This window comes from Methylobacterium sp. Leaf117, from assembly GCF_001422985.1.
Taxonomy (GTDB): domain Bacteria; phylum Pseudomonadota; class Alphaproteobacteria; order Rhizobiales; family Beijerinckiaceae; genus Methylobacterium.
The window spans coordinates 55,731-111,652 of record NZ_LMNL01000002.1; the positions used below are offsets into that span (position 1 = coordinate 55,731).

Consider the following 55,922-nt stretch of genomic DNA (forward strand, 5'->3'; position numbering starts at 1 on the left):
CAAGAACGACCTCGCCCATGCGGGGCTGACGGCGCAGTTCGCCGATCACGGCCGCACCGGCCCGCTCGAGCGGGCCTATCTGGCCCTGGCCTGGGGCGTGCCCGAGCCGCGCGTCGGGACCATCGAGGCGAATCTCGCCCGCAGCGTCCGCAATCGCGAGAAGATCGCGGTGGTGCGCGGGGAGGGCGGTCGCCACGCCATCACGCATTACCGGGTGGAGAGGGTCCTGGGCACCGAGGCCCCGGTGGCGCTGGTGCGCTGCATGCTGGAGACGGGGCGCACCCATCAGATCCGCGTGCATCTGAGCCACCGGGGCCATCCGCTCCTGGGCGATACGGTCTATGGGGGTGCCTTCAAGACCAAGGCGAGCCGGCTCACGCCGGAGGCGCGCCTGGCCCTCGACACCCTGGGCCGGCAGGCGCTGCATGCCAGCGTGCTGGGATTCGCCCATCCGCGCACCGGCGAGACCCTGCATTTCGAGAGCCCGCTGCCGCCCGACATGACCGACCTGATCGCGCAATTGAGCGCAAAACGCTGAGCTTCGGCTCGTAGCGGCAGTGTCACAGTCAAGCCGGTGCGGGCGTGCGCCAGGACACGGCGGGCTGCGGCCATTCGTGTCATCACAGACCCAACCGAGGTCCCGCGCGTTGAAGACGAACTCGCCCTGCGCGTCGCCTTCCCGAATCCCCCGGTTTCCCGCTAGACTAGGGAATCGGACGGTCGGCTCAAGGGAGCGGCGGTTCGCCCGGACCGCCCCGATGGGGGTCCTTTCAAGGAGGTAAGATCATGGCCGGCGCATTGCCAGTGCTCGCCACCGAGGGTGGCCTCTCCCGCTACCTCGACGAGATCCGCAAGTTCCCGATGCTCGAGCCGAACGAGGAGTTCACGCTCGCCAAGAACTGGCGCGAGAAGGGCGACCGGAACGCCGCGCATCGTCTGGTGACGTCCCATCTCCGCCTCGTGGCCAAGATCGCCATGGGCTATCGAGGCTACGGGCTGCCGATCGGCGAAGTCGTGTCCGAGGGCAATGTCGGCCTGATGCAGGCGGTCAAGCGCTTCGAGCCCGACAAGGGCTTCCGTCTGGCCACCTACGCCATGTGGTGGATCAAGGCGGCGATCCAGGAATACATCCTGCGCTCGTGGTCGCTCGTGAAGATGGGCACCACCGCCAACCAGAAGAAGCTGTTCTTCAACCTGCGCAAGGCCAAGGGCCGCATCTCGGCGCTCGACGAGGGTGACCTCAAGCCGGATCAGGTCGCCCAGATCGCCGTCAAGCTCGGTGTGCCCGAGCAGGAGGTGATCGACATGAACCGGCGCCTGTCGGGCGACACCTCCCTCAACGCGCCCCTGCGCGAGGAGGGCGAGGGCGAGTGGCAGGACTGGCTGGTGGATAACAGCCCGAGCCAGGAGACCGTGCTGGCGCGCGAGGAGGAGGGGCAGAACCGCCTCTCGGCCCTGCGCGACGCGCTCTCGGTGCTCAACCCGCGGGAGCGCCGGATCTTCGAGGCCCGTCGCCTCGCCGACGATCCGATCACCCTGGAGGACCTGTCCGGCGAGTTCGGCGTCTCGCGCGAGCGCGTCCGCCAGATCGAGGTCCGGGCCTTCGAGAAGATTCAGGAAGCGGTCAAGCGCAACCTGGCGACCCGCGAAGCTCCCCGGGCCGAGTTGCACGCCTGAGGCGGTCCCCGCCGTCGCATGGACTTCGAAAAAGGCCCCCGGCAGCGATGCCGGGGGCCTTTCTCAATTCCAACGGTTGATGGAGCGGCATCAGGCTCCGCGCCCGGCCGGCCCTAGCGCCACTGGTCGAAGGCGTTCTGCAGCACCTGGGTGCCGGCGGTCCCCTTCTCGAAGGCCACGATCCCGCGCGGACCGGAGGCGAACTTGAGGGTGATGTCGAACCAGTTCTTGTGCAGCAGGATGTCGGTGTTGCGCTCAATGTCGTTGGGCAGCGACGAGAGCCCGATCAGGAACAGGTTTTCGCGGACCCGGACCGGCAGACCGGAGACCGGGGAGCCGCGCGCACCCTCCTCGTCCTCGCCCTGGAGCAGGCCGATATCCTGCACGTTGTGGCGCGCGCCGGCCGGGCCGCTCGGCGTGAAGGCGAGTTCGATGGTGTGGGAGGCCGGCAGGGTCGCGTCGAGGTTGCGCCGCAGGGTCATCGCCAGGGTGAGGCCCGCATCCGGAAACTCGGCCGTGGCCCTCACGACGGTCTCCAACGGCTGGCCCTGCTCGCCCGGCACGGTGTCGAGGCGCCAGACCACCCGGCCCTGGGTCGCGCTGGGCGCCGCATTGGCGCCGCCGCCGACATTCTCCTCGTAGAGTACCGCCCGCTGGGTCACGGCGAGGTCCGGCTGGGCCTGCGACGGGGCGGCGGGCGTCGGTGCCGTGGGAACGGTCGCCGGGCGACGGGCCGGCGCGGCGCGCTCGGCCGGCGCCGCATCGCCGCCGACGCGGTCGGCGAACTTGGAATCCGCGCCGTCCTGGGCCCCGTCCTGCTGCTCGGTGGCGATCGGCTGGAGGTCGGCCGGCTTGTCGCGCAGGAGGAAGGCGGCGACCGCGATGAGACCGATCACCGCGATCAGGATGCTCCCCACCAGTACGTTGCGCAGGAGGCGGGAGCGGCCGGTGCGCGGACCGACCACCGCGATGCGGGGCCGCTGGCGCTGGCCGTTCCCGTCGACCACCAGGGTGTCGGCGGAGGCCTCCTCGGAACCGGGCGCCGGCTCGGCCCCCTCGGCGTCGGCGTCAGGCCCCAGGAAGGGCGGCGTCTTGGACTTGCGCGGCTGGATGCGGACGGGGGGCGGCACCACGTCCGGCGCGGCCGATCCCGCGCCGGGCGGCGGCGCGGGCAGGAACGGCTCCGGCGGGGAACTCGGCGCGACCTCGGGGGACGGTTCCGGTGCGCGCGCGGCTGGCGGGCTCAGGGGCACGCCGAGATTCGGCGGCGGAGCGGGCGGCAAGGTCGCCGCCGGCTCGGAAGATCCTACCTGAGATGGCCGCGGCCCCGGCGGGGACGCTTCCGGCAACGACGCTTCCGGGAGATCGCTCGCATCGTTGGCCGGGCTCGGCAGGAAGGGCTCCGGTTCCGGGGCCGGCGGTTCCGGCTCGGGCGGTGCCGACGCGACGCCGCCATGGTCGCGCTCCAGCCGCAGGATCGCCGCCTCAAGGGCATTGCGCTCCAGGTCGATGTCGTCCTCGGACAGGGGCGGATCGAGGGAGCGGAGCTGCCCGATCAGGGCCCCGCGCGCCCGCTCGTAAACCGCCTGGCGCAGGGCCAGGGAGCGGTCGGGCATGGCGTCGAGCGCCCGTGCGAGCAGTGGATAATAGTCGGCCATCGTGCCTCAGATCCGCCTTCTCGCCGGCGGCCGGACGGCCGCGTCGTCCGGCTCTCCCCCGATCGAAGGGACGCCGCGCGGCCGAACGGCCATCGAGACCGCATCATCCCTACGCGATCGCCCGTGCATCAAGCGGAAACCGCCTCAATCCTCGAAGGGGTTGTGCATGAGGATGGTGTCGTTGCGCTCCGGCGAGGTCGAGAGCAGCGCCACCGGTGCGCCGATCAGCTCCTCGATCCGGCGCACGTACTTGATCGCCTGGGCCGGCAGGTCGGCCCAGGAGCGGGCGCCGGCCGTGGTGCCCGACCAGCCCTCGATGGTTTCGTAGATCGGCTCGACCTTGGCCTGGGCCGCCTGGTTGGCGGGGAGGTGGTCGACCACCTGCCCGTCGAGGCGGTAGCCGGTGCAGACCTTGATGGTCTCGAACCCGTCGAGGATGTCGAGCTTGGTCAGGGCGATGCCGTCGATGCCGGAGGTCCGCACGGTCTGGCGCACCAGCACCGCATCGAACCAGCCGCAGCGCCGCTTGCGTCCGGTGTTGACGCCGAACTCGCGGCCCTTGGCGCCGATGGTCTCGCCGATCTCGTCGAACAGCTCGGTGGGGAAGGGGCCTTCGCCGACGCGGGTGGTGTAGGCCTTGGCGATGCCCAGCACGTAGCCGATGGCCGAGGGACCCATGCCGGAGCCCGTCGCGGCCTGGGCGGCGACGATGTTCGACGAGGTCACGAACGGATAGGTGCCGTGGTCGACATCCAGGAGGGCGCCCTGGGCGCCCTCGAACAGGATGCGCTTGCCGGCACGGCGCTCGTCGTCGAGGAGCTTCCACACCGTGTCGGCGTAGGGCAGGATCGTCGGCGCGATCGCCTTCAGCTCGGAGAGCAGCGCGCCCGCATCGACCTCGGCGATGCCGAGGCCCCGGCGCAGGGCGTTGTGGTGGGTCAGCACCCGCTCGATCTTGGCCTCGAGAGTGTGCTCGTCGGCGAGATCGACCACCCGGATGGCCCGGCGGCCGACCTTGTCCTCGTAAGCGGGGCCGATGCCGCGCTTCGTGGTGCCGATCTTGAGACCCGCGTTGGAGGTCTCGCGGAAATGGTCGAGCTCGCGGTGCAGCGGCAGGATCAGGGTGGCGTTGTCGGCGATGCGCAGGGTGCGGGGCGAGATCTCGACGCCCTGGGCCTGGAGCCGGGCGATCTCGTCCACGAGATGCCAGGGATCGACCACGACGCCGTTGCCGATCACCGAGAGCTTGCCGCCGCGGACCACGCCGGAAGGCAGCAGCGCCAGCTTGTAGGTCACACCGTCGACCACGAGGGTGTGACCGGCATTGTGGCCGCCCTGGAAGCGGACCACCACGTCGGCCTGCTCGGAGAGCCAGTCGACGATCTTGCCCTTGCCTTCGTCACCCCACTGGGCGCCTACGACGACGACGTTTGCCATTCACTCAAGACCTGTGCGTGCCCGCGCGAAAGCGGCCCGACCTGTCGGGCGGACCGTTTTCGCTGTCCTCGGGTCTTTCCGCGATCCGTGGGCGGAAATCAAGCAAGCCGCCCGTTCCTGCTTGGATAGGCGGGCTTAAAATAGGCGGCTTGGATAGGCGGCTGGGACGGACGGGTATGACCGTTCAGCGCGCCTCGGTGCCGGGCTGGCGGCCCGGCAGGTCACCGGGCTTGATCACCGGCATGCCGCCGGGATTCGGATCGGGCGGCGTCACCACCATGCCGGGGGCCGCGTTGCCGGGCGGCTTGATCACGCCGTCGCTCTTCTCCAGGCGATCGCTGAGGGTGCCCTTGTCCCCCGACCCGTTGGTGCCGGGGGCGTTCTGCCCCGAGGACTCATCGGATGGCCGGATCTTGTCCGGGATGGTCTGGTTCGGCGGCGGCAGGGCCGGGTCGGTGTCGCGGCCCTTCAGGGGCGCGTCGGGGGACTGGGCGAAGGCAGCGCCGGCGATCAGGCCGAAGCCGACCGCGAGGGTGAGGATCGAGCGCATAGGATCTCCCTGTCTCGGATGCGAGGTTCGAGGGAGAACAGAGCCGGGCACGGAAGCGTTCCTGCCGTATCGGTCCTGTGATGGGAGGATGATCCTGTGCGGAGGCGAATGCCTCTCGGAGCCGATGCAAAGGTTCGAACGATCATCCGCGTCCCTCTCGCCGCTGCGGGAGAGGGTGGCCCGCGAAGCGGGTTGGGTGCGAGGAAGCACCGGATCCGGAGAGGTCGCCCCCTCTCCCGGTCGCTCCGCGACCACCCTCCCTCGCATTGGGGGAGGGCCCCGACCACGCCTCGAAGGGAACGGTCAGGCGCTCTCGCGCGCCATGGCGAGATAGAGTTCGCGCAGGCGCCGGGTGTGCGGGCCGGGGCGGCCCTCGCCGACCGCGTGGCCATCGATCGAGACCACCGGCATCACGAAGGCCGAGGCGCTGGTATAGAAGGCTTCTGCCGCCGACAGGGCCTCGGAGACGCTGAACAGGCGTTCCTCCAGGGCGAGGCCGGCCTCCTCGGCGAGCCGCAGCACCGCCTTGCGGGTGATGCCGGGCAGGAGTGCGGTGGAGAGCGGGCGGGTGACCAGGGCGCCGCCCTTGGTGACGATGAAGGCCGTCGAGGACGAGCCCTCGGTGACGGCGTCGTCCTCGACCATCCAGGCCTCGGCGACCCCGGCGGCGGCGGCCTGCTGCTTGGCCAGCACCTGGGCCAGCAGGGCCACCGACTTGATGTCGCGGCGCTTCCAGCGCAGGTCCGGCACCGTGATGATCTTGGCGCCGGTCTCGGCCAGGGGGTTGGCCGCCACGGTCTTGGCCTGCGTGAACATCATCACGGTGGGCGCGGTGCCGGCCGGCGGATAGGCGAAGTCGCGCTCGTACACGCCGCGCGTCACCTGCATGTAGACCAGCCCCTCGGCGAGGCCGTTGCGGGCGACGAGATCGGTCTGCAGGCCGATCCATTCGGCCATCGTGTGCGGGTTGGCGATGTCGATCTCACCCAACGAGCGGTCGAGGCGGGCCAGATGCGCCTCGTTGTCGACGAGGCGCCCGTCGAGCACCGCCGAGACCTCGTAGATTCCGTCGGCGAAGAGGAAGCCCCGGTCCATGATCGGCACGCGCGCCTCGGCGAAGGGCAGGAAGGCGCCGTTGAGGTAGACGATGCGGGCTTGGGACACGGGCTGACCTCTTCTGACCGGAACTACGGGTCTTCGTTGGGACGCACGAACCGTGCGCGGGCGGGGATCAGGCGGCCTCGAACACCCGCGAAAAGATCGTGTCCACGTGCTTGAAGTGATAGCCGAGATCGAAGCATTCCTCGATCTGCTGCGGAGTCAGCGCCGCGGTGACGTCGGCATCGGCCTTGAGGAGCGTGAGAAAGTCGCCCTCGCCGCGCCAGACCGGCATCGCGTTGCGCTGCACCAGGCGGTAGGCATCCTCGCGCGAGACCCCGGCCTGGGTCAGGGCCAGCAGCACCCGCTGCGAGTGGACGAGGCCGCCGAGCTTGTCGAGGTTGCGCTGCATGGTCTCGGGGTAGATCAGCAGCTTGTCGATGACGCCGGTGAGGCGCGCCAGCGCGAAATCGAGGGTCACGGTGGCGTCCGGGCCGATCATGCGCTCGACCGAAGAGTGCGAGATGTCGCGCTCGTGCCAGAGGGCGACGTTCTCCATGGCGGGCAGGGCGTAGCTGCGCACCATGCGGGCCAGACCCGTGAGGTTTTCAGTGAGCACCGGGTTGCGCTTGTGCGGCATCGCCGAGGAGCCCTTCTGCCCCTCCGAGAAGAACTCCTCCGCTTCCAGAACCTCGGTGCGCTGGAGATGGCGGACCTCGATCGACAGACGCTCCACCGAGGAGGCGACGACGCCCAGGATGGCGAAGAACATGGCGTGGCGGTCGCGCGGAATGACCTGGGTCGAGACCGGCTCCGGCGTCAGGCCCATGGCCTTGGCGACGTATTCCTCCACGCGCGGGTCGATGTTGGCGAAGGTGCCGACGGCGCCCGAGATGGCGCAGGTGGCGATTTCCTCCCGCGCGGCGACGAGGCGGGCGCGGTTGCGCTCGAACTCGGCGTAGGCCTGGGCCAGCTTGAGACCGAAGGTGACCGGCTCGGCGTGGATACCGTGCGAGCGGCCGATGGTCGGCGTCATCCGGTGCTCGAAAGCCCGGCGCTTGAGGGCGGCGAGCAGGGCATCGACGTCCTTGATCAGCAGGTCGGCGGCGCGCACGAGCTGCACGTTGAGGCAGGTGTCGAGCACGTCCGACGAGGTCATGCCCTGGTGGACAAAGCGCGCCTCGGGTCCGACGATCTCGGCCAGATGCGTCAGGAACGCGATGACGTCGTGCTTGGTCACCGCCTCGATGGCGTCGATGCGGGCCACGTCGAAGACCGCGTCGCGGCCCTTCTCCCAGATGGTGTCGGCGGCCTCCTTCGGAACCACGCCGAGTTCGGCCAGCGCCGTGGTGGCGTGGGCCTCGATCTCGAACCAGATCCGGAAACGCGATTCGGGCGACCAGATCGCGGTCATCTCGGGGCGGCTGTAGCGGGGGATCATGCGGGCGCCTCGGTCAACGCGTCGGAACCGGCCGTGTGACGGGCCGTAGGGAAGGGCAACGGGATCAGGCGCGCCTAGCATGGGCGGCGACCGCGCTCAACGCACGCCCCCGGCCGGCGCCGACGCCGTCCCGCACGAAGCGCAACGCCTGCGACCTACCGCAGTGCAGCATTTTGGCATCAGGCGGCGGCTTTCGGGACGGAGCTGGACTCATTCCAGGAACCTGATCCTAGAGGTATTTGTCTTTTGTTGCACGCGCTTACGCGGAAGATCCCGACACCACTCTGGACCAACTCCAGACTATACCAGTCTCAGACGACTGGTGAGCGTCGGTTCGTTGCAATACCGAATCGTACAGATCCAATACAAGCCCGTCCCGCGGCGGACGTTGCTTGTCTTGATTCGCATCGCTCCTGCACCGACGAGACCGCCCATGCCGCGCACATCCGATGGCTTCCGCCGCATCGCCGTCTGGCGCGCGGTGCTTCTCGGCGCCGTGGCCTTGGACAACACCGGCCTCGGCACGGCGGCGCTGGCACAGGAACAGGAACACGCCGTCGCTCTCGACCAGATCCACGTCGAGGGGAGCCCCGGCACCACCGTTAGTTACCTGACCACCCGGATGCGGACCGCGACGAAGACCGACACGCCCCTGCTCGATACCCCGCAATCGGTCACGGTCGTCACCCAGCAGCAGATCCGCGACCAGGGCATCCAGAGCATCGCGGATGCGATCCGCTACGTCCCGGGGGTGGTGGCGCACCAGGGCGAGGGCAACCGCGACGACGTGGTGATCCGGGGGCAACGCTCGAATGCCGACTTCTTCGTCAACGGCATCCGCGACGACGCCCAGTATTTCCGCGATCTCTACAACGTTCAGCGCATCGAGGTGCTGAAGGGTCCCAACGCCATGATCTTCGGGCGCGGCGGCGGCGGCGGCGTGATCAACCGGGTGCTCAAGGAGGCGGACGGGGTGCCGCTCCGCGAGGTCGTGGCCCTGGGGGGCGCCTACGGCACCAAGCGGGTCGCCGTCGATCTAAGCGACCGCGTCGGCGACAGCGACAGCGTGTTCTTCCGCCTCAACGCGATGTTCGAGGACAGCGGCACCTATCGCGACTTCGTCGACCTGCGCCGCTATGGCATCAACCCGACCCTGACCGTCCTGCTCGGTCCGGCCACGACCCTGAAGCTGTCCTACGAGTACTTCCACGACGACCGGACGGCGGATCGGGGCATCCCCTCCCAGTTCGGCCGGCCCTATCGCTACCGCCAGAACATCGCGACGTTCTTCGGCAATCCCGACCTCAGCTATGCCCGGGTCGATGCCCACATCGCCACCGCGACCCTCGATCACGCCTTCGAGTCCGGTGTCACGATGCAGAGCAAGCTGCGCTTCGCCGATTATGCGAAGTTCTACCAGAACGTCTATCCGAACATCGGCCGTGCCGGCGCCGTCAATGCCGCCGGTACGGCCCTGACCCTGGCAGCCTACAACACCGACTCACCCCGGACGAACTCTTTCAGCCAGACCGACTTCACCTACCGCTTCGAGACCGGGCTCCTGAAGCACACGCTGCTCGGGGGTTTCGAACTCGGCTACCAGGAGGGACTGACCTTCCGTCAGGACGGCTTCTTCGCCACCACCGGCACCCAGGCCCTGGTGGTGAATCCGCTCTCGCCGGTGAGCCGCGTACCCGTCACATTCCGCAACATCGCGAGCGGGGCCGACACCCGCTACGACCTCGGCCTCGCGGCAATCTATGCCCAGGACCAGATCGAGATCGGGCCGCACCTGCAGTTCATCGGCGGGCTGCGCTACGATCATTTCGACTTCGCGGCCACGGACCGGCGCTCCACCGTCACCAATGCCCGCGTCGACGACCTGCTGTCGCCCCGGCTCGGGCTCGTCCTGAAGCCCGTCGAGACGCTCGCCTTCTATGCCAGCTACAGCATCTCCTACCTGCCGTCCTCGGGCGACCAGTTCAACGCCCTGACCCCCGGTCTGGCGATCGCCAAGCCGGAGCGCTTCGAGAACACCGAGGTGGGCGTGAAGGTCGACGTCGCGCCGACGCTCCAGCTCACCGGCGCGCTCTACAATCTCGATCGCATCAACCAGCGCCTCGCCGACCCGAACAATGCCGGCTTCTTCATCACCAGCGGCCAGACCAGCACGCAGGGGGCGGAGATCGGCGCCAACGGCTTCGTCACCGAGTGGTGGCAGATCGCCGGCGGCTACGCCTTCACCGATGCCCGCATCGTCAAGGGCTTCAACATCGGCGGGACCTCCGTCAGGGCCGGCAACCAAGTGGGCCTGGTTCCCTTCAACGCCTTCACCCTGTGGAACAAGTTCGACGTGACGCGGGACTTCGGCATCGGCATCGGCTTCGTCCACCAGACGCACAGCTTCGCAGCCTCCGACGACACCGTGCGGCTGCCGGGCTACACCCGATTCGACCTCGGGCTGTTCTATCAGGTCACCGACGGCGTGCGGGCGCAGCTCAACATCGAGAACCTGTTCGATCGCGGCTACATCGCCACCGCCGACGGCAACAACAACATCAGCCCGGGCGCGCCGCGCCTGATCCGCGCGCAGGTCGTGGCCCGCTTCTGAAACGGCCGACCGGCGCAGCGTTGCATTCATGCAACAAGTCTTGCCAGATCGTCCCACTCTGGAATATTTCCAGGACTAAAATCCGAAGGGACTTTGCCAAATGTTGCAAAGGCCTTGGCAGACTGTTTCGAGTGCTTCTTAGAAGCTCTGTAAAACAAAGACCCGGAAAGGCCACCGGGCTCGCTTGATCCTGTCTTAGACCCCCTTCAAAGGGTGCGCCGTGCCCATCGACTGATTTCGGGGGCGCAAAATCAACAAGACACGGTCTCTCGAGCGGGCAGTACGATCATGAACATTGGAGCAGCATCGCGGTTCCTCGCAACCTTCCTGTGCGGGACGGCGCTGGCGACGGTGGCCCGGGCGCAGCCGGCGCTCCTGCCCGAGGGCACGGCCGTGACCCTGGACCAGCTCAGCATCGAGGGCGTGCGCGGCAACACGGTAGGCTACCTGACCCGCGCCACCCGGAGCGCGACCAAGACCGACACGCCGCTCCTCGACACGCCGCAATCGATCACCGTCGTGAGCCGCCAGCAGATCCGGGACCAGAACGTCCAGAACCTCACCGAGCAGCTGCGCTACGTGCCGGGCGTGATCCCGGCCCAGGGCGAGAACAACCGCGATGAGGTGATCATCCGCGGGCAGAAGACCAACGCGGACTTCTTCGTCAACGGCGTGCGCGACGACGTCCAGTACTTCCGCGATCTCTACAACATCGAGCGCATCGAGGTGCTGAAGGGGCCAGATTCGCTGATCTTCGGGCGCGGCGGCGGCGGCGGCGTGATCAACCGCGTCCTTAAGGAAGCCGACGGCCTGCGGGTGCGCGAGATCGTGGCCGGCGGCGGCCAGTTCAACCAGAAGCGGGTGGCGCTCGATGTGGGCGACCGCATCAGCGACAGCGTGTTCTTCCGCCTCAACGGCATGTTCGAAGACAGCCAGACCTACCGACAGTTCGGCGACCTGCAGCGCTACGGCATCAATCCGACGATGACCTTCCTGCTCGGCCCGGCCACCACCCTGAAGCTCTCGTACGAGTTCTTCCACGACGACCGCTTCCCGGATCGCGGCATCCCCTCGCAGAACGGCCGGCCGTACAATTACCGGAACAACACCCGCACGTTCTTCGGCAACCCGGACGTCAACACCACCCGGGTCGATGCCAACATCGCCACGGCGACCCTCGACCACACCTTCGAGTCCGGCGTGCAGATGCGCAACCAGCTGCGCTTTGCCGATTACAACCGCTTCTACGCCAACACCCTGCCGGGGGCGCCGGTCAACGCCGCGGGCACGCAGGTGCCGATCACCGGCTACCGCAACGAGACCGACCGGACCAACTACTTCAGCCAGAACGACTTCACCTACAAGTTCCTCACCGGCACGGTGAAGCACACCCTGCTGGCCGGCTTCGAGCTCGGCTACCAGGAGGGTCTCGCCTTCCGGCAGACCGCGTTCTTCAACACCGGCAACAGCCTCGTGACCAGCGTGGTGGTGAACCCACTCGCGCCGATCACCCGGGCACCGGTGACGTTCCGCAACAACGGCACCACGGACGCCAATGTCCGCTACGATCTCGGTCTGGCCGCGGCCTATGCCCAGGACCAGATCGACCTCAACGAGTACGTCCAGATCGTCGGCGGCCTGCGCTACGACTACTTCGATTTCTCCTCGCAGGGCCGCGCCACCGGCCTGACCAACGAGCGGGTCGACAACCTCGTCTCGCCGCGCGCCGGCCTGGTGATCAAGCCGCTGGAGAACCTCGCCTTCTACGGCAGCTACAGCGTGTCCTACCTGCCGTCCTCGGGCGACCAGATCGGCGCGTTCACGCCGGGTCTCGTCATCGCCAGACCGGAGGGCTTCCAGAACCTCGAGGTGGGCGTGAAATATGACGTCACCCCGACCTTCCAGGTCACCGGCGCGCTCTACAACCTCGACCGCACCAACCAGCGACTCAACGACCCGAACAACGCGGGCTTCTTCATCCTCTCGGGCAGGACCAACACCCAGGGGGCCGAGATCGGCGCCAACGGCTACGTCACCGATTGGTGGCAGATCGCCGGCGGCTATGCCTTCACCGATGCCCGCATCGACAGCAACGTCTCGACGACCATCGTGAAGGGCAACACCGTCGGGCTGGTGCCGTTCAACAGCATCTCGCTGTGGAACAAGTTCGACATCACCCGCGAACTCGGCATCGGCATCGGGGTGATCCACCAGACCCACACCTTCGCCACCTCGGACGATTCCGTGCGGCTGCCGAGCTACACCCGCTTCGATCTCGGACTATTCTACAACATCACCGAATCGGTCCGCGCGCAGGTGAACATCGAGAACCTGTTCGACCGGCGCTACATCTACACGGCCGACAACAACCAGAACCTCACGCCGGGCGCGCCGCGCACCATCCGGGCGCAGATCGTCGCGCGGTTCTGACGGTCACGCGGCGGGTGGACTACTCCACCCGCTGCCAGCCCGGCCCCATCAGCCGCTCCTGCGGGGTGAAGCGGGCCTTGTAGTCCATCTTGCGGGAGCCCTCGACCCAGTAGCCGAGGTAGAGATAGGGCAGGCCGAGATCGGCCGCGCGGCGGATGTGATCGAGGATCATGTAGGTGCCGAGCGAGCGGTTCGCCTCGGCCGGATCGTAGAACGAGTAGACCATCGACAGGCCGTCGGCGAGAACGTCGGTCAGGCACAGGGCCACGGTCGGGCCAGTACCGCGCCCGTTGATCGCGGTGTCGGGTCCGCGTCGGCGATACGTCACCAGATGGGTGTCGACGTGGCTGTCCTCGATCATCATGGCGTAGTCGAGCACGGTCATGTCGACCATGCCGCCGTCGCCGTGGCGGGCATCGAGATAGCGCCGGAACAGCGCGTATTGCTCGGAGGCCGGCCGATTGGGCTCCGGCGTGCCGACAAGGTCGGCGTTGCGCTGGAGGATGCGGCGCTGGCTGCCCGAGGGCTGGAAATCGGCCACCACCACCCGCACCGAGATGCAGGCGCGACAGGATTCGCAGGCCGGCCGGTAGGCGATGGTCTGCGAGCGGCGGAAGCCCCCCTGCGTCAGGATCTCGTTGAGGTCCCGGGCCCGGCGGCCGACGAGATGGGTGAAGACCTTGCGCTCCTCCTGACCCGGCAGGTACGGGCACGGCGAGGGCGCCGTCAGGTAGAATTGCGGGGTGTCCCGGGAATGGCTCGTCACGCTTGTCTGTCGCTCGCCGCGCGAGGGGGCGCCGCGGCCCCCAAGACTTGAGTGTATCCGCAACGCGGGCGGGCTCAACACCCCCCTGAGGCGTCCGCGACGATTTCGTATGAAACCCGTCAGATCTCGCGATCCGACGCTGTCCCGGAGAGGCTCAGCCGGCCCGCACCACGGCGAGCCCGAGAAGCAGGTCGTGCCCGAGGCGCCGGTCGGCCCGCACGAGGCCGATACCGACATCCAGCATCCACAGCAGGAAGGCCGAGGCCACCGCCACGTAGAACAGCAGGGCGTGGATCGCCGCCGTGAGGTAGTCCACCCGGGTGCCGCTCTCGGGAGCCACGACGCGCAGTCCCATCATGCGCATGCCCCAGGTGCTCTGGGCCGCGCCCCCCACCGTGATCGCGCTGTAGAGGATGCCGCTCGCCGGCAGGACGGCGAACAGGGTCCAGCCGAGGCCGAAGGTGAGCACGCCGATCACCGTGATCGCCAGGGTCAGGAGGGCGGTGAAGCCGAAGATGAACAGGATGTCGAGGAGGTAGGCGACGAAGCGCGCGCCGAGGCTGCCCCGGACATAGGGGATCGGGAATTGGGGGGCGTAGCCGGTCTGGACGCGATCGGCGTAGGGGCTTTGCGTCTCGCGCATGGGGCGCTCCTGGGTGTCGCCCCCGAGCGGCGGCGGCGGACATCTCAGGCGAGAGATGGGCGTGGCCTGCGCAACTCTCAAGATCGGCGTTTTCAGGGCGCCGCGCGGCCGGCCGGCGAGGTCCGCACCCCCGGATCGGCGACGGCCGCCTCCGGGGTGTCGAGATAGTAGTGGCGCAGGAGAAAGAGGCGGGCACCGTTGACCGGGCCGGTCTCCGTGGCGAGGCCGAGCAGTTCGGCTCCGGACCCGAAGCTGCAGGTGACCCAGCGCTGGCGCGCCGCCTGACCGGGCCGGCCCGCCACCGCGTAGTCGACCCGCACGTCGTCCAGAGTCGCGCCCGTGCCGATGCGGAGCAGCTTCACCTCGGTCTCGGGGGGCGCCAAAGCGGGCACGACGCGCCGGCAGATCTGAGCGCGCTGGCGATCGACCGAACTCTCGCAGGCACCGAGGCTCACGAGCAGCGCAAGCCCCAGCGCGAGAACGCATGGCCTCACGTGCATGTCCTCACGCGCCCGGCCTCACGTGCATGTCCTCACGTGCATGTCCTCACGCGCCGGCGCGCAGCCGCTCGGCGACCCGCAGCGCGTAGTAGGTGAGGACGCCGTCGGCGCCGGCGCGCTTGAAGGCCAGCAGGCTCTCGACCATGGCGCGGTCGCCGTCGAGCCAGCCGTTGCGGGCGGCGGCCTCGATCATCGCGTACTCACCCGACACCTGGTAGGCGAAGGTCGGCACGGCGAATTCGTCCTTCACCCGGCGGATGATATCGAGATAGGGCAGGCCGGGCTTCACCATCACCGAATCGGCGCCTTCGGCGAGGTCGAGGGCGACCTCCCGGATGGCCTCGTCGGAATTGCCCGGGTCCATCTGATAGGTGCGCTTGTCTCCGACCAGCGCCGCCTGGGTGCCGATCGCATCCCGGAACGGACCGTAGAAGGCGCTGGCATACTTGGCCGCGTAGGCCATGATCTGGACATCGCGAAATCCGGCCCGGTCGAGCCCGGCCCGGATGGCGCCGACGCGCCCATCCATCATGTCGGAGGGCGCGATGATGTCGGTGCCGGCCTCCGCCTGGATCAGGCTCTGCTCCACCAGCAGGGCGACGGTCTCGTCGTTGAGGATGGCGCCATCCTCGAGGAGGCCGTCATGGCCGTGGCTGGTATAAGGATCGAGGGCGACGTCGGTCATCAGGCCGAGCTCCGGCACCGCCGCCTTCACCGCCCGCACCGCCCGGCAGACGAGGTTGTCGCGATTGAGCGATTCCGAGCCGGTGGGATCGCGCAGGCCTGGCTCGGTGTAGGGAAAGAACGAGATCGCGGGAATGCCGAGGCGGGCCGCCCGCTCGGCGTCGCGCACCACCTCGTCGACGCTGAGGCGCTCGACCCCCGGCATCGAGGCGATGGGCTCGCGCCGGCCGGTCCCCTCGATGACGAAGAGCGGCCAGATCAGATCATCCACCGTCAGCGTATGCTCGCGCACGAGGCGGCGCGACCACTCGGCCTTGCGGTTGCGGCGCGGGCGCTGGGTGATGCCGAGGCCCGGCGCGCGGGCGGATTCCTGTGCCGTCTCGACCGCCAGGGGACGCGGGGTCGCTGGTGCGTGGGTCATCGTGCTCGAACTCGATGGAGCCGGGCCACGGCCCGGGCGGAGGGCCACGGGCCTATCACATCCCGAAAAGCCTTCGAAACCCGCATTGCCGACGCAGGGATGCGGGGGCAAGCCCATGGAGGACCGCATCGCGCACAAGCGTGGCCCGAACCCCGCCGAGCCTGCCAAAGGGGCGCAACGCCCGGCCCTAATCCTGCAGGTCCAGCTTGCGGCTCCAGTCGCGATATTGCTTGCGCCAGGTTTCGGGGGGAGTCTCGGCCATTCGCTGCAACAACGCGGAGCGGGATCGGGACCATTGCCGAACCCGAAAAATCCCGCGAACCCGAAAAATCCCGAGCACGAAGGACGCAAGCATCCCGCCGATCCCCCCGGAGACGAATTTCGCGACATCCCAGCGCAAAACAAATTCGTTCGCCTCGGGACCATGGGTCACCATCATCCCGCAAGCGACGACAAGGCAGATGACCAGGAGACGGATGGAATCGTTTGCGATCAGGGTGCAGAGCGTGAGCGAACTGTATTTCATCGCAAGACTCGCGCGAGAGGACCGGCAACGTCAGGCGTGAGCATATCGCTCATGGGTGAGAGATTTCTGACCGGAACCGGTCACATCCACCGTCCCGCCGCAGGAGTCGGCGGTTCGCATGCCCTGCCGCCTTCGTCACGTCGCCCACGCCCAGGGGCAGCAATTGACGTCGCGCGCCAAAACCTCGTCTAAACAGGCCCTCCCGTGAGGGGGGACGATGGCGGCCGAGCCACCGGACAGTCCGGGACAGGCGGCCCGGACCGACCCGGCCGAGACGAAACGGCCCTGAGCCAACCCGCAACGGAGCGTTCGAGCGATGAGACGACCGATGAGACGAGGCTTCGCGTGCGCGGCTTGACCAAGATTCCCGGCCCCCGCGAAATCCGCGGCCGCAACGTCGAGGGCGGCGGCGACCGGATCGAGCGGTCCTCGCAATTGCCCCGCACTGGCTGGGACGTGGTGCTGATCTGGTTCATGCGCGCCGTCGCCCTGTGCTGGCTGACGAAGGCCGTAATCACCTGGGCCAGCATCCTCGACGTCATTCCGGGTTTCAGACCCTTCGAATCGGAGTCGATCGGGCGCCAGAGCGTGATCGTCTATTTCGCGGTGCTCGACCCGATGGCGGCGGTCGGCCTCTGGCTCACCAGCGCCTGGGGCGGCGTGGTCTGGCTGCTGGCCGCCACCAGTGGGTTGACGCTCGCAGTCCTAACTCCGCAACTGCTGCCGGTCGCGACACCATACTTGGCAATACAAGCGGGGATTATTGCGGTGTATTTTATCTTTTCCTTCCTGGCGGCGCGAGAAATCCGGTAAACGACCGGTTACGGGATTGGTTTCATCTTGTATTTACCCAGAGAGGTAAATCGCAAATTCATCCTATCGCTTAAACCGTCTTTCACCTGCGGCGCTCTAGTTTGGCTTCATGAGCGGTGGCAAAGAACACCGGCCCTGAAGCATCGATACCTGATGAGGCCCATGATGAAGTCCCAGGCTGCGAAGGTTAGCAAGACCAACACCGCTCCCGAGACCGCCCCGGCACACGGCTCGTATCTGGAGGCCCTGCACCTCGTCGAGCGCCTGCATCGCCGCCTCCTCGACGTGATCAAGGACGAGTTCGAGCGCCGCGAGCGCGAGGACGTCAACAGCGTCCAGGCCCTGCTCCTCTACAACATCGGCGACAAGGAGCTGACCGCGAGCGAGCTGCGCACCAAGGGTTACTATCTCGGCTCGAACGTCTCCTACAACGTCAAGAAGCTCGTCGAGGCCGGCTACCTGCACCATGCCCGCTCGAAGACCGACCGCCGCTCGGTCCGCATCAGCCTCACCGACAAAGGCCGCCAGGTCCACGACATCATCCAGACCCTGTACGACAAGCACGCCCGCACCATCCAGCCGATCGGCGGCATCTCCGACGACGATTTCGGCCGCCTCAACACCGCGCTCACCCGCCTGGAGCGCTTCTGGACCGACCAGATCCGCTACCGCCTCTAGGCCACGCCTCCGGCCTGGCACTCTCCAGTCTTTCGTTCCTGTTGTCGGGATAAACGGTTTCCACGGATCCCCGACAAACTTCAGGCGCCGGCCTGTTCGTGGGTCTCCTCGCCGGCGGGCTTGCCGTCGTCGCGGGCGCGGTGGAGCATGAAGATCGCCAGCACCATGGTGAGGATCAGTCCGGCGAGGACGCCGAGCTCGATCATCGAGGCCTGGAACAAGGCCTGCTTCTCGGGTGACCAGTCCTTGGCGTGGGTGATCTCCGACGATTGCAGGGTGATCACCAGCACCCGCCGGATCGACGCGATCAGCCCGACGATCAGGAACGGCTCGCAGGTCAGCTTGCCCGAGCGCATCGACACCCGCACCGTGTGCAGGATCTCGATGAGCATCAGCAGGAACAGCAGACGGTCCACCACCTCCAGGATCTGATCGGCACCGCCGAGGCTGCGCAGCGCGCTCCAGGTCAGCTGGGCGGCATCGATCAGGGCGACGAGGGCGGTGAGGGCGAGGAGCGCGCCGAGCGCCGCGTAGATCGCGTGCTCGGTGTGGAGGAAGATGAAGCTCGCCGCGCGCGTCAGCCGGCCCTGATCGTCCCGCTCGTCGGACATGGCGCGCTCTCCCCCGCGTGATTGTCCCGATCAGACAGGATCGGCGTCCGGGCGTCCAGGGTGCTCCCCGGTGAGAATCGGCCCGCCACGGGCCATGAATCCGGTCGCTCCGGTCACGAAGGCGTGGGGCAGGCCGGGGGCCGGCCGGCGCCCACGTCGCGCGTCCCGGTCACAGCATGTCCTCCACCCGGATCGGCAGGGCGCGGATGCGCCGGCCGGTGGCATGGAACACCGCGTTGGCGATGGCCGCGTTGACGCCGATGATGCCGAGTTCGCCGAGCCCCTTGAGTCCGAGGGGGTTCACGGTGTCGTCGGGGTCGGGCACGAACAGCGCCTCGATCTCGGGCGCATCGGCGGCGGTGGCGACGAGGTACTCGGCGAGGTCGGCGTTGCGGTAATGGCCCCGGTCGAGGATGGTCTCCTCCAGCAGCGCCGAGCCGAGCCCCCAGATCATGCCGCCGGTGAGCTGGCTCCGGGCGGTAAGGGGGTTGAGCACGCGCCCGGCCGCGAAGGCGCCGAGGAGGCGCGCCACCCGGATCTCGCCCGTCTCGGCATGAACCTGCACCCGCGCGAACTGTGCCCCGAAGGCCCAGGATACGGCTTGGCTGCCCGCACCGGTGCCCAGCGCCATCCGGCCCGATCCGATCGCCTCCAGGGCTTCGGGACCGGAGCCCTCGGGGGTGAAGGCCGCAACGGTCTCGATCCCGCTCGGGTCGAGGCCGGCGACGAGCATGTCCAGCGGACAGGCGCGCCCGTCCGGCGCCGCGAGGCGGCCGGACTCGAGGCGAAGGCTGGCGGGATCGGCTCCGGCCAGCGGCCCGGCCACGGCGGCTTCGGCGAGGCGGACCCGCAGCGATTCGCAGCCCTGCGCCAGGGTGTGGAGCAGGCTCGTGGTGGTGGACGAGCCGCCCGATAGGCCGGCGGCCGGCAGATCGGTGTCGCCGAGGCGGACCGTCACGGCCTCGGGCAGGAGGCCGAGCCATTCGGCGGCGCCAAGCGCCAGGAGAGTGGTGATGCCGTTGCCGATCTCGTGGTGCGCGCTGGCCACGATGGCGCGTCCGTCGGGTCCGAGGCCGATCCGCATCGTCGCGGGGGCGATCTTCACCGGGCGCACCGAGGCGGCGCAGCCGAGGCCGATGCGCCAGGGGCCGTCCCGCATCCGTCCGGGTTCCGGGTCGCGCTCGGCCCAGCCGAAGGCTTCGGCGCCGGCTTCGAAGCAGGCCATCAGGGGGCGTGAGGAGAACGGCTTGCCGGAGATCGGATCGGTCAGCGTGTCGTTGCGCCGGCGCAGCGCGATGGGATCGAGCTTGAGCGCATGCGCCATCTCGTCGACGGCGCTCTCCAGGGCGAACAGGTAGGGCACCTCCGGGGGCGCCCGCATCGGCCCCGGCGTGTTGCGGTCGACCCGGGCGGCGCGCTCGTCGGTGCGGACGTTGGGGCAGGCATAGAGGCTCGCGGTGACGTCGGTGCCCTCCATGGCGAAGGGGTCGAAGCGCGAGGCGATCACCTCGGCCTCGTGCACCAGGGCGGTGAAGCGCCCGTCACGGGTGGCGTCGAGGCGGAGGTCGTGCCGGGTCTCGGGCCGGTAATTGGCGATGGTGAAGCAATCGCGCCGGCTGGGCACCAGGGAGACCGGCCGGCCCAGGGTGCGGGCCGCGAGAGCGACCGGCGCGGTGTATTGGGCCAGGCCGAACTTCGCGCCGAAATGCCCGCCGATCAGTCCCGCCACCACGCGGATGTCGGCGGGGTCGAGGCCGAGCTGGGCGGCGAGCCCGTGCCGGACCGCGCCGATGTAGCGCGAGGGTTCGTAGACGGTGAGGCGCGGGCCGTCCCAGGCGCAGGTGGTGGTGAACAGCTCGATCGGGTTGTGGTGCTGGATCGGCGTCTCGTAGCGCGCGGCGACCGTGACCTCGGCCGCCGCCAGGGCCGAGTCGGCGTCGCCGCGGCGCGGGTCGTGGTGCTTCGGCTTGAGATCCGCGAGCCGCACCGTCTCGGAGCCCGGTGCATCGAAGCCGTCGGCGAAATCGTCGCGTCGATAATGCACGACCGCGCGGGCGGCCGCCTCGCGGGCGGCCTCGACGGTGTCCGCCACCACCAGGGCGACGATCTGGCCCGCATACGCGACTGCATCCGAGTCCAGCGGCCGATGCCCGCTATTGGCGTGGCCGCCCGCCATCAGGTGCTTCACCGGGCGGATCGCGCCGGCGAAATCCCGGTGGGTGAAGATGCGCAGGCAGCCCGGGACCGCCTCGGCGGCGGCCAGATCGAAGCCGGTGATCCGCCCGCGCGGGATGGTGCTGGTGACCAGGGCCGCGTGGGCGAGGCGCGGCAACCGCGTGTCGGAGGCGTAGAGCGCGACCCCGGTGACCTTGGCGGCGCCCTCGACGCGCGGATGGGGCTGGCCGAGCGGGGTGGGACGGTCGCGCGCGTCGGTCGGTCTCCCCATCGGGTTCTCACTTCCCATCGGGTTCTCGCTTCCCATCGGGTTTTCCTCGCCTGCCGCGAGGAGAACCGGCGGGGGCACCGCCGCGGTCCAGGGCGCGACCCCGAGTCGCTCAGACATCGATTGCTCAGACCGAAGTCGCCCGGACTGAAGTCGCCCGGACCGAAGTCGCTCCGGCAGATGTCGCCCGGACAGAAATCGCCCGAGGCGCGTGTCCCGCCGACTCAGCCCTTCCAGTTCTTCAAGGCCGCGAAGGGGCTGAGCGCGGGATCGGCAGCCGGCGGATTGAGCACCGGTTCGACCTGCGCGATGGCGTCCGCCAGGGAGAAGGCCGAGCCGCTGGTCAGCTTGCCACCGGCCGCATCCTTGTGGCCGCCGCCGCGGAAGCGCCGGGCGCCGTCGAGGGCGGTCTCGTTGTTCGAGCGGAACGACATGGTGCCCGCCCGCTGCACGTTGAGGACGCGCTTGGCCCGGCCGCTCTCCATGATGAGGTCGGAGACGCGCTGGAAGGTGCCGGAATCGAGCCCGAAGGACATCAGCGTGCCGTCCGACAGGGGGTGGAACAGGTCCGAACGGGCCAGCACCCGGGCGATTCGCATGCGGGTGGTGAGGCTGCGGTCGTCGTCGGGCGCATCGGCCAGATAGGCGTCGAGGATGGCCTTGCGCAGGGCGGGCACCTGCCCCTCGATGACGGCCGGGGTGGCGCCGTCGCCGAGGAGGCGCGCCACCCCGAGGAGGAGGTCGCCGACGAAGCGGTCGTGCCAGGGATGGCCGATCGGCACCAGGTTCGAGACGTTGTCCCAGAACACCTCGTCGAGGCTGAGGCCGATGCGGAACTCGGGACGGTCCTTGCGCCAGAGATCGACGGCATCGACCGCCGTCACCAGCGCGCCGAGGATCGGGTCCTCGCCGGTCTCGCGGGCCGCGTAGAGCGCCCGGTGCTCGTAGGCCATGCGGGTGGCGCAGCGGGTCTCGTCGATCAGCACGACGACGTCGGGGTCTTCGAGATCGAAGCGCAGCAGGCCCGGCACCTCGGCATCGGCCTCCGGCGCGAGATTCTGCGCCCGCATCTGGTCGACCGACGAGGCGTGGTGGTCGAGCACGATCAGCTTGTGGCGGGCCTCCGGCTCGCGGCGACGGTTGAGGGCGGCGAAGTTGCGGATGAAGGTGACGGCCACCGCCTCGAGGCCGAGGTCGGTCATCAGGATCATCTCCGGCACCGCCACCTTGCCGAGGCGCTTCAGCTCGGTCTCGACCACGGGGCCGACATCGGAATAGCGCGGCACGTGGACGATGCGGGCGACGTCGACGAACTGGCCCGCGACGGTCGAGGCACCGTAGCCGTCGAGGTCGTGGTGGGTGATCTGGGTGATGTTCAAGAACCTGTCCTCGGGCGAATCGCGAAGCCGGCGCTTCGGCTGTCCTGGCCGCCCTTATGCGGCAGCCCTCGGCCGGCGGCGAGCCCCCCGCACACGCTGCGTCGGTTACGCCGTGGATCGGAACGCCACCGGGCTTGATTCCCGCGCCGAGACCGGGATTCTGCGAACAGACCACGAACACGGGCGAAACGATCGGGAGGGGCGTCCGCGATGGACCCGGGCGAGGCGGACGCGATCCGCAAGATCATCCACATCGACATGGACGCGTTCTACGCCTCCGTGGAACAGCGTGACGATCCCGCCCTGCGAGGACGCCCGGTGGCGGTGGGGGGATCGCGCGAGCGCGGCGTGGTGGCGGCGGCGAGCTACGAGGCGCGGGCCTTCGGGGTACGCTCGGCCATGCCCTCGGTGACGGCGCGCCGGCTCTGTCCCGACCTCGTCTTCGTCAAGCCGCGCTTCGAGGTCTACCGCGGGATCTCGGAGCAGATCCGGACGGTCTTTGCCGAGCATACCGACCTGATCGAGCCGGTCGCCCTCGACGAGGCCTATCTCGACGTGACGCGAAACCGGCAGGGGCTGCCCACCGCCACCGCGGTGGCTCGCGCGATCCGGGCCTCGATCCGCGCCCAGACCGGGCTCGTGGCCTCGGCGGGCGTCTCCTACAACAAGTTCCTGGCCAAGGTGGCGTCCGACTTCCGCAAGCCCGACGCCCTCTTCGTCATCACCCCCGCGATGGGGCCCGGCTTCGTCGAGGACCTGGCCATCGGGCGCTTCCACGGGATCGGCCCCGTCACCGAGGCGCGCATGAAGGCGCTCGGCATCCTGACCGGGCGAGACCTCCGCGCCCTGAGCCTCGACGCCCTGACGACGCGGTTCGGCGCCGCCGCCCCCTATTACTACGGCGTCTCGCGCGGGATCGACGAACGGCCCGTGCGGGTGAACCGGGTGCGCAAATCGATCGGGGCGGAGAACACCTTTTCGGAGGATTCGGCGGATTACGACGTGCTCGCGGGCCGCCTCGTCCCCCTGCTCGATAAGGTCTGGGGGGCGGCCGCCGCCAAGGAGGTCCGCGCCCGTACCGTGACCCTGAAGGTGAAGTTCGCGGATTTCGAGCAGATCACCCGCGCCCGCTCGCTGGCGGGCTTCGTCGCCGACCGCGCCTCGTTGGAAGAGATCGTGCGGGTGCTCCTGCGCGACCTGTTTCCGCTCCGGCGCAGCGTCCGCCTGCTCGGCGTCTCGCTCTCGGCCCTGGAGCACGGACCGGCTCCGGAGCCGCGACAGCTCGGGCTCGGCCTCTGAGGCGTGCGTCGGCAGGCCGGCTTCACGGGCAGGCCGTCGCCACGGCGATGCGCCGGCCGCGCCGCAGGACGACGATCAGCGCGAGGCCGAGCGCCGCCATCGCGGCTCCCGCGACCGAGACCGCCGGATAGCCCCAGCCGAGATCGATCACGCCGCCGCCGAGGGCCGCACCGATCGCGTTGCCGAGATTGAAGGCGCCGATGTTCAGCGCCGAGGCGAGGTTGGGGGCGCGATCCGCCTCGGCCATCACCCGCATCTGCAGGGGCGGCACCAGGGCGAAGCTCGCGATGCCCCACAGGAAGATCAGCGGCGCCGCGCTCAGCCGCGAGGTCATGCCGGGCGCGAACAGCAGGAGCAGGACAATCAGCGCCAGCAGCGACGCCATGATGGTGCCGTCCACAGAGCGGTCGGCCAGACGGCCGCCGGCCCAGTTCCCGACCGTCAGTCCGACGCCGTAGATCACCAGCATGGCGCTGACGAAGGCGGCACCCGCCCCCGCCTCGATGCGCAGGATCGGGACGATGTAGGTGAAGACCGTGAACATCGCGCTCGACCCCAGCACCGTGAGGGCCAGGGCGGCGAGGACCGGGGCGCGGGCGACGACGCGCAGTTCCGAACCCATGTCGGGCGCGTCCGCGACGGGCAGCGGCGGCAGGGCCAGCCGCAGCGACACCATCGCGATCACGCCGATGCCGGCGATGCCCCAGAAGGCCGCGCGCCAGCCCAGTGCCTCGCCGACCCAGGCGGCGAGCGGCACGCCCCCGATGGTCGCGATGGTCAGGCCTGAGAACATCGCCGCGACGGCGGCCGCGCGACGCTCGGGCGGCACGAGGCCGGCCGCCACCACCGAGCCGATGCCGAAGAAGGCTCCATGATTGAACGAGGTGACGATCCGGGCGCCGAGCAGCATCGTGTAGCTGTCGGCGAGCGCCGAGAGCAGGTTGCCCAGGGTGAAGATCCCCATGAGGCCGACCAGAAGGGCGCGTCGCGGCATCCGGGCGAAGCCCAGGGTCATCAGCGGTGCCCCGATCAGGACGCCGAGCGCATAGGCGCTGACCAGCAGCCCCGCCGTCGGGATCGAGACCCCGAGATCGCTCGCGATCAGCGGCAGCATACCCATCGGGGTGAACTCTGTGACGCCGATGCCGAAGGCACCGATGGCCAGGGCCAGCAGGGATGGATGGAGGGTCATGGCATGACGTCCCGGCACGGGGTTTTTGAGCAGTTGTTCCGGACATGCACATGATACCATCCGGGACAGGGCGGTAGTCCCGTTTCCGGATCGACATCTGTGCGTCAGGAGCACGAATGCAGCGCGACAAAATCGATCGTACGGGGGAGATGGCGACGTTCCTCGCGGTGGCGCGAGACGGCAGCCTGTCCGCCGCCGCCCGCACGCTGGGACTGACCGCCTCGGCCGTCAGCCGCATCGTGGCGCGCCTCGAAACCCGCCTCGGCGTCCGGCTGATCGTGCGGACCACCCGTACCCTGCGCCTCACCGCCGAGGGCGAGAGCTATGCCCGGGCGGCGCGGCGCATCCTCGCCGACATCCAGGAGAGCGAGAGCGCCATCGCCGATCAGGCCTCGCCCCGCGGCCGGGTGCGGATCAGCACCGCCTCGGCCCATGGCCGGCTGGTGATCGTGCCGCTACTGGCGGAGTTCGTGAGGCGCTATCCCGGGATCTCCGTCGACATCGATCTCAGCGACCAGATCGCCGACATCCTCGACGGACGGGCCGACGTGGCGATCCGCTTCGGAACCCTGCCCGACAGCCCGCTCACGGCGCGACGGCTGGGCGAGACGGGCCGCACGATCGTGGCCTCGCCCGCCTATCTGGCGCGTGCCGGGGTGCCGGTCGTTCCGGCCGATCTCGCACGGCACAATTGCCTGGATTTCAATTTCCGCCGCGCCGAGCCCGGCTGGCCGTTCCGCGAGGCGGGGCGCGATTACCTGTTGGCGGTCGGCGGCAACATGACCGCGAATAACGGCGAGACGCTGGTGCAACTCACCCTCGACGGGATCGGCATCACCCGCGTCGGCCATTTCCATATCGTCGACGATCTTGCGAGCGGTCGCCTGGTGCCGTTGCTGGAGCCCTACAATCCGCAGGACCGAGAGGCCATTCACGCGGTCTTCGTCGGCGGCGCCGCGATGCCGGCCCGCATCCGGGTCCTCATCGACTTCCTGGCGGAGATGCTGCGGGCGCCGACCGGGGCGGAGGGCACCCCGCAGGAGGACGGCGCAAACGAAAGGGGCGCTACCCTTTCGGATAGCACCCCCTCGGATCGGCAGGCCCCGCGAACGGGGCACGCGATCTCCCTTAGTTGAAGGGATCGATCTCGGCGGACTCGTAGCTGGTGACTTCCATGCCGACGCAGATCTCGGAAACGATGGGGGCGGACCACTTCATGACGTCACTCCTGGTTGGTTATGGTTGGAAAGAGCCGAACCCGACAGGTTCGACGCGTCTTCGAACTCAGGCCGGGCCTTAGTTGAAGGGATCGATCTCGGCGGACTCGTAGCTGGTGACTTCCATGCCGACGCAGATCTCGGAAACGATGGGGGCGGACCACTTCATGGGATAACTCCTTCGTGCTCGACGCCCTTGATATGCCGTTGGGTTGGGCACAATACAAGTGGACGCTACACTTATATTTCTCATAGGGTTGGCGGATATCGCGGGTCCAACCCTGGGTTTCAGTGGAAACTCTACGCCGTCCGAGGCTCGAACCGGCGATATGGTGCTGGATTGGAACCCGCGCGTGTCTCGCGTGCGATCCGCCTCGGAGATCGCGCGGTGGCGACGGCGCGGGATCCGACCCGCTCCGCCGGGGGAAAGATCCCGGCCCGGTCGGATTCGGCTTGACGCCCCGGGGAGGGGAGGCGCACTCACGCGCCGCCGAGCGGTTCCGCGCGTGATTCCCTGGTGTTTCACAACGTGCGGCGCGCCCCTCGGCTCCCTCTCGACGAATCCAATGCCCAGCGACAGTCCCGACCGATCGCCCGCGCCGTGCCCGGCCGCCTCCGCCCCTCGCGCCTGACGCCCCGCTGACCGGGCGCGGGTGCCCGATGCGGACGGCCGTTCACGGCCGGATCGCGCGCCCCTGCGAGGTGAGCCCATGAACGAGATCGCCCCCTTCCCGGCCGGCATCGACCCGGCGGTCCTCGCCGCCCGCCTCTCCGACGAGCGTGCGCCCGACATCGTCGAGGCCCTGAACGAGGAAGCTCCCGAGGTCGCCGCCGCCATCCTGCTGGGCCTGCCGCTGGAGCGGGCGATCGAGGTGCTCGACCAGCCGGAACTCGATTGCGCGGCCGACATCATCGAGATGCTGCCACGCGACCGCGTCGCCTCCTACCTGTCGGGAATGTCGGCGGACCGGATCACCGACCTGTTCCGGGAGATCGAGGAGCCCGGACGCTCGGACCTGCGCGCCCGGCTCGACGCGGAGACCCGCGGCGCCGTCGACCATCTGAGCGCCTATGGCGAGGAGACGGTCGGCTCGCTGATGACGACCGAATTCGTCGCCGTGCCGGGCAACTGGACCGTGCAGCAGACTCTCGACCACGTCCGGCACGTCGAGAAGACGCGCGAGACCATCTACGCGATCTTCGTCCTCGATCCGCGCACCCGCGCCCTGACCAAGGCCGTACCCCTGCGCCGGCTGATCTCGGGCGATCCGGGCGACAACGTGCTCTCGGTGGCGCCGAACCGGCGCCCGCTGGCGGTGTCGCCGACGGCCAGCCGCGAGGAGGCCGCCCGCCTGATCTCGAAATACGACCTCCTGGCCCTGCCGGTGATCGACGCGGTCGGCCACGTCATCGGCATCGTCACGGTCGACGACATGATCGACGCCATGGTGGAGAAGCAGACCCAGGACGTGCAGCGCTTCGGCGGCATGGAGGCACTGCCCGAGCCCTACATGGATATCGGCTTCGGCACGATGATCCGGAAGCGGGCCGGGTGGCTCTGCGCCCTGTTCCTCGGCGAGATGATGACCGCCACGGCAATGCAGGGCTTCGAGGGCGAGCTCGAAAAGGCCATCGTGCTGACCTTGTTCATCCCCCTGATCATGAGTTCGGGCGGCAATTCCGGCAGCCAGGCGACGTCGCTGCTCATCCGTGCCCTGGCGCTGCACGAGGTGCGCCTGCGCGACTGGTGGCGGGTGGCCCTGCGCGAACTGCCCACCGGCCTCGTGCTCGGCATGATCCTCGGGGCGATCGGCATCATCCGTATCGTGATGTGGCAGAAGATCGGATTGTACGATTACGGCGAGCACTGGATGCTGGTGGCCGCCACGGTCGGAGCGGCGCTCGTCGGCATCGTCACCTTCGGCTCGCTCACCGGCTCAATGCTGCCGTTCCTGCTTCAGCGACTCGGTTTCGATCCCGCCACCGCCTCGGCGCCCTTCGTGGCCACGCTGGTCGATGTGACCGGGCTCGTCATCTACTTCTCGGTGGCGATGCTGATCCTGCGCGGAACGCTGCTGTAGGGTCGACCGGGCGGGCCGGCCGATCCCGTTCGGAAGGCCGGCATCCGACTACGTCCGTCGCGACAGGTGGGGTTCGGCCGCAGGGTTCGGACGCGGGCCTCAGACCCGGGGCCGCAGGCTGACGTCGCTCAGCACCGAATTGGCCAGGCGGTCGGGACCGATCTCGTTGGCGGAATAGCCCACCAGGGCCGCGAGGCTTTCGCGGGCACGCCAGACCCGGCTCTTCACCGTGCCGATCTTGCAGCCCATCACGGCGGCGGCCTCGTCGTAGGTCATATTATCGATGGCCACCAGGGTCAGCGCCTGCCGCAGGGTGCTCGACAGGCGCCCGATGGCGGCGTTGACATCCTCCAGGTCGAGGATTCCACCCTGCGCCGGCAGAGTGACCAGCTGGGCGGCGTAACTGCCGTCGCCATCCTCGACCTCGTGGACCCGCTTGCGCTGGCCTGAATAGAACGTGTTGCGCATGATGATGGTGAGCCAGCCGCAGACGTTGGTGCCGGGCGTGAAGCTCTCGCGGTACATCCAGGCCCGCAGCATCGTGTCCTGCACCAGATCGTCGGCGCGCGCGGCGTCACGGGTCAGGGAAAGGGCGTATTTGCGCAGCCCCGCCGCGTGATCCTGCAGACCCTGACGCACCTCCGCGGTGAGCGACTCGCCCCGGGCCGCCAGCACCGCCTCGAGGCGGGCGAGGAGGACGTCGAACCGGTCGGGCTGCTCGTCCTCCAGAGAGGCGTAGGTCTCGCGCAGATGCTGGCCGAGGGATCGTCGGATCGACGGCGCGATCTGCGGCGCCTCATTCGAGGTCAAGCGAGTCGGTACATCGGATGCGGATTGCGCTGTCATCCAGTCTCTTCTCGGGCAACTGGGAACGATAAAGGCCAGCAACTGGCCGGTTCCCTTCAGTTGCCGAGAGTGTGCAAAACCAGGAACACACTCGCATCAACACAGGTTAATGGGAAGACTTTCGTAGATCTACGGCACGTTTCCGTACCATTCCGTGCCAAACTCATTGGATACAGCGAAGATTATTTAGTTTCCTCATGGAACAAAGCCGCAAAAAGCCCGCCGCGGCCGAAGCCGGGCGGGCCAAGTCTGGGGAGGAACGCATGATGCGTAGTCGGTCAACCGGCGCACGCGGCACGTGTTCACTGCCGAAAGCGCCGAGCTCATCGACGTCCGGGAGCACGACAGCGTGGTGGTGGTGACTGGTGGGTGCCGGCCCTGCCGGCTGGCCCGTCGAGATCAGGCTTCGTCGATCAGCCGGATGTATTCGGCCTCGGGCACGCCGTAGCTGTCGCCCGCGACCGCCAGCAGACCGGCCCGGTCGAGCACCTCGATGCGGCCGCGGCGGGCCTTGATCAGGCGGTTGCCCTCGAGCATCTGCAGCGCCAGCGTCACCGTCGTGCGCTGGACGCCAAGCATGAATGACAGGAAGTCATGGGTCACGGTGAGCTCGTCGCCGATGACCCGGTCGTGGCACATCAGGAGCCAGCGGGCGAGCCGGACCTCGATGTTGTAGCTGGCATTGGCGAAGGCCGTCTGCGCCGTCTGAACCAGCAGCGTCTGGACGAAGCGCAGCAGCAGCTTGCGCAGGGTCATGCTGCGCTCGGTGGCCGAGGTCAGCTCCGCGGCCCCGATGGCGATCATCTCGCCGGCATTCTGCACGAAGTGATCGTAGGGCGTGCGGTCGCTGCCGAGCAGCACCGGCGCGGCTCCCACCACACCCTCGGGCCCGATGATGCCGACCTCGACCTTGCTGTTCCCCGACGTGGTGATCGAAGCATAGCCCGCCTCCGGGAAGAAGAGGTCCCGGATCGGCTGATGCGGCTGGATCAACCCCTGGCGCAACTCCGTCGGAAGCGAGCGCAGATGCGGCTGAAGCAACGCGAAATCGCTTGGCGCGAGACGTTTGAGCAAACGGTTACGAACGGCAGATTGCTCTAGCAGCGACACGGCCTTGTCCCTTGGGGCAAGAGCACAAATAGTCTCTCGTGAACCCATACACAGGAATATATACAAGCGATCCCCGACTATCTGTACGATGCGAGACAAAGGCAAGCCCGCAAAGACGTCTGTCGGGTAGTCGACATTCGCCAAGTGTCGGGCACCACACCGAAGCCGAAGACCGGTGTTCAACCCAGCAAATTCGGATTTATAAGCCAGGAAGCTGGGGCAAATTCGTGGGAAATCCCTGGCTTGGTCGATGCTGGAAGACGCTTGCGCCTGCCGATGCAAGGGAACGATGCGCTGAGCGTCGCCTCTCCTTGCCCGGCTCTCGGCGATAGGACGCGCTAGTCGGCCCATGGGCAGGATGAACGGGCCGAGGATCAAGCAATAGTGACAGGTCATGCGAAGTGGAGCGTGAGCATCCATCACCTTGCTTCCTCGCATGCGTTGCGTGCGGGTCGATGAGGCCGGCATCACGCAGGACGGGATTGGTCCTCGACGCCGGCTCCGAAGTGGAAAGCCGCGCGGTTCGACCGCTCATCCATAAACTCGAGCGCTTCGGACCTCTTGCGGAGCCCGAACGGGACCTGCTGACCCGTCTCGCCGCCGAGGCCAGCCTGGTCGCCCCGCGGACGGATCTCGCCCACGAAGGCGAAATTCCGAACTGCCTCTTCGTCTTCCTCGAGGGCATGGCCTGCCGCTACAAGGTCCGAAGCAGCGGTGCGCGTCAGATCCTCGCCTATCTGGTGCCGGGTGATTTCTGCGACGTCGATGTCGGCCTGCTGACGCGCCGGGATCATGCGATCAGCACCCTCTCCAGCTGCCGCGTGGCCCGGATCGAACTCGATACCCTCCAGGACCTCATCGTGAATCAGCCGTCGCTGATCCGGGCGATGCGTCGGGCGACGCTGGTCGACGACGCGACCGCGCGCGAGTGGCTGGTCAATGTCGGGTCCCGCTCCGCGATCGAGCGCATCGCCCACCTGTTCCTGGAACTGCTCCTGCGCTTGCGGGCGATCGGGCTGACGCGCGGCGACAGCTACGATCTGCCGGTGTCGCAGCTTGATCTGGCCGAGACGACCGGACTCTCCACCGTTCACGTCAATCGCACGCTCCAGGACCTGAAGCGCCAGGGCCTCATCGAGCTGCGGTCCCGTCTCCTGACGATCCGGAACGTGCCACGACTGGTCACCCTCAGCGGCTTCAATCCACGGTACCTGTCGCTCGAAACGGTCGGGCTGCCCTGAAGGGCCTCGTGCGGCCGGGCGGGGCCGCTCGCAACAGCCAGTCGCAGCCGTGCCTTCCTCCTGGGAGCCTTCCTCTTACGGGCCTTCCTCCTGCGGGCCTTGCGCCCGCGTGCCGTGTGCCGACCTGAACCACCGTCCAGGGGCCCGATTTCCGAAGCGCCCCGTCTCTGCTATCGCGGTCCGATCTGCAGGAAGCCGGGAGGCGCGGGCGAACGCCCGGCCGGATACCGGGCTCAAGGATCCGGCCATCCGATGACGTCATCCACCGAACGGTCCGGGTCCTACGATCTCACCGGCAAGCGCGTCCTGGTTGCGGGGCATCGGGGCATGGTGGGTGCGGCGCTGGTGCGCCGGCTCGCCTCGGAGAACTGCACCATCCTGACCCTTGGGCGGGACAATGTCGATCTGCGGCGCCAGGCCGAGGTCGAGGCCTGGATGGCGGCGGAGCGGCCGCAGGCCCTGATCCTGGCCGCCGCCAAGGTCGGCGGGATCGTGGCCAACGACACCTATCCGGCCGACTTCCTCTACGACAACCTCATGATCGAGGCCAACCTGATCCAGAGCGCCCATGCGGTCGGCGTCGAGAAGCTGCTCTTCCTCGGCTCCTCCTGCATCTATCCGAAGATGGCGGCCCAGCCGATGACCGAGGACGCGCTCCTCACCGGGCCCCTCGAGCCGACCAACGAATGGTACGCCATCGCCAAGATCGCCGGGTTGAAGCTGTGCCAGGCCTATCGCCGCCAGCACGGGGCCGACTTCATCTCGGCCATGCCGACCAACCTGTACGGGCCGGGCGACAATTACGATCCCCAGGGCAGCCACGTCCTGCCCGCCCTCCTGCGCAAGGTACACGAGGCCCGGCGCGACGCCCGCGACCGCATCACGCTCTGGGGCACCGGAACCCCGTTCCGCGAGTTCCTCCACGTCGACGATCTGGCCGATGCCTGCATCTTCCTGATGCGGTCGTATTCGGGCGACGGTCCGGTCAATGTCGGCTCGGGCCAGGAAGTCACCATTCGGGCGCTGGCCGAGACCATCGCGGACGTCCTCGACTGGCAGGGGCAACTGGACTTCGACACCACCAAGCCCGACGGCACCCCGCGCAAGCGCCTCGACACCTCCCGCCTCGAGGCCCTCGGCTGGCGGCCGCGGATCGGCCTGCGCGACGGGATCGCGGAGGCTTATGCGTGGTTCCGCCACCATCACCCCGAGGCCTGACCCGGCCGGTCCCGGGGGCGCCCCCGGCGAGCCCCGCCCGGCCCGGCCGCTCCACGCCCCTCACTCCCCTCCCGACGCCCTAAGGAGCGACGCATGTCCACGACGCAGAAAACAGCTTTGATCACGGGCGTCACAGGACAGGATGGCGGCTATCTCGCCGCCCTGCTCCTCGCGAAGGGCTACATCGTCCACGGCATCAAGCGCCGCTCGTCGTCCTTCAACACCGGACGCGTGGACCATCTCTACGACGATCCCCGCTTCGCGCGGACCGACTTCCACATGCATTACGGCGAGCTGACCGACGCCACCAACCTGATCCGCATCATGCAGGAAACCCTGCCGGACGAGGTCTACAACCTCGGTGCCCAGAGCCACGTCCAGGTCAGCTTCGAGACCCCGGAATACACCGCCAATTCCGATGCCATCGGCACCCTGCGCCTGCTGGAGGCGATCCGCATCCTGGGCCTGAGCGAGAAGACGCGCTTCTATCAGGCCTCGACGTCCGAACTCTACGGCAAGGTCCAGGAGGTGCCCCAGCGCGAGACGACCCCGTTCTATCCGCGCAGCCCCTACGCGGTGGCCAAGCTCTACGCCTACTGGATCGCGGTGAACTACCGCGAGGCCTACGGCATGCACGCCTCGAACGGCATCCTGTTCAATCACGAGAGCCCGACGCGCGGCGAGACCTTCGTCACCCGCAAGATCACCCGCGCGGTCGCGGCGATCGAGGTCGGCCGTCAGCCGACGCTGTATCTCGGCAACCTCGATGCCATGCGCGACTGGGGCCATGCCCGCGACTACGTCGCGGGCATGTGGCGCATCCTCCAGCAGGAGGTGCCGGACGATTACGTGCTGGCCACCGGCGAGATGCACTCGGTGCGCGAATTCGTCGAGCGCTCCTTCGCGGTGGTCGGCCGGACGCTGGTCTGGAGCGGGGAAGGCGTTGACGAGCAGGGCCTCGACGCCAAGACCGGTCAGGTGCTGGTCAAGATCGATCCGGTGTATTTTCGGCCGACGGAGGTCGACCAGCTTTTGGGCGACCCCACCAAGGCCCGCGAGAAGCTCGGCTGGACCCACACCGTCACCTTCCCGGACCTCGTCGACGAGATGGTGCGCGCCGACCTCGCCGCCGCCCAGGCCAACCACTGAGGGACGACGTCCCGATCCTGCTTGTCCAACGCGAAACGCCCTCCTGTCCGATCGGACGGGAGGGCGTTTCGCTGATGGTCGACCGGGCTTGGAGACGACCGGGCTTGGAACGGTCATCCGGCGGCGAATCAGTCGATGGCGCGGGCCACCGGGCAGGCCGAGCGGATCGTCTCCGGCAGAGCCGTGTAGTCGGAATACCCGGCCTCGCGCGCCATCGCGTCCAGGGCAGAACTCGCGTCGAGAGCACTGCCGGTCCAGAGAACGGCGCCATTGGTCTGCTGACGGACCTCGAAGATGCTCATGATTGGTTAACCCTCGCGAAGGAAAGGTCTATCCCTCTCTCAACGTGATGCGTGGCGAAAAGTTGCAGGGTTTCTTGCTCCCCGACCGCTCGTCGGTGCCGCGATCGGCCGTGCCCGGGGATACGCCATGAAAACGCCGGCCTCCTGCACCAGACATCGGCCTCCCGTCGTCGCCGAGCGAGTCATGCAGCCCCTTCGCTCCCCGATGTGCGGTCCCGGATCCCGCTTCGCCATCGCTCTCGCCGCTTCCCTCATGGCTGGCGCGTTCGCGACAGGTGGCAGGGCCTGGGCCGCCGAGCCCGCCTCCGTGCCGGAGCCCGCCGCGGTGGCGCCGGCCGTCACGGTGGTCGCAGCCGTGGAGCGCGCGGTGATCGAGCGTGCGGTGGTCACCGGAACCCTGGTGCCCCGCGACGAAATCCTGGTGGCTCCGGAGATCGAGGGCACCCGCATCACCGAATTGCTGGTGGAGGAGGGCGCGCAGGTCGCGCGCGGCCAGCCCCTGGCCCGCCTCTCCCTCGAGATGATCGTGACCCAGGAAGCCGCCAATGTCGCCACCCTGGCCAAGGCGCAGGCCGCGATCATCCAGGCCCGCAGCCAGATCGTTCAGGCCGAGGCCGCGCAGGTGGAGGCGAACCTGGCGCTCGAGCGCACCCGCAGCCTCGTCCGCACCGGCAACGCCACCGCCGTGACCTTGGAACAGCGCATCTCGACCGCACAGGGCAACGAGGGCCGTCTCGCCGCCGCCCGCGGCGGCCTTCAGCTCGCCCAGGCCGATCTCGAAACCGCGCGGGCGCAGGGCGCCGAGATCGCCCTGCGCCGCGCCCGCACCGAGATCCGGGCCCCCGAGGCGGGGATCGTCAGCCGGCGCACCGCGCGGGTCGGTGCCACCGCCACGGCGGCCGGTGAGCCGATGTTCCGGCTGATCGCCCGCGGCGAGATCGAGCTTGAGGGAGAGATTCCCGAGGTCTGGATGCCGCGCCTGCATGTGGGCGACCCGGTCCAGCTCGATTGGGACGAGGGCCGGACCCTGCGGGGCCGCGTCCGCCGCATCGATCCGGAGATCGACCGCGCCACCCGCCTCGGCCGCGTCCGCATCAGCCTCGATCCCGACCCCACCCTGCGCATCGGCGCCTTCGCGCGCGGCAAGGTCGAGGTCGCCCGCCGAACCGGCGTCGCGGTGCCGCTCTCCGCCGTGCTCTACGCCGCCGATGGTGCCGCGAGCGTCTTCGTGGTGGCGAAAGACCACGTCGAAGCGCGCCGCATCGTTCCGGGCCTCGCGGCAGAGGGCTTCATGGAGATCCGCTCCGGCGTGCAGGCGGACGAGGCGGTAGTGGCCCGCGCCAGCAGCTTCCTGCGCGACGGGGATCGCGTCCGGGCCGTCGTCCCGCCCCTGAAGGCGGCCGATGCCGCTCCCCGCTGATCGGACCATCCCATGCGGTTGAACATCTCGGCCTGGGCGATCCGCAAACCGATCCCCTCGCTCGTCCTCTTCCTGGTGCTGGTCGTCCTCGGGCTGGTCAGCTTCCGCGCCCTGCCGATCACGCGCTTCCCCAACATCGACATCCCGATCGTGTCGGTCCAGGTCCTGCAATCGGGGGCGGCCCCGTCCGAGCTGCAGACCCAGGTCACCAAGGTGGTCGAGGACGCGGTGGCGGGGGTGAAGGGCGTCAAGCACGTCATCTCGACGATCTCGGAAGGCGTCTCCAGCACCACCATCGAGTTCCGCCTGGAGGTGAACAGCGACCGGGCGGTCAACGACGTCAAGGACGCCCTCTCGAAGGTCCGGGTGAACCTGCCCCGCACCATCGAGGAGCCGATCATCAACCGCGTCGAGATCGCGGGCCTTCCCATCATGATCTACGGCGCCTCGGCGCCCGCGATGACCCCGGAGGACCTGTCCTGGCTCATCGACGACGTCATCGCCAGGCAAGTCCAGAGCGTGAAGGGCGTCGGCGGCGTCGAGCGCCTCGGCGGCGTCGCCCGCGAGGTCCGCGTGACCCTGAAGCCCGACCGCCTGCTGGCCCTCGGCATCACGGCGGCCGACGTCAATCGGCAACTGCGCCTCACCGCCGCCGACATGGCCGGCGGGCGTGGCGAACTCGGTGGCCAGGAGCAGTCGATCCGGACCCTGGCGGGTGCCGCCAGCCTCGACACCCTGGCGGAGACCTCGATCATCGTGCCGGGCGGCCGCAAGGTGCGCCTCGACGAACTCGCCACCCTGGTCGACGGCTCGGAGGAGCCCCGCACCTTCGCCCGCTTCAACGGCGAGCCGGTCGTCGCCTTCGCGATCTCGCGCTCCACCGGCGCCAGCGACGCCGAGGTCGCGGTCGGCGTGGCCAAGCGCATCGCGGAACTAGGGAGCCGCTACCCGGGCGTGCGCTTCGACCTGATCGACACCTCCGTCATCAACACGGTGGGCAATTACCACTCGGCGATGCTGAGCCTCGTTGAGGGCGCCGCCCTGGCGGTGATCGTGGTGTTCCTGTTCCTGCGCGACTGGCGCGCGACCCTGATCGCCTCGATCGCGCTCCCGCTCTCGGTGCTGCCGACCTTCTGGGTGATGAGTACCCTCGGTTTCTCCCTGAACGCCGTCAGCCTGCTCGCCATCACGCTGGTGACCGGCATCCTCGTCGACGATGCCATCGTGGAGATCGAGAACATCGTCCGGCACATGCGCATGGGCAAGTCGCCCTACCGCGCCGCCCTGGAAGCCGCCGACGAGATCGGGCTCGCCGTCATCGCCATCACGGCGACGATCATGGCGATCTTCGCGCCCGTCTCGTTCATGAGCGGCATCGCCGGACAGTATTTCAAGCAGTTCGGCCTCACCATCGCGGCGGCGGTGTTCATGTCGCTCCTAGTGGCGCGCCTGATCACGCCTCTGCTCGCCGCGTATTTCCTGCGCGACCACGGCCCCGACCTGACGCGGGACGGGCCCGTCATGCGCGGCTACACCCGCGTGGTCGCCTGGTCGGTGCGCCACAAGTTCATCACACTGGTGCTCGGTTTGGCCTGCTTTGCCGGGTCGATCCTGTCGACCGGGCTGCTGCCGGCGGGCTTCCTGCCGGCGGAGGACGCGGCCCGCACCATCTTCGTGGTCGAGTTGCCGCCCGGCGCGCGCCTCGCCGACACCACGCGGGTCACCGACAGCCTGGTGGAACGCATCCGCGCCCTGCCGGAGGTACGCAGCGTCTTCATCGACGGCGGCCGCCAATTGCCGGGGAAGAAGGAGGTGCGGCTCGCCACCTTCACCATCAATCTCACCCCGAAGAACACCCGCCACCGCACCCAGAAGCAGGTCGATACCGCCGTGCGGGCGATCCTGCACGAGGAGCCCGACATCCGGTTCTGGGCCCTGCGCGAGGGCGGCCAGCGCGACGTCACCCTGATCGTTTCCGGCCCGGACAAGACCGTGGTGGCCGATACGGCGGCCAAGCTTCAGCGCGAGGCGGCGCGCGTTCCCCACCTCGTCAACGTGCTCTCGACGGCGCCCCTCGACCGCACCGAGATCCGCATCCGCCCGAAGCCCGGCGTCGCGGCCGAACTCGGCGTCTCCACCGATCTCATCGCCGAGACCGTGCGGGTGGGCACCATCGGCGACATCGGTGCGAATCTCGCCAAGTTCAACACCATCGACCGGCAGGTGCCGATCCGCGTGCAACTGCCCGAACGCCTGCGCGGCGACCTCTCGCAGCTCGAAACCCTCAAGGTCCCGGTGAAGGGCGGGGGGGCGGTGCCGCTCTCCACGGTGGCGGATCTCAGCCTCGGGCGCGGCCCCACCGCGATCGACCGCTACGACCGCGCCATCCGGGTGGCGCTGGAAGCCGACATGGAGGGGTCCGATGCCCTGGGCTCGCTCATTGCCGCGATCCTCGACCTTCCCACCGCGAAGGACCTTCCGCCCGGCGTGACCATCCGGCAGACCGGCGACGCCGAAGTGATGGGCGAGGTGTTCGAAGGCTTTGCCCTCGCCATGGGCGCCGGCCTGATGATGGTGTTCGGCGTGCTCGTGCTGCTGTTCGGCAACTTCCTGCAGCCGCTGACCATCCTGTTCTCGCTGCCGCTCTCCATCGGCGGCGCCATCCTGGGCCTGCTGATCTTCAACAAGCCGATCTCGATGCCGGTGGTGATCGGCATCCTCATGCTGATGGGCGTGGTGACCAAGAACGCCATCATGCTGGTGGACTTCGCCGTCGAGGAGATGGCACGCGGGGTCGACCGCGTCACCGCGATCGTCGATGCGGGCCGCAAGCGCGCCCGGCCGATCGTGATGACCACCATCGCGATGGCGGCCGGCATGGTGCCCTCAGCCATGGCGCTCGGCATCGGTGGCGAGTTCCGGGCGCCGATGGCGATCGCGGTGATCGGTGGCCTCATCGTCTCCACCGGCCTGTCGCTGATCTTCGTGCCGGCGATCTTCATCCTGGTGGACGACCTGTCGCGCCTGTTCGTGCGTGTCTTCGGCCGCTTCATCGGCGCGGTGGACGAGCCGACGGAAGGCGCCTTCGCGCTGCCGTCAACGCCCTCGGCCAACGACCCGAAGCCGTTCCAGCCCCGCATCGCGGCGGAGTAGGGCGAAGCCAGCGACGCCGGGATGGCCCTTGAACGAAAACGCCCGGACCTCTCGGCCCGGGCGTTTTCGTCAGTGTCGCGAAGAGGTTCGCTGCCGCGAACCCAAAAGCTTCAGCCCTCGGTGCGGGCCGCGAGGCGGCTTGCGGCGAAGCAGAGGCCGCCGGCGACGATGAACAGCACCACGAAGGTCTTCACAGTGGCGTAGAACAGGGCCGGCTCGATGCCCGCATCCGTATACAGCACGGCGCCGATGGCGGTGATCGGCAGGAGCAGGAGAATCAGGAGGGGGGTCAGCGGGCTGTTCATGCGGGTCTCTCAACCTCTGTCGGACCCGGTTCACCGGACCGTGTGGCGTTCACTGCCTTCCCCATAGCATCGCGGGGCAGTGCGCGCCAAGATCGTCTGGCCAAGCTCCTGCGGGACCGAGACGCTACGGCACGAACGAAGAAGCCCGGTCAGGCGGGAATTCGCACGGTCGCGCGCAGGCCGCCGAGCGGACTGTCGTGCAGGGCGACGTCTCCGCCATGGGCGCGGGCGATGTCGCGGGCGATGGAGAGGCCGAGCCCGGACCCGCCGGCATCCTGGCGCGCGTCGTCGAGGCGCACGAAGGGCTTGAACACCTCCTCCCGCTGATCGGCGGGAATGCCCGGTCCGTCATCGTCGATGGAGACCAGAAAGGCGCGGTGCTCGCGCCGGCCCGTGATCAGCACGGTGTCGCCGTAGCGGGCTGCGTTGGCGGCGAGGTTGAACAGGCAGCGCCGCATCGCGTCCGGCCGAAGTGTCACGTGGAGGGACGTCACGTCCGGGTGATGGTCCATTTCCACCGCGTCCACATGGGCGCCGAGGCGCTCCACATCGGTGCGCAGGTCCTCCAGCAGGGCGCGCATGTCGGTCGGCACCGCCGCCTCGCCCGAATCGCCGCGCGCGAAGGCGAGATAGGCCTCCAGCATCCGGCTCATCTCATCGACGTCGCGCTGCAGATCCTCGACCTCCGGGGTCTGCTCGACCAGCGCGAGGGAGAGCTTGAAGCGCGTGATGATGGTGCGCAGGTCGTGGCTGACCCCGTTGAGCATGGTCGTGCGCTGCTCCATCGCCCGCTCGATGCGTCGCTTCATCTCGATGAAGGCATGGCCCGCCTGACGGACCTCGCGGGCGCCGCGCGGCCGGAACTCGATCTCACGCCCCTTGCCGAAGCTCTCGGCCACGGCGGCGAGACGCAGGATCGGCTTGATCTGGTTGCGCAGAAACAGGATGGCGACGCCGAGCAGCACCAGCGACGATCCGCTCATCCACAGCAGGAAGATGTGCGAATTCGAGGCATAGGCCATGCTGCGCCGGGCGGTGACGCGCATCACCCCGTCGGGGATCGCCACCCGGATCTCGATGAGGCTGGAGCGGCCCACCGTATCGATCCAGTAGGGCCGGCGGATCTGGCGCCGGATCTCGTCGGAGAGGGCTTCGTCGAGGATCGAGAAGAACGGGCGCGGCCCCGCCGGCGGGAGCTTGGCCCCTTTCAGGATGTCGACGTCGAGGTTGAGCCGGTCGTTGGCGATCCGGGTCAGGGTCTCGGAATCCTTGTCCTGCGGATAGCTCTCGTAGATGTCGATCAGCGCGGCGACGTCGGCCGTGACGGCGGCGGAGAGACGCCGCGTCACGAGCTGCCAGTGCCGCTCCATGAAGGTGTAGGCGATCACCGATTGGAGCAGCACCACGGGCGCGATGATGATGATCAGGGAGCGGGCATAGAGCCCCTTGGGCAGCACGTCGCCGATGGCGCGGCTGAGCAGCCGCCACAGGCGGGCCGGGCGGGGCAGGGCGGCGAGACGGGTCGCGGTGCGCTGCAGGAGGCCGGAGGCGGCCATGCGGATCAGTCGATTGCGAGGCGGTAACCGACGCCCCGCACCGTCTGCAGGAACAAGGGATTGGTCGGATCGACCTCGGTCTTCCGGCGCAGACGGTTGATCTGCACATCGATGCTGCGTTCGGCGGCGAGGCCCCCGCTCCCGGCCAGCGCCTCACGCTCCACGTTGGCCCCACCGGCCTGCGCCAGGATGGTCAGGATTTCCCGCTCCCGCTCGGTGATGCGGATGGTCTCGTCCTCGCGGCGCAGCTCGCCCCGGTCGATGCGATAGGAGAACGGGCCGAAGGTCACGGTGTCGTGCCCCCGGGCCCGGCCGCCATCGTCGCTGCGCCGCTTGATGATGTTGGACAGGCGCAGGATCAGTTCGCGCGGCTCGAAAGGCTTGGGCAGATAGTCGTCGGCACCGATCTCGAGACCCATCACCCGGTCGTTGGGGTTCGAGCGGGCGGTCAGCATCAGGATGGGGACGCGCGAGGTCTGGCGCACTTCGCGGGCATAGTCGAAGCCGCTCTCACCCGGCATCATCACGTCGAGCACCAGGGCGTCGAAGACGAAGCACTGTGCCTTGATCCGGGCCTCCGGGACGTTGCCGGCGGACGTCACCCGAAATCCCTGTTCGTAGAGGAAACGGGACAGCAGCTCGCGCACGCGGCGGTCGTCGTCGACCACCAGGATGTGCGGCGCATGGTCGGGCAGTTCGCTGCCCAGGCGCGGGCTGGGCGCGGCCATCAGGCGGCGCTCCGGGTGCGGCGCGCCATGAGGCGCCGGACGGCCGCGCGCGCGTCGGGTTCGATCATGCCGAACAGGAAGCTTTCGGCCGAGAGCGGCCGCTCGCCGCCATGCTCGGAATCCGTCAGCGCCCGTGCCACCCGGCGGCTCTGCAGCCGGATGAGATCGCCCGCGAGGTCGGCACCGGCGGCGGTGCAGAACAGAAGGCGTTGGCGGCGATCGTTCGTGCCGGTCTTCTGCGCGATGTAGCCCTGCTCGATCAAATCCTTCAGCACCCGATTGAGGCTCTGCTTGGTGATGCGCAGGATATCCAGAAGTTCGGCGATCGTAAGACCCGGATAGCGATCGACGAAATGCAGCACGCGATGGTGCGCCCGCCCGAAGCCATACTGGGCCAGGATGCGGTCGGGATCACCGACAAAATCCCGGTAGGCAAAGAACAGGAGCTCGATCAGATCGTCACCGGAGCCGGGGGTCGGCAGCGGCGCATCGGGATCGGCGTCTCGCATCACGGGGGCACTCACGTCGGGGGCGACCTCGATTTATGTCAGTGATGTTGACATGTTCCAGCCCCCCGATGACCCGTCAAGTCTCCTGGTCGGGAACGGCATCGGCTGGATCCGTCAAGCGATTCCGGCCGGCGTCCCGCGTTGGCCGAACCAGCCTCGGCCGGACAGCACCGCATCAGCGTGTGGAACCCTGCACCGAGACCTGGGACACTTGCCTGGGACACTTGCCTGGGACACGGCGATCCGCAGCGCGAGACCGCTGGAACCCGTCTGCGATCGCCGCGTTCACAAGAACATTTCGTGAACTCGAGGAACACACCATGGCCAAGACCCAGCATGCCGAGTCGGACACCAACCCGAAGACCGACCCGAAGGACACCTCCAATCAGATCAAGGATCCGAGCCAGTGGACCACCGGCGGCGAGCCGATGACCGGCGCGCAGGCCTCCTATCTCAAGACCCTGTCGGAAGAGGCGAAGTCGCCGGACTCGTTCGATCCGGACCTCGACAAGGCCGAAGCCTCGCAGCGGATCGATGCGCTGCGGAAGGAATCCGGCAAGGCCTGACGGGCGCCGACCCGAGCCTCCCCAGGACGGACCGGGCCGTCGCGGGCATCGCCCCGACGACCCGGTGCCAGCCGAAGACCCGGTGCCAGCCGAAAATTTCGCCACCGGCAAAATCTTCCGAAAGGATTTTTCGGAATTTACCTCCGGGCTCGCCCATCAGCTTAAGGCCTCCGCAAGAAAGACCCTTTACCCATCAGCCGGCTAGGCCAGACGAAAGACACGATGCGACCATGACCGATCTGGTATCCAAACGATCCAGCCTGCGGTCACGGACTGCCAATTCCGCTCTCGTCGGACGATTCCTCAAGAACACGACCGGTTCGACGGCGATTGAGTACGGCCTGATCATGGGCCTGGTCTTCCTCGCGATCGTGACGGCGATCCATTACATGGCCGACCAGACCGCTGCGATGTACACCTATATCGGCAGCAAGCTCGTGAGCTCGTCGTCCTGATCCCGCCGACCGGCCCTCAGCGCCGGCCCGTACCCCCTTTTGGCGTGGGTCTGGAGGAATCTCCGGAAACGGCGTTATCATGGGGCGGCGAATTATCGGCGGCTTTCTTCGGCGCCTGCCAGAACGTGTCGAACAGGCGTTGCATGGCCCGCGCGTTTTCCTGCTGCACCTCCAGGCCGGTCTGAAACATCTGCTGCATCAGATCGAAGCCTGCATCTGCGCCAGCCTTGCCCTCTGCGTCGGCCGGGGCCTTCGCGGAGGTTTTCCCCGAAGTCGTCGTTGAGGTCGCAGCTGTCGGAATGCGTGCCGGAGCCGGACGAAGTGGCGTCCGAGGTGCGGGCGCAGCGCTCGCGCCCGGACCACCGCCCGTCAGAAAGGCCTGCATCATGTCCGACCAGGCATTGGGCGAAAATCCGAACGGATCGGGCATCGCACGGGGCGCCGGCGCGGGCTGCGGCGCCTGATTGATCATCACGTGGACGATGCCCGCCACCACCATGCCGGCCATGACGGGCAGCATCTGCTTCAGGGCCGGCATCGCCACCCCGCTCACGGTCGCCGCCTGCTGAAGCACCGCCTGGCTGAGATGGGGCGACCCGAAGAGCTGCTTGACCAGCATGTCCATCTGCGACGGCGGCGGCGGCGCGGCAGGGCCGACGAGGTTGAACATCTGGGCGAAGCCCATCGGGTCCTGGGCCGCATTGCGCTGCAACCCCATGGTCAGGGCCGGCAGAAGGGCCTGCATGGCGCGCAGACCCTGTTCCTGCGACAGTCCGAATTGGGGCCCGAAGCTCTGCAGGCCGCCCCCCGGAAACCCGAACCCTGGAATCGCCGAGCCCTGAGCCTGGGCGCCCGCCTGCGCCTGGAGAATGTCGAACAGGTTGAACATGGCGGCCTCGCGGACGAACACAGACGATCCCGGGCGACGATCCGGGAATGTCCCATGGAGCGGGACTCTCCGATGGAGTCTGTCGCATCCGGCCAGCACTGACCAGCCCGGACGCCTCATCGCCGCCCGATTCCGGGGCGACGGGGGCGGACATCAACCTGTTTGTGACCCCGGATCCGCCGATGCGCTTCGCCGCGCCCCTGATCGAGGCGCGCCTCGTGCGTCGCTACAAGCGTTTTCTGGCCGACATGGCGCTGGAGGACGGGCGCATCGTCACGGCCCACTGCGCCAATCCGGGAGCGATGCTGGGCCTCACGGCTCCGGGCGCGCGGGTCCTGCTCTCCGAGGCCCACAGCCCGACACGCAAGCTCGCCTACTCGTGGGAGCTGGTGGAGGCGGACCTGCCGGGCGGGCCGCAATGGGTCGGCATCAACACGATGCGGCCGAACGCCCTGGTGGCGGAGGCGTTCGCCGACGGGACCCTGCCGCCGCTTGCCGGCTACACGGCGCTGCGCCCGGAAGTCCGCTACGGCCGCGCGAGCCGGGTCGACTTCCTGGCCTCCGGGGAGAGCCCCACCGGTGCTCCTGTTCCGGCTTGCCACGTTGAGGTGAAGAACTGCCACCTCATGCGGGTGCCGGGCCTGGCGGAGTTTCCGGATTGCGTCGCGGCCCGGAGCGCCCGACACATGGCCGAGCTGGCCGCCGTGGTGGAGGCCGGAGGCCGAGCCATGGTCATCATCGTGGTGCAGATGTGGGCCGAGCGTTTCGACACCGCACGCGACCTCGATCCGGCCTTCGACCGCGCCTTCCAGGCCGCCCGTGCGGCGGGTGTCGCCGTCCATGCCCATCGCTGCCGGATCGACCCGGCCGGCATCACCGTGGCTGATGCCATTCCGGTGCTGTAGCGCGGCGCATCCGGGCAAAAGGCCCTGCCGTCAGGGCGTGCGCTCGAAGATGAGGTTCAGGCGGGTCTGGGCGATCCGGCGGTAGCCGTGCTGTTCCAGCAGGGCGGGCAAGTCGATCTGCCACTGGTCGATGCCGTTCTCGACGATGAGCAGCCCGGGATGGAGCGAGGCCGGGGCGGCGCGCAGGAACGGCTCGAGGATCAGATCCTCCGCCCCCTCGACGTCGAGCTTCATGGCATCGATGCGCTCGATGCCCTCGCCGCGGGCGAGGTCCAGCAGGGGCAGAGCCGGGACGCGGATCTGAGCGCCCTCGTTGGTGCCGACGATCTTCAGGCTCGATTCGCCCCGGTTGCGCGGATCCACGAACAGGGTCAACTCGCCGGCCTTGTCGGCGACGGCGCAGGCCACGGCCTTGACCGTCCCGAACGGGTTCTGACCGATGTTGTAGGTCAGGCGGTCGAACACGTCGGGCTGGGGCTCGACGGCGAGGATGCGGGCGCGCGGCCCCGCGAAGGCGGCCACGAACAGCGCATAGGCGCCGATATTCGCCCCGATATCCAGGAAGGTGCAGCCCGGCTGCAGCTTCGCACGCAGACAATCCCGCTCCTCCGGATCGAAGAATTGCGGCGTGAAGAGCACCTTCTTCTCGCAGTTGTTGTTGTAGGGGTAGAGCCGCATGCGGGCGCCATAGCGCTCGACATCGAGAGGCGCCCCGCGGAGCAGGCCGATCGCCACGCGGCGGAGGAACAAGGCGAGGCGCCGACCCGCCCAGCTGCCATAGGAAAGCCGGCCCGTCCGCCGGGCAATGCCCGCGACGAGGCCGGTGGGAGCGTAGGTGCCGAAGGGCTGGGAGTCTTTCATTGCGCCTGCTGATGCCAGCGCAGGAGCACGGCGGCAAGCGGACGACGCCCGCGGCGCGGCGAACGGCACCTGTGGCAGCGCCCTAGGAGGTCGCAGCGATGCGACGGACACGAGGCGTGATCAAGGCTCATCGCTGCGAGACTGAACCGATTCATCTCAACCGACGTGCGATCCATCGAGCTGAGGCCAGTCGCAACCTGTTCCATTGTGGCAACACCACGACCCAAACCGCGGCGCGCAGGTCTAATCTGCCTCAAAAGTAGGCGGATGCACAAAGGATAGCTTTGCCGCGACGCAGGTACTTTGAGACGTTCAATGCAACATCGATCCCGCCTCAGAGTTCCCCAATGACCATCAAGCAACCGCTCCTTGCTCTTACGGCCATCCTTCTCTCCTCGGTGTGTGCCTACGCCGCCGATCTGAGGGTGCCCGTAGCTCCGGCTCCGATCCCGGCGTCCTGCAAGGCTGAGATCACCTTCCCGGCCTATGGCGGCATCATCAAGCAGAACCCGAACCCAGCCTGCCTGACCATCGGCGGCTTCGGCGACATCTATGTCGGCGGCGCGGTGACCGGTTACTTCTACACGCAGCCGAACCAGTACACGTTCTCGCCCGCGCCTCTGCCGAGCGATCGCGCCGGCCGCGTCGACGTCTCGAACCTGATGGGCTTCATCCAGAAGGCTGACGGGCCGTTCCAGTTCTATGCCGCCTTCGGTGCCTACTCGATCCCGGGTCTCGGTCTGCCGATCTACGGCACCTTCGATCAGACCGATCTGCTGTACTCTCCCGCCCCGATCGTGTTCGGCAAGTACGTGATCAACGACAACTGGTCGGTCCAGGGCGGCCGCATGCCGACCCTGATCGGCTCCGAGCTGCCGTTCACCTTCCAGAACCTGAACATCTCGCGCGGCCTCCTCTTCAACCAGGAGAACGTGATCAACCAGGGCGTGCAGGTGAACTACTCGGACGGTCCGTGGGCGGCATCGTTCGCTGCCACGGACGGCTTCTATTCGGGTGAGATCAACTGGGTCACGGGTGCGATCACCTACAAGATCGACGCCGCCAACACGGTCGGCATCAACGGCGGCACCCACTTTTCCACCTACACCAACTTCGACTTCGTCAACCCCTTCGGCCGCCGCGGCCTGCGCTACCAGTACGCCACCCCGGCGGCTCTGCAGAACAGCAGCATCATCAGCGCCAACTACACCTATGCCGACGGTCCGTGGATCGTGACGCCCTACGTCCAATACACCAACGTCGAGAGCAGCGTGGTGCTCGGCCTCGCCGGTGCCGAGACGATCGGCGGCGCACTTCTCGCCAGCTACGCCTTCACCGACAACTTCGCCCTGGCCGGCCGCGTCGAGTACATCAGCCAGAGCGGCAACCGTGGAAACCCGTTTGGGCAGACGTCGGTCCTCTACGGTGCCGGCAGCTCGGCCTTCTCCTTCACCGTCACCCCGACCTTCACCTTCGACCGCTACTTTGTCCGCGGTGAGTTCTCGACGGTCCAGCTCTACGACATCACCCCCGGCCTCGGCTTCGGCCGCAGCGGCCTGAAGACCTCGCAGGAGCGCTACATGCTCGAGACCGGTATCACTTTCTGATCCTCGCGATCCGACCGGTCTGACGAAAAGCGGCGGCAGGGGAAACCTGCCGCCGCTTTCTGTTTGAACGAGGCGGTCCGGCAGAGACATCTGCCGTTGAGATTTTCCGGCGAGCAGCATCGCGGGGCTTTCGTCAGGGCGCCGCACGGTCCAAGGAGGCAGGCACCATGCCCCGACCGATAAGGCCCGAGCCCATGCAGAGCTTCGATTCCGATGGTGTCGCGATCGCGTATATCGACGTGCCGGCCGAGGGCGGCACCGGCGATCCGGTGTTGCTGATCCACGGCTTCGCCTCGAATCATGCGGTGAACTGGGTCAATACCCTGTGGGTACGGACGCTGACCCAGGCCGGCTACCGCACCATCGCGTTCGACAACCGCGGCCATGGCGAGAGCCAGAAGCTCTACGACCCGGATCTCTACGGGGCCGACCTCATGGCCCAGGACGCGCGCCGCCTGCTCGACCATCTCGGCGTCGCCCGCGCCGACGTGATGGGCTACTCGATGGGTGCGCGCATCGCCGCCTTCCTCGCCCTCGACGCGCCGGAGCGGGTGCGCTCGCTGTTGCTGGGCGGTCTCGGCCTCCACCTAGTCGAGGGCAGGGGGCTTCCGGACGGCATCGCCGAAGCCCTGGAGGCGGAGCCCGGTGCGCCGGCCCCGAACCCGACCGCCGCCGCCTTTCGGACCTTCGCCGAGCAGACGAAGAGCGACCTGCGCGCCCTGGCCGCCTGCATGCGCGGCTCGCGCCAAGCCCTATCGCGGGCCGAGGTCGCGGAGATCCGCGCGCCGACCCTGGTCACCACCGGCACCCTCGATACGGTCTCGGGTTCCGGCCCGGCTCTGGTCGCTCTCCTGCCGAACGCCACCGCGCTCGAACTGCAGAACCGCGATCACAGTACGGCGGTGGGTGACCGGGGCCATCGGGCCGGCGTCCTCGATTTTCTCAAGCAGCGGCCCTGACCGGGTGCCGCCGGACCTCAGCTCTTGAGGCGATAGCCGGTCCGGAAGATCCAGGTCACGCCCGCGAGGCACAGGGCCAGGAAGACCAGCGCCATGGTGAAGCTGACGCCGACGCCGACATCCGAGGTGCCGAAGAACGACCAGCGGAAGCCGCTGATCAGGTAGACCACCGGATTGGCGAGGCTCACCGCCCGCCAGAACGGCGGCAGCATCTCGATGGCGTAGAAGCTGCCGCCCAGGAAGGTCAGCGGGGTGACGATGAGGAGTGGCACCAACTGCAGCTTCTCGAAGCCGTCGGCCCAGAGGCCGATCAGAAAGCCGAACAGGCTGAAGGTCACCGCCGTCAGGAGCAGGAACAGCACCATCACGAACGGATGCTCGATGCGCAGGGGCACGAACAGGGTGGCGGTGGCAAGAATGATCAGGCCGATCAGAATCGACTTCGAGGCCGCTGCGCCGACATAGCCCAAGACGATTTCCAGCGGTGACACAGGCGCCGACAAGATTTCGTAGATCGTGCCGGCGAAGCGCGGGAAGTAGATGCCGAAGGAGGCGTTGGCGATGCTCTGCGTGAGCAGCGACAGCATCATCAGCCCGGGCACGATGAACGCCCCGTAGGCGACGCCGTCGACCGAGGCGACGCGTGAGCCGATGGCCGCCCCGAACACCACGAAGTAGAGCGAGGTGGCGATGACCGGGGCGACGATGCTCTGCAGCGCTGTGCGCCAGAAGCGGGCCATCTCGAAGCCGTAGATGGCACGGACCGCATACCAGTTCATGCGCGCTCCTTCACGAGGTCGACGAAGATTTCCTCCAGCGACGACTGGCTGGTCTGGAGATCGCGGAACCGGATGCCGGCCTGGGCCAGGTCCGCCAGCAACGCCGTGATGCCGGTGCGCTCGCCCTTGGTGTCGTAGGTGTAGACGAGGTCCTGGCCGCCCGGCTTGAGGGTGAGATCGTGGCGGGCCAGGGAGTCGGGCACCGCGGTGAGCGGTTCCTGCAGGTTCAGGGTCATCTGCTTCTTGCCGAGCTTGCGCATCAGCTCGGCCTTCTCCTCGACCAGGATGATCTGTCCCTTGCGGATCACGCCGATGCGGTCGGCCATCTCCTCGGCCTCGTCGATGTAATGCGTGGTGAGGATGATGGTGACGCCCGTATCGCGCAGGGACCGGACGAGCCGCCACATGTCCCGCCGCAATTCCACGTCGACGCCCGCCGTCGGCTCGTCGAGAAAGAGGATGCGCGGCTCGTGGCTCAGCGCCTTCGCGATGAGAACGCGCCGCTTCATCCCACCGGACAGGGTCATGATCCGGGCGTCGCGCTTCTCCCATAGGGAGAGGTCCCGCAGCACCCGCTCGATATGGGCCGGATCGGGCCTGAGGCCGTACAGGCCGCGACTGAAGCTCGTGGTGGCCCACACCGTCTCGAAGGCGTCGGTGGTGAGTTCCTGCGGCACCAGGCCGATGAGGCGGCGCGCCTTGCGGTAATCCCGGGCAATGTCGTGCCCAGCCGCCAGGATGCGCCCCTCGCTGGCGGTGACAATGCCGCAGACGGTGCTGATCAGCGTGGTCTTGCCGGCGCCGTTGGGGCCGAGAAGCGCGAAGATCTCGCCCTCGGCGATGTCGAGGCTGATGTCGTCGAGGGCCTTCAGGCCGGAGGCGTAAACCTTCGACAGGTTCTGGATCGAGATGATCGGCTGCATCGGGACTCCGCTGCGGCGTGGCGCCGGCACGATCGGGCCGGCGCTATAGCATGCCGCCGACGGGCAGGCGCCCGGAAAACGAAAAAGCCGCCTCGCGGCGGCTTCTGCGATGTCGCAGAGGATCGGTGTGCCGATGCCCGGTGCGGGAAAGACCCGGCATCGGGGATGCGACCTCAGGCCTGGAGGCGGTTCCGGACCTCGCCGAGGCTCTGGCGGACCAGACCTTCGGCAGCTTCGCCCTGCATGCGCTCGCGCAGGATCACCTCGGAGACCTTCACGGCCGCGTCGGCGGCGGCGGCACGGACCTGGGCGGTAGCCTGAACCTCAGCCTGGGCGATCTTGGTCTCGGCCGACTTCGTCCGGCGGGCGATGAAGTCGTTCAGGCGGGCATGGCCCTCCTCGGCGATGCGCTGGGCCTCCTCGCGGGCGGACGCCACGATCGCCTCGGCCTCGCGCTCGGCCTCCGAGCGGCGCTTCTTGTAATCGGCGAGTACGCCGGCAGCCTCTTCACGAAGCCGACGAGCCTCGTCGAGTTCGTGCCGGACGCGCTTGGCGCGGCCGTCGAGGCCCTTGGTGACCTGGTTGAAGCCGCCGACCTTCCAGACCACGGCCATGAACAGCACGAAGGCGACTGCGACCCAGAACTCGGCTTCCAACAACATGCTCGTCGTCCCAACGTGGTGGCGTCCGGCGGGTGAGCCCGGGTCGGAGGACCCTCAGGCTCGGCCGGTGAGGTTTGGTTTGGCGGTCCGCCTCAGTGCGGGAACGCGACGCTGTCGAGGGCCCTGGCGAGGGAGGCCTCGTCGGGGCTGCGGCCGGTGAGGCGCTCGACGATGGCCGAAGCCGTCTCGCCGGCGATGCCGCGGACATTGCCCATGGCCTCGGTGGTCCGGGTCCGCAGCGTCGCCTCGGAGGCGGCGATGCGGGCATTGAGCTCGGCCTCGAGCGCCTTGCGCTTGGTCTCGGCTTCCTGCGTGAGGGCGGTGCGGGTCTCGAGGGCGATGGCCTGCGCCTTGGCCTGCGCGTCGCTCAAGGATTTCTCGTACGCGGCTCCGGCGGTGTCCGCCTCGGCCTTCAGGCGCTGGGCTTCGTCGAGGTCACCCGACAGGCGCACGGCGCGATCATGCAGGATCGCCTGGATGCGCGGCAGGGCGATCTTGTCCATCAGGTAATAGAGCAGCCCGAAGGCCAGGGCGAGCCAGATCAGCTGCGATGCGAAGGTATGGCTCTCGAAGGGCGGAAAGCCGCCGCCGTGCTCTGCAGGCGGAGTCGCCATGAAACCATCCTGTGTTGCGGTTGGGTGCGCCGGCTGAGCCATGACGTCCTTCGGAAAATGAGTTGGTCAGGACCGGACGCGTATCGCATCCCCTCGGGGACGCCGCGTCCGGTCCGATATCGGTTCGCTTCGACTAGACGGCGAACAGGAGCAGCAGCGCGACGAGCAGCGAGAAGATGCCGAGCGCTTCCGTGAGCGCGAAGCCGAGGAGCAGGTTGCCGCGCTGGCCGTCGGCGGCCGAGGGGTTGCGGAGCGCGCCGGCGTAGAACTGGCCGAAGAGGTTGCCGAGGCCGATGGCGGCGCCCGCCATACCGAGACAGGCGAGGCCGGCACCGATGTACTTGGCAGCTAAGGGATCCATCAAATTGCTCCTGGTGTCCGTATCGTCGTTGCGTGGAGAGAAATCCGGCCGCGATCGCGAACCGGGGACGGAAGGGGATGGCGTCCCGGCGCCTTAGTGGCCGGGATGCAGCGCGTCGCTGAGATAGATCGAGGCGAGCGTCGCGAAGACGTAGGCCTGCAGACCGGCGACGAGGAATTCAAGGGCCGTGACGGCGACGCTGAGCGCCAGCGGCAGCGGCGAAATCGCACCCCAGGCACCGGCGGCGAGCAGGGCCGGGACGAAGCCCGCGAAGATCTTCAGCGCGATGTGGCCCGCGAGCACGTTGGCGAAGAGACGAACCGCGAGGCTGATCGGGCGCGAGATGAACGACACGATCTCGATGGCGACGATCATCGGCAGCAGCCAGCCGGGCACGCCGGAGGGCACGAAGACCTTCAGGAATTTCGTGCCGTGGGCCATGAAGCCGTACACGATGACGGTGCCGATCACGAGCAGCGCCAACGCGAAGGTGACGATGATGTGGCTGGTCACGGCGAAGGCGTAGGGGATCATGCCGAGCATGTTCAGCACGAGCACGAACATGAAGAGCGAGAAGATCAGCGGCATGAACCGCTCGGAACCGTGGCCTGCGGATTGGCGCAGGGTCGAGCCGATGAACTCGTAGAAGATCTCGGCCATCGACTGCATGCGGCCCGGCACCACCGAGCGGCGGGATGTGGCCACCACGGTGATCAGCGCGATGATCCCGACGGCGGCGAACATGTAGAGCGCGGACTGCGTGAACGCGATCTCCTGGTTACCGATATGACCGAAGGAGACCAGCGGCTTGAGCTCGAACTGGTGGATCGGATCCATCTTTACGGCCATTGCCGCTCCCGCCCTTCTGAATCTTGGCGAGCCAGACGACCCGCCACCACCGGCGCCGCCGAAGCGGCATTCTGAAAAACCCTGGTCCGGCCGCGCGTGCGGCGTTCCCCCTCGGGACCGCTCAAGGGTCCCGTTCCGTCGTCGGCGCCTTCGAGAGCGATCCCGCGGCACGCATGACGTTGTAGACGCCGGTCGCGAAGCCCAGCATCAGCAGGACGATCAGCCCCCAGGGTTTCGTCCCAAGGAAATGATCGAACATCCAGCCGAGAATGCCCCCGGCCAGGACGCCTGCGATGAACTCGGTCGAGAGCCGCATCGCTTGGCCGAGAGGAGAAGGCCCGGTCGCAGGACCGGGACGCGTGGAATGACCGGGAGGGGCGCTGGGCCGCTTCCGCTCAATCTGCGTCTCAAGACGTTTGAGCCTCTGGGAGAGGTCGGCGTCCAGTGCTTTCTTCCGTCCGTCCCCGCCTTCGTCCCCTGTTTCGTTGCCGCTCACGGCGAAAACTCACATTGGCGAGAGGGTTGGGAACCGGTCGGAACGCCTCCGTCAGGCGGGGCGCACCATAGTTTCGCCTACCTTGGGTGTCAAGGCACCCTCGACACAGCGTAAGATCCTGGCAACACACGAGAAATTCGTGTTTTACCGATCCGCCCCCGGGCGTTCGCAAAAGCCGTGGGCCGGTGGGCGATCAGGCGCCGAGGAGCGGCTTGATCACCTTTTCCATCCCGTCGATGGTCATCTCGCCCTTGAAGCGCTCGCCATTGATGAAGAAGGTCGGCGTCGAATCGACCTTGAAGGTGTCCATGCCCTTCTGCTTCACCGCGTTGACGGCTCCGTAGATCTTCTGATCCTTCAGGCAGGCCTCGAACTTCTCCTTCGAGAAGCCCGCTTGGCGGAGCATCTGCTCCAGGGCATCGACGGGCGATTGCGGCTTCTGGACGTAGGCCCAGCCCGCCTGCTGGTCGAACAGCAGGTCCGTGATGGGATAATATTTTGCATCCCCGTCGCAGCGCGCCAGCATGAAGGCCGCCGTCGCCAGAGGGTCGAGGGGAAATTCCCGGAGCGTGAAGCGCACCTTGCCGGTGTCGATGTAGCGCTCCTTCAGGGCCGGCCAAGTGTTCTTGTGGAAGGCGGCGCAATGCGAGCAGGTCATCGAGGCATATTCGATGATCGTCACCTTGGCGTCTTTCGGTCCGAGCCAGACGTCCCCGAGCGGGCCGGGCTCCATCAGGGTCGAGAGGTTTGCATCCTCGGCCACGGCCGGGAGGGTGAACCGGGGCAGGAGGATCGCCGCGCCGACGGCAAGGCCGGTGGCTTTCAGGGCGTCGCGTCGGGTGATCATGCTCGGGGCGGGCTCCGGTCGCGGACCAAATCTGTTCGTCAGCGATGCGGTAGAATCCCGCAAGCGTCCTGACAAGGCAGCATGCGCCAACTTGCGCGCAGGAGCATGCGCCAATGCGCGCGAAGCCGAATGCGTCGACTAGCGCTTGTGGGTCGTCGCAATGATCGCGGTCCCGAGGCGATCGAGCGCATCGCGCAGGGCATCGTGCTCGATCGCCTGCACGGCGAGCGCCACTTCGCCGCGGCGAACGGGGTCGATCACCGGGGGCGGTGGCCGGCGGCCGATCCGGTCCACCCGGCCCTGGCGCATCACGATCTTGCCGATGCAGGCCCAGCCGTAATGCGCGTTGATGCGCTGGATCACCACCGGCGCGAGATGCTGCAATTCGAGGGCGAACACGCCCTCCACCCGGACCACGAGGGTGCCGGGATCGGGACGACCCTCCTCCTCGCGCCGACGCCGGCGCGGCCATTCGAGCTTGGAGGGCTGGCAGTAGCGCGCCAGCCGCTCCCCGACGATCTCGGGCCAGGCGGCCAGGATATCGGTGGAGGCGAACCCTTGCGCCGCGAAGGCCGGGCCGATGCAGCCCTCCAGCAACTCGGCAAGGGGTTTGACACGCGCCATGCGCAGGGTTCCGTGGGTCGGTTCGCGCCGGGTCCGAGACTCCGGTATCGCGTGCAATGGTTAGCATGCGGTTCCGGCAGGCCGAAGCCGCATTCCTCCGAGCGGCTTCGCTCGAAGGCGCATCGCTCGAAGCCGCACCACTCGAAGCCGCTTCGCCGAATGCGCGCTTTGAAGCGTCCGGCCGGACGGCTATGGACGGGCATCCCCACCACGCGCCGGTGCCCGTGTCCCACACAACACCTCTCGCCCCCGAGGCCGCGGACCTTCTGACCTGGTACGACCGGCATCGTCGGGTCCTGCCGTGGCGGGCGCTGCCGGGTGAGACACCCGACCCTTACCGGGTCTGGCTGTCGGAGGTGATGCTGCAGCAGACCACGATCGCGGCGGTGAAGCCGTATTTTCAGAAGTTCCTGGGGCGGTTTCCCACAGTGGAAGCCTTGGCGGAGGCGCCGGAAGAGAGCGTGATGTCGGCCTGGGCCGGGCTCGGCTATTATTCCCGCGCCCGCAACCTGCACGCCTGCGCCAAGGCGGTAGCGGCCGCCGGCCGGTTCCCCGATACGGCGGCGGCCCTGCGCAAGCTTCCCGGCATCGGCGCCTATACGGCGGGCGCCGTGGCGGCGATCGCCTTCGACCGGCCGGAAGCGGCGGTGGACGGGAATGTCGAGCGGGTGATGACGCGGCTCTTCGCCATCGAGACGACGCTGCCCGCGGCCCGCCCCGAAATCCGTCTCGTCACGCAGGCTCTGGTGCCGTCCGACCGCCCCGGCGACTTTGCCCAGGCCGTGATGGATCTCGGTGCCACCATCTGCACGCCGAAGCGTCCGGCTTGCGCCCTTTGCCCCTGGATGGCGCCGTGCCGCGCCCGCACCCTCGGCCTGCAGGAGACCTTCCCCCGCAAGGTGAAGGCGGTGAAGGGCACGCTGCGACGGGGCGCAGCCTTCGTGGCGATCCGCAGCGGCGACGAGGCGATCCTGCTGCGCACACGTCCCCCCGAGGGCCTGCTGGGAGCCATGGCCGAGCCGCCCATGAGCCCGTGGGAGCCGGATTACGACCCGGCCCAGGCCCTCCTCGACGCGCCGCTGGATGCCCGCTGGAAGCGCCTGCCGGGGCTGGTGCGGCACGGCTTCACGCATTTCCCCCTGGAGCTGACGGTGTTCTGCGCGAAGGTCGCACTCAGCACGGCGGCGCCCGCCGGCATGCGCTTCACGCCGCGCCGCGACCTCGACGACGAGCCCTTGCCGGGCGTGATGAAGAAGGTGCTGGCGCACGCCTTCGACCCGAAGCCCGAGCCGGAGAAGGCCGCCAAGCCCGGTCGGCCGAAGGCGATGCGGAGCGTGCCGGACACACCGCTCTTCGCCGACCCCAAGCCGGAATCGATACCGCCTCAGCCGCGCTTCCGTCCCGTGCCGAAGCCGACCCCACGCCCGGCACCGGCGCCGCCGCGGGATATCGACGACGAGATGGGTGGGTTCGAGGCACCGGCCGACGCTGCACCCCCGGTCGGTCCGCGCAAGCGCGGACGACCCCGGACGCGTTAGAGTTTTTCGTTTTCGCTTGTCTCGTCGGGATAGCCGGTTTCCACTGATCCCTGACAAACGCGAGCGCGGCTCAAGCCGCCGAACCCATGGCGATGCGCATCTTGGCCCGGAACACGTCGATGAGGACCGGCTTGCCGTCGCGGGTGGCGTGCCAGAAATCCCAGCCGTTGCAGGCGGGGAAGCCTTGCACCAGGGCGCCGATCTTGTGGATCGAGCCCGTGGCCGGCCCGGCCATCAGGGTTCCGTCGGGGCGCACGATGGCGCTGTGGCGGCCGCGCGCGTCGGTAAGGGTTTC

At 68.2% G+C, this 55,922-nt stretch carries 55 protein-coding genes (2 of these 55 cut by a window edge); 20 read left to right on the forward strand and 35 right to left on the reverse strand.

Annotation, left to right across the window (positions count from 1 at the left end; translation table 11 throughout):
• Both ASF57_RS04050 and rpoH read left to right on the forward strand, forming a co-directional pair.
• A protein-coding gene (locus tag ASF57_RS04050) for an RluA family pseudouridine synthase (protein ID WP_056480511.1) crosses the window boundary here: on the forward strand, positions 1-538 show its 3' portion. The gene continues 449 nt to the left of window position 1, outside the view; the window shows 538 of its 987 coding nt (coding positions 450-987); its start codon lies beyond the left edge, outside the window; the stop codon is at positions 536-538.
• A 248-nt stretch (positions 539-786) separates the two neighbouring features.
• A complete protein-coding gene (gene rpoH, locus ASF57_RS04055) occupies positions 787-1,677 on the forward strand; it encodes an RNA polymerase sigma factor RpoH (protein ID WP_056182819.1) in 891 nt (296 codons plus the stop codon).
• Between the two features lie 113 nt (positions 1,678-1,790).
• On the opposite strand, the gene ASF57_RS04060 is transcribed toward rpoH, so the two are convergent.
• The 5 genes from ASF57_RS04060 to purB all read right to left on the reverse strand — a co-directional run bounded on the left by ASF57_RS04060 (position 1,791) and on the right by purB (position 7,861).
• On the reverse strand, positions 1,791-3,335 hold the full coding sequence (locus tag ASF57_RS04060; protein WP_056480380.1) for a hypothetical protein: 1,545 nt from the start codon (positions 3,333-3,335) through the stop codon (positions 1,791-1,793).
• A 144-nt stretch (positions 3,336-3,479) separates the two neighbouring features.
• Positions 3,480-4,772, reverse strand: coding sequence for an adenylosuccinate synthase (locus tag ASF57_RS04065; protein ID WP_056182826.1), 1,293 nt, complete (start codon positions 4,770-4,772; stop codon positions 3,480-3,482).
• A gap of 184 nt (positions 4,773-4,956) precedes the next feature.
• The gene (locus ASF57_RS04070; protein ID WP_056480383.1) at positions 4,957-5,322 is read right to left on the reverse strand and encodes a hypothetical protein; all 366 of its coding nucleotides are present in this window, start codon (positions 5,320-5,322) and stop codon (positions 4,957-4,959) included.
• Positions 5,323-5,625: 303 nt separating this feature from the next.
• Positions 5,626-6,486 (reverse strand): D-amino-acid transaminase, encoded by an 861-nt coding sequence (locus tag ASF57_RS04075; protein WP_056480386.1) that lies wholly within the window; start codon positions 6,484-6,486, stop codon positions 5,626-5,628.
• Between the two features lie 67 nt (positions 6,487-6,553).
• Complete coding sequence (gene purB / locus ASF57_RS04080; protein ID WP_056480389.1) at positions 6,554-7,861, reverse strand: adenylosuccinate lyase; 1,308 nt, start codon at positions 7,859-7,861, stop codon at positions 6,554-6,556.
• 433 nt (positions 7,862-8,294) lie between these two features.
• Between purB and ASF57_RS04085 the strand changes: the two genes are divergently transcribed.
• Together ASF57_RS04085 and ASF57_RS04090 are read left to right on the forward strand one after the other, a co-directional pair.
• Complete coding sequence (locus ASF57_RS04085) at positions 8,295-10,472, forward strand: TonB-dependent siderophore receptor (RefSeq protein WP_082503669.1); 2,178 nt, start codon at positions 8,295-8,297, stop codon at positions 10,470-10,472.
• A gap of 288 nt (positions 10,473-10,760) precedes the next feature.
• Positions 10,761-12,902 (forward strand): TonB-dependent siderophore receptor, encoded by a 2,142-nt coding sequence (locus tag ASF57_RS04090; protein WP_056480392.1) that lies wholly within the window; start codon positions 10,761-10,763, stop codon positions 12,900-12,902.
• A gap of 19 nt (positions 12,903-12,921) precedes the next feature.
• Here ASF57_RS04090 and ASF57_RS04095 read toward each other — a convergent pair whose 3' ends face one another.
• The 5 genes from ASF57_RS04095 to ASF57_RS04115 form a co-directional block, all read right to left on the reverse strand.
• Positions 12,922-13,668 (reverse strand): arginyltransferase, encoded by a 747-nt coding sequence (locus tag ASF57_RS04095; RefSeq protein ID WP_056182845.1) that lies wholly within the window; start codon positions 13,666-13,668, stop codon positions 12,922-12,924.
• 154 nt (positions 13,669-13,822) lie between these two features.
• Positions 13,823-14,311, reverse strand: a complete 489-nt coding sequence (locus tag ASF57_RS04100; RefSeq protein WP_056182987.1) for an RDD family protein — start codon at positions 14,309-14,311, stop codon at positions 13,823-13,825.
• Between the two features lie 92 nt (positions 14,312-14,403).
• Positions 14,404-14,805 carry a hypothetical protein gene (locus ASF57_RS04105; protein ID WP_244476802.1) on the reverse strand — a complete coding sequence of 134 codons (402 nt, stop codon included), beginning with the start codon at positions 14,803-14,805 and terminating at the stop codon, positions 14,404-14,406.
• A 52-nt stretch (positions 14,806-14,857) separates the two neighbouring features.
• Positions 14,858-15,916 carry a porphobilinogen synthase gene (gene hemB, locus ASF57_RS04110; protein ID WP_056182851.1) on the reverse strand — a complete coding sequence of 353 codons (1,059 nt, stop codon included), beginning with the start codon at positions 15,914-15,916 and terminating at the stop codon, positions 14,858-14,860.
• Between the two features lie 187 nt (positions 15,917-16,103).
• Entirely contained in the window at positions 16,104-16,442 is a 339-nt protein-coding gene (locus ASF57_RS04115; protein WP_056480398.1) for a hypothetical protein, read from the reverse strand.
• Positions 16,443-16,787: 345 nt separating this feature from the next.
• On the opposite strand from ASF57_RS04115, the gene ASF57_RS04120 reads away from it, so the two are divergent.
• Together ASF57_RS04120 and ASF57_RS04125 are read left to right on the forward strand one after the other, a co-directional pair.
• On the forward strand, positions 16,788-17,255 hold the full coding sequence (locus tag ASF57_RS04120) for a DUF6163 family protein (protein ID WP_056480401.1): 468 nt from the start codon (positions 16,788-16,790) through the stop codon (positions 17,253-17,255).
• 165 nt (positions 17,256-17,420) lie between these two features.
• On the forward strand, positions 17,421-17,933 hold the full coding sequence (locus ASF57_RS04125; protein WP_056182990.1) for a winged helix DNA-binding protein: 513 nt from the start codon (positions 17,421-17,423) through the stop codon (positions 17,931-17,933).
• Positions 17,934-18,013: 80 nt separating this feature from the next.
• Here the strand turns inward: ASF57_RS04125 and ASF57_RS04130 are convergent, their stop codons facing one another.
• The 3 genes from ASF57_RS04130 to ASF57_RS04140 form a co-directional block, all read right to left on the reverse strand.
• Positions 18,014-18,544, reverse strand: coding sequence for a phosphate-starvation-inducible PsiE family protein (locus tag ASF57_RS04130; protein WP_056182859.1), 531 nt, complete (start codon positions 18,542-18,544; stop codon positions 18,014-18,016).
• A 169-nt stretch (positions 18,545-18,713) separates the two neighbouring features.
• A complete protein-coding gene (locus ASF57_RS04135; RefSeq protein ID WP_244476803.1) occupies positions 18,714-21,107 on the reverse strand; it encodes a xanthine dehydrogenase family protein molybdopterin-binding subunit in 2,394 nt (797 codons plus the stop codon).
• 104 nt (positions 21,108-21,211) lie between these two features.
• Positions 21,212-22,366, reverse strand: a complete 1,155-nt coding sequence (locus ASF57_RS04140) for a hypothetical protein (protein WP_056480404.1) — start codon at positions 22,364-22,366, stop codon at positions 21,212-21,214.
• Positions 22,367-22,576: 210 nt separating this feature from the next.
• On the opposite strand from ASF57_RS04140, the gene dinB reads away from it, so the two are divergent.
• Positions 22,577-23,665, forward strand: coding sequence for a DNA polymerase IV (gene dinB / locus ASF57_RS04145; RefSeq protein WP_056480406.1), 1,089 nt, complete (start codon positions 22,577-22,579; stop codon positions 23,663-23,665).
• A gap of 22 nt (positions 23,666-23,687) precedes the next feature.
• Here the strand turns inward: dinB and ASF57_RS04150 are convergent, their stop codons facing one another.
• Positions 23,688-24,857 (reverse strand): MFS transporter, encoded by a 1,170-nt coding sequence (locus tag ASF57_RS04150; RefSeq protein ID WP_056182866.1) that lies wholly within the window; start codon positions 24,855-24,857, stop codon positions 23,688-23,690.
• Between the two features lie 116 nt (positions 24,858-24,973).
• Here ASF57_RS04150 and ASF57_RS04155 point away from each other — a divergent pair, with 116 nt between their 5' ends.
• On the forward strand, positions 24,974-25,993 hold the full coding sequence (locus ASF57_RS04155; RefSeq protein ID WP_082503670.1) for a LysR family transcriptional regulator: 1,020 nt from the start codon (positions 24,974-24,976) through the stop codon (positions 25,991-25,993).
• Here ASF57_RS04155 and pqqA (ASF57_RS04160) read toward each other — a convergent pair.
• A complete protein-coding gene (gene pqqA / locus ASF57_RS04160) occupies positions 25,986-26,075 on the reverse strand; it encodes a pyrroloquinoline quinone precursor peptide PqqA (protein ID WP_056182869.1) in 90 nt (29 codons plus the stop codon). The two genes, ASF57_RS04155 and pqqA (ASF57_RS04160), sit on opposite strands and share 8 nt — an antisense overlap.
• A 78-nt stretch (positions 26,076-26,153) precedes the next feature.
• Entirely contained in the window at positions 26,154-26,243 is a 90-nt protein-coding gene (gene pqqA / locus ASF57_RS04165) for a pyrroloquinoline quinone precursor peptide PqqA (protein WP_056182869.1), read from the reverse strand.
• Between the two features lie 541 nt (positions 26,244-26,784).
• Between pqqA (ASF57_RS04165) and mgtE the strand changes: the two genes are divergently transcribed.
• Positions 26,785-28,155, forward strand: coding sequence for a magnesium transporter (mgtE, locus tag ASF57_RS04170; protein WP_056480409.1), 1,371 nt, complete (start codon positions 26,785-26,787; stop codon positions 28,153-28,155).
• Between the two features lie 99 nt (positions 28,156-28,254).
• On the opposite strand, the gene ASF57_RS04175 is transcribed toward mgtE, so the two are convergent.
• Together ASF57_RS04175 and ASF57_RS04180 are read right to left on the reverse strand one after the other, a co-directional pair.
• Complete coding sequence (locus ASF57_RS04175) at positions 28,255-28,965, reverse strand: sigma-70 family RNA polymerase sigma factor (RefSeq protein WP_244476804.1); 711 nt, start codon at positions 28,963-28,965, stop codon at positions 28,255-28,257.
• Between the two features lie 435 nt (positions 28,966-29,400).
• Entirely contained in the window at positions 29,401-30,111 is a 711-nt protein-coding gene (locus ASF57_RS04180) for a Crp/Fnr family transcriptional regulator (RefSeq protein ID WP_082503671.1), read from the reverse strand.
• A gap of 482 nt (positions 30,112-30,593) precedes the next feature.
• Here ASF57_RS04180 and ASF57_RS04185 point away from each other — a divergent pair, with 482 nt between their 5' ends.
• From ASF57_RS04185 to gmd, 3 genes are all read left to right on the forward strand, one after another.
• Positions 30,594-31,352, forward strand: a complete 759-nt coding sequence (locus ASF57_RS04185; protein WP_244476805.1) for a Crp/Fnr family transcriptional regulator — start codon at positions 30,594-30,596, stop codon at positions 31,350-31,352.
• 252 nt (positions 31,353-31,604) lie between these two features.
• Entirely contained in the window at positions 31,605-32,570 is a 966-nt protein-coding gene (locus ASF57_RS04190) for a GDP-L-fucose synthase (RefSeq protein ID WP_056480420.1), read from the forward strand.
• A gap of 93 nt (positions 32,571-32,663) precedes the next feature.
• The gene (gene gmd / locus ASF57_RS04195; RefSeq protein WP_056480426.1) at positions 32,664-33,719 is read left to right on the forward strand and encodes a GDP-mannose 4,6-dehydratase; all 1,056 of its coding nucleotides are present in this window, start codon (positions 32,664-32,666) and stop codon (positions 33,717-33,719) included.
• A 128-nt stretch (positions 33,720-33,847) separates the two neighbouring features.
• On the opposite strand, the gene ASF57_RS26330 is transcribed toward gmd, so the two are convergent.
• Positions 33,848-34,021 carry a hypothetical protein gene (locus tag ASF57_RS26330; RefSeq protein ID WP_200935809.1) on the reverse strand — a complete coding sequence of 58 codons (174 nt, stop codon included), beginning with the start codon at positions 34,019-34,021 and terminating at the stop codon, positions 33,848-33,850.
• Between the two features lie 253 nt (positions 34,022-34,274).
• On the opposite strand from ASF57_RS26330, the gene ASF57_RS04200 reads away from it, so the two are divergent.
• Together ASF57_RS04200 and ASF57_RS04205 are read left to right on the forward strand one after the other, a co-directional pair.
• Positions 34,275-35,441: an efflux RND transporter periplasmic adaptor subunit gene (locus tag ASF57_RS04200; RefSeq protein ID WP_056480522.1), complete on the forward strand. Its 1,167-nt coding sequence runs from the start codon at positions 34,275-34,277 to the stop codon at positions 35,439-35,441.
• A gap of 12 nt (positions 35,442-35,453) precedes the next feature.
• Complete coding sequence (locus tag ASF57_RS04205) at positions 35,454-38,594, forward strand: efflux RND transporter permease subunit (RefSeq protein WP_056480432.1); 3,141 nt, start codon at positions 35,454-35,456, stop codon at positions 38,592-38,594.
• 110 nt (positions 38,595-38,704) lie between these two features.
• Here the strand turns inward: ASF57_RS04205 and ASF57_RS04210 are convergent, their stop codons facing one another.
• The 4 genes from ASF57_RS04210 to ASF57_RS04225 all read right to left on the reverse strand — a co-directional run bounded on the left by ASF57_RS04210 (position 38,705) and on the right by ASF57_RS04225 (position 41,692).
• The gene (locus ASF57_RS04210; RefSeq protein WP_056480435.1) at positions 38,705-38,899 is read right to left on the reverse strand and encodes a hypothetical protein; all 195 of its coding nucleotides are present in this window, start codon (positions 38,897-38,899) and stop codon (positions 38,705-38,707) included.
• 149 nt (positions 38,900-39,048) lie between these two features.
• Positions 39,049-40,455 carry an ATP-binding protein gene (locus ASF57_RS04215; protein ID WP_056480438.1) on the reverse strand — a complete coding sequence of 469 codons (1,407 nt, stop codon included), beginning with the start codon at positions 40,453-40,455 and terminating at the stop codon, positions 39,049-39,051.
• 5 nt (positions 40,456-40,460) lie between these two features.
• Positions 40,461-41,183 carry a response regulator gene (locus ASF57_RS04220; RefSeq protein ID WP_056182895.1) on the reverse strand — a complete coding sequence of 241 codons (723 nt, stop codon included), beginning with the start codon at positions 41,181-41,183 and terminating at the stop codon, positions 40,461-40,463.
• Positions 41,183-41,692, reverse strand: coding sequence for a MarR family transcriptional regulator (locus tag ASF57_RS04225; RefSeq protein ID WP_056182898.1), 510 nt, complete (start codon positions 41,690-41,692; stop codon positions 41,183-41,185). The genes ASF57_RS04220 and ASF57_RS04225 overlap by 1 nt, the downstream gene beginning before the upstream one ends.
• Before the next feature lie 320 nt (positions 41,693-42,012).
• On the opposite strand from ASF57_RS04225, the gene ASF57_RS04230 reads away from it, so the two are divergent.
• Positions 42,013-42,258 carry a DUF3072 domain-containing protein gene (locus ASF57_RS04230; protein ID WP_056182900.1) on the forward strand — a complete coding sequence of 82 codons (246 nt, stop codon included), beginning with the start codon at positions 42,013-42,015 and terminating at the stop codon, positions 42,256-42,258.
• Between the two features lie 230 nt (positions 42,259-42,488).
• Positions 42,489-42,713: a Flp family type IVb pilin gene (locus ASF57_RS04235; protein ID WP_056480442.1), complete on the forward strand. Its 225-nt coding sequence runs from the start codon at positions 42,489-42,491 to the stop codon at positions 42,711-42,713.
• 16 nt (positions 42,714-42,729) lie between these two features.
• On the opposite strand, the gene ASF57_RS04240 is transcribed toward ASF57_RS04235, so the two are convergent.
• Complete coding sequence (locus tag ASF57_RS04240; protein WP_082503676.1) at positions 42,730-43,602, reverse strand: DUF937 domain-containing protein; 873 nt, start codon at positions 43,600-43,602, stop codon at positions 42,730-42,732.
• A gap of 182 nt (positions 43,603-43,784) precedes the next feature.
• Between ASF57_RS04240 and sfsA the strand changes: the two genes are divergently transcribed.
• On the forward strand, positions 43,785-44,507 hold the full coding sequence (gene sfsA, locus ASF57_RS04245) for a DNA/RNA nuclease SfsA (RefSeq protein WP_056480525.1): 723 nt from the start codon (positions 43,785-43,787) through the stop codon (positions 44,505-44,507).
• A 30-nt stretch (positions 44,508-44,537) separates the two neighbouring features.
• Here the strand turns inward: sfsA and ASF57_RS04250 are convergent, their stop codons facing one another.
• On the reverse strand, positions 44,538-45,368 hold the full coding sequence (locus ASF57_RS04250) for an FkbM family methyltransferase (protein ID WP_056480448.1): 831 nt from the start codon (positions 45,366-45,368) through the stop codon (positions 44,538-44,540).
• Positions 45,369-45,715: 347 nt separating this feature from the next.
• On the opposite strand from ASF57_RS04250, the gene ASF57_RS04255 reads away from it, so the two are divergent.
• Positions 45,716-46,975 carry an outer membrane beta-barrel protein gene (locus tag ASF57_RS04255; protein WP_056480452.1) on the forward strand — a complete coding sequence of 420 codons (1,260 nt, stop codon included), beginning with the start codon at positions 45,716-45,718 and terminating at the stop codon, positions 46,973-46,975.
• A 194-nt stretch (positions 46,976-47,169) separates the two neighbouring features.
• Complete coding sequence (locus ASF57_RS04260) at positions 47,170-47,934, forward strand: alpha/beta hydrolase (RefSeq protein ID WP_056480454.1); 765 nt, start codon at positions 47,170-47,172, stop codon at positions 47,932-47,934.
• Positions 47,935-47,951: 17 nt separating this feature from the next.
• Here ASF57_RS04260 and ASF57_RS04265 read toward each other — a convergent pair whose 3' ends face one another.
• From ASF57_RS04265 to ASF57_RS04305, 9 genes are all read right to left on the reverse strand, one after another.
• Positions 47,952-48,713 carry an ABC transporter permease gene (locus tag ASF57_RS04265; RefSeq protein ID WP_056182918.1) on the reverse strand — a complete coding sequence of 254 codons (762 nt, stop codon included), beginning with the start codon at positions 48,711-48,713 and terminating at the stop codon, positions 47,952-47,954.
• On the reverse strand, positions 48,710-49,636 hold the full coding sequence (locus ASF57_RS04270) for an ABC transporter ATP-binding protein (protein WP_056480457.1): 927 nt from the start codon (positions 49,634-49,636) through the stop codon (positions 48,710-48,712). The genes ASF57_RS04265 and ASF57_RS04270 overlap by 4 nt, the downstream gene beginning before the upstream one ends.
• Positions 49,637-49,809: 173 nt before the next feature.
• Positions 49,810-50,295 carry an ATP F0F1 synthase subunit B gene (locus ASF57_RS04275; protein ID WP_200935811.1) on the reverse strand — a complete coding sequence of 162 codons (486 nt, stop codon included), beginning with the start codon at positions 50,293-50,295 and terminating at the stop codon, positions 49,810-49,812.
• Positions 50,296-50,390: 95 nt separating this feature from the next.
• Positions 50,391-50,954: an ATP synthase subunit B gene (locus ASF57_RS04280; protein WP_056182929.1), complete on the reverse strand. Its 564-nt coding sequence runs from the start codon at positions 50,952-50,954 to the stop codon at positions 50,391-50,393.
• Between the two features lie 91 nt (positions 50,955-51,045).
• Positions 51,046-51,273: a F0F1 ATP synthase subunit C gene (locus tag ASF57_RS04285; protein ID WP_018044493.1), complete on the reverse strand. Its 228-nt coding sequence runs from the start codon at positions 51,271-51,273 to the stop codon at positions 51,046-51,048.
• A gap of 93 nt (positions 51,274-51,366) precedes the next feature.
• Entirely contained in the window at positions 51,367-52,122 is a 756-nt protein-coding gene (locus tag ASF57_RS04290) for a F0F1 ATP synthase subunit A (RefSeq protein ID WP_056182933.1), read from the reverse strand.
• A 121-nt stretch (positions 52,123-52,243) separates the two neighbouring features.
• Positions 52,244-52,618, reverse strand: coding sequence for an AtpZ/AtpI family protein (locus ASF57_RS04295; protein WP_056182936.1), 375 nt, complete (start codon positions 52,616-52,618; stop codon positions 52,244-52,246).
• 193 nt (positions 52,619-52,811) lie between these two features.
• A complete protein-coding gene (locus tag ASF57_RS04300; protein WP_056182939.1) occupies positions 52,812-53,465 on the reverse strand; it encodes a thioredoxin domain-containing protein in 654 nt (217 codons plus the stop codon).
• 138 nt (positions 53,466-53,603) lie between these two features.
• Positions 53,604-54,089 (reverse strand): DciA family protein, encoded by a 486-nt coding sequence (locus tag ASF57_RS04305; protein ID WP_056480464.1) that lies wholly within the window; start codon positions 54,087-54,089, stop codon positions 53,604-53,606.
• Positions 54,090-54,313: 224 nt separating this feature from the next.
• On the opposite strand from ASF57_RS04305, the gene mutY reads away from it, so the two are divergent.
• A complete protein-coding gene (gene mutY, locus ASF57_RS04310; protein ID WP_244476806.1) occupies positions 54,314-55,627 on the forward strand; it encodes an A/G-specific adenine glycosylase in 1,314 nt (437 codons plus the stop codon).
• A gap of 70 nt (positions 55,628-55,697) precedes the next feature.
• On the opposite strand, the gene ASF57_RS04315 is transcribed toward mutY, so the two are convergent.
• Positions 55,698-55,922: the 3' portion of a site-specific DNA-methyltransferase gene (locus ASF57_RS04315; protein WP_280138732.1), read on the reverse strand. 969 nt of this gene lie beyond the right edge of the window; 225 of the gene's 1,194 nt are visible here — the last part of the coding sequence; its start codon lies beyond the right edge, outside the window; its stop codon occupies positions 55,698-55,700.

Bases quoted from the DNA above. Each gene is read 5' to 3' on its own strand.
- ASF57_RS04260 (WP_056480454.1), top strand. From the start codon at position 47,170: ATGCAGAGCTTCGATTCCGATGGTGTCGCGATCGCGTATATCGACGTG.
- ASF57_RS04100 (WP_056182987.1), bottom strand. From the start codon at position 14,311: ATGCGCGAGACGCAAAGCCCCTACGCCGATCGCGTCCAGACCGGCTAC.
- ASF57_RS04280 (WP_056182929.1), bottom strand. From the start codon at position 50,954: ATGGCTCAGCCGGCGCACCCAACCGCAACACAGGATGGTTTCATGGCG.
- pqqA (WP_056182869.1), bottom strand. From the start codon at position 26,075: ATGAAGTGGTCCGCCCCCATCGTTTCCGAGATCTGCGTCGGCATGGAA.
- ASF57_RS04205 (WP_056480432.1), top strand. From the start codon at position 35,454: ATGCGGTTGAACATCTCGGCCTGGGCGATCCGCAAACCGATCCCCTCG.
- ASF57_RS04215 (WP_056480438.1), bottom strand. From the start codon at position 40,455: ATGGCCGCCTCCGGCCTCCTGCAGCGCACCGCGACCCGTCTCGCCGCC.
- ASF57_RS04240 (WP_082503676.1), bottom strand. From the start codon at position 43,602: ATGTTCAACCTGTTCGACATTCTCCAGGCGCAGGCGGGCGCCCAGGCT.
- ASF57_RS04115 (WP_056480398.1), bottom strand. From the start codon at position 16,442: ATGAAATACAGTTCGCTCACGCTCTGCACCCTGATCGCAAACGATTCC.
- ASF57_RS04070 (WP_056480383.1), bottom strand. From the start codon at position 5,322: ATGCGCTCGATCCTCACCCTCGCGGTCGGCTTCGGCCTGATCGCCGGC.
- ASF57_RS04155 (WP_082503670.1), top strand. From the start codon at position 24,974: ATGCAGCGCGACAAAATCGATCGTACGGGGGAGATGGCGACGTTCCTC.
- rpoH (WP_056182819.1), top strand. From the start codon at position 787: ATGGCCGGCGCATTGCCAGTGCTCGCCACCGAGGGTGGCCTCTCCCGC.
- gmd (WP_056480426.1), top strand. From the start codon at position 32,664: ATGTCCACGACGCAGAAAACAGCTTTGATCACGGGCGTCACAGGACAG.
- ASF57_RS04090 (WP_056480392.1), top strand. From the start codon at position 10,761: ATGAACATTGGAGCAGCATCGCGGTTCCTCGCAACCTTCCTGTGCGGG.
- ASF57_RS04225 (WP_056182898.1), bottom strand. From the start codon at position 41,692: ATGCGAGACGCCGATCCCGATGCGCCGCTGCCGACCCCCGGCTCCGGT.
- ASF57_RS04220 (WP_056182895.1), bottom strand. From the start codon at position 41,183: ATGGCCGCGCCCAGCCCGCGCCTGGGCAGCGAACTGCCCGACCATGCG.
- ASF57_RS04200 (WP_056480522.1), top strand. From the start codon at position 34,275: ATGGCTGGCGCGTTCGCGACAGGTGGCAGGGCCTGGGCCGCCGAGCCC.
- dinB (WP_056480406.1), top strand. From the start codon at position 22,577: ATGGACCCGGGCGAGGCGGACGCGATCCGCAAGATCATCCACATCGAC.
- ASF57_RS04250 (WP_056480448.1), bottom strand. From the start codon at position 45,368: ATGAAAGACTCCCAGCCCTTCGGCACCTACGCTCCCACCGGCCTCGTC.
- ASF57_RS04290 (WP_056182933.1), bottom strand. From the start codon at position 52,122: ATGGCCGTAAAGATGGATCCGATCCACCAGTTCGAGCTCAAGCCGCTG.
- ASF57_RS04255 (WP_056480452.1), top strand. From the start codon at position 45,716: ATGACCATCAAGCAACCGCTCCTTGCTCTTACGGCCATCCTTCTCTCC.
- ASF57_RS04300 (WP_056182939.1), bottom strand. From the start codon at position 53,465: ATGATCACCCGACGCGACGCCCTGAAAGCCACCGGCCTTGCCGTCGGC.
- mgtE (WP_056480409.1), top strand. From the start codon at position 26,785: ATGAACGAGATCGCCCCCTTCCCGGCCGGCATCGACCCGGCGGTCCTC.
- ASF57_RS04060 (WP_056480380.1), bottom strand. From the start codon at position 3,335: ATGGCCGACTATTATCCACTGCTCGCACGGGCGCTCGACGCCATGCCC.
- ASF57_RS04235 (WP_056480442.1), top strand. From the start codon at position 42,489: ATGACCGATCTGGTATCCAAACGATCCAGCCTGCGGTCACGGACTGCC.
- sfsA (WP_056480525.1), top strand. From the start codon at position 43,785: ATGCGCTTCGCCGCGCCCCTGATCGAGGCGCGCCTCGTGCGTCGCTAC.
- ASF57_RS04265 (WP_056182918.1), bottom strand. From the start codon at position 48,713: ATGAACTGGTATGCGGTCCGTGCCATCTACGGCTTCGAGATGGCCCGC.
- ASF57_RS04135 (WP_244476803.1), bottom strand. From the start codon at position 21,107: ATGTCTGAGCGACTCGGGGTCGCGCCCTGGACCGCGGCGGTGCCCCCG.
- ASF57_RS04270 (WP_056480457.1), bottom strand. From the start codon at position 49,636: ATGCAGCCGATCATCTCGATCCAGAACCTGTCGAAGGTTTACGCCTCC.
- ASF57_RS04130 (WP_056182859.1), bottom strand. From the start codon at position 18,544: ATGTCCGACGAGCGGGACGATCAGGGCCGGCTGACGCGCGCGGCGAGC.
- ASF57_RS04210 (WP_056480435.1), bottom strand. From the start codon at position 38,899: ATGAACAGCCCGCTGACCCCCCTCCTGATTCTCCTGCTCCTGCCGATC.
- ASF57_RS26330 (WP_200935809.1), bottom strand. From the start codon at position 34,021: ATGAGCATCTTCGAGGTCCGTCAGCAGACCAATGGCGCCGTTCTCTGG.
- ASF57_RS04305 (WP_056480464.1), bottom strand. From the start codon at position 54,089: ATGGCGCGTGTCAAACCCCTTGCCGAGTTGCTGGAGGGCTGCATCGGC.
- ASF57_RS04125 (WP_056182990.1), top strand. From the start codon at position 17,421: ATGAAGTCCCAGGCTGCGAAGGTTAGCAAGACCAACACCGCTCCCGAG.
- ASF57_RS04065 (WP_056182826.1), bottom strand. From the start codon at position 4,772: ATGGCAAACGTCGTCGTCGTAGGCGCCCAGTGGGGTGACGAAGGCAAG.
- ASF57_RS04150 (WP_056182866.1), bottom strand. From the start codon at position 24,857: ATGACCCTCCATCCATCCCTGCTGGCCCTGGCCATCGGTGCCTTCGGC.
- ASF57_RS04085 (WP_082503669.1), top strand. From the start codon at position 8,295: ATGCCGCGCACATCCGATGGCTTCCGCCGCATCGCCGTCTGGCGCGCG.
- pqqA (WP_056182869.1), bottom strand. From the start codon at position 26,243: ATGAAGTGGTCCGCCCCCATCGTTTCCGAGATCTGCGTCGGCATGGAA.
- ASF57_RS04190 (WP_056480420.1), top strand. From the start codon at position 31,605: ATGACGTCATCCACCGAACGGTCCGGGTCCTACGATCTCACCGGCAAG.
- ASF57_RS04285 (WP_018044493.1), bottom strand. From the start codon at position 51,273: ATGGATCCCTTAGCTGCCAAGTACATCGGTGCCGGCCTCGCCTGTCTC.
- hemB (WP_056182851.1), bottom strand. From the start codon at position 15,916: ATGACCCACGCACCAGCGACCCCGCGTCCCCTGGCGGTCGAGACGGCA.
- ASF57_RS04230 (WP_056182900.1), top strand. From the start codon at position 42,013: ATGGCCAAGACCCAGCATGCCGAGTCGGACACCAACCCGAAGACCGAC.
- purB (WP_056480389.1), bottom strand. From the start codon at position 7,861: ATGATCCCCCGCTACAGCCGCCCCGAGATGACCGCGATCTGGTCGCCC.